At 48.9% G+C, this 51,744-nt stretch carries 51 protein-coding genes and 1 pseudogene; 26 read left to right on the forward strand and 26 right to left on the reverse strand.

Going from position 1 to position 51,744, the window contains the following annotated elements; all coding sequences use genetic code 11:
* Window positions 1-392 precede the first annotated feature (392 nt).
* Window positions 393-1,484, forward strand: a complete 1,092-nt coding sequence (locus ACTBZS_RS02570; protein WP_460430292.1) for a response regulator transcription factor — start codon at window positions 393-395, stop codon at window positions 1,482-1,484.
* A 62-nt stretch (window positions 1,485-1,546) separates the two neighbouring features.
* On the opposite strand, the gene ACTBZS_RS02575 is transcribed toward ACTBZS_RS02570, so the two are convergent.
* Window positions 1,547-2,053, reverse strand: a complete 507-nt coding sequence (locus ACTBZS_RS02575) for a GNAT family N-acetyltransferase (protein WP_463043182.1) — start codon at window positions 2,051-2,053, stop codon at window positions 1,547-1,549.
* A 9-nt stretch (window positions 2,054-2,062) separates the two neighbouring features.
* Entirely contained in the window at window positions 2,063-2,320 is a 258-nt protein-coding gene (locus ACTBZS_RS02580) for a YjhX family toxin (RefSeq protein ID WP_463043183.1), read from the reverse strand.
* Between the two features lie 397 nt (window positions 2,321-2,717).
* Between ACTBZS_RS02580 and ssuE the strand changes: the two genes are divergently transcribed.
* The 7 genes from ssuE to ACTBZS_RS02615 all read left to right on the forward strand — a co-directional run bounded on the left by ssuE (window position 2,718) and on the right by ACTBZS_RS02615 (window position 8,264).
* Window positions 2,718-3,317: an NADPH-dependent FMN reductase gene (gene ssuE / locus ACTBZS_RS02585; protein ID WP_022653746.1), complete on the forward strand. Its 600-nt coding sequence runs from the start codon at window positions 2,718-2,720 to the stop codon at window positions 3,315-3,317.
* A gap of 38 nt (window positions 3,318-3,355) precedes the next feature.
* The gene (locus ACTBZS_RS02590; protein ID WP_022653745.1) at window positions 3,356-4,285 is read left to right on the forward strand and encodes a sulfonate ABC transporter substrate-binding protein; all 930 of its coding nucleotides are present in this window, start codon (window positions 3,356-3,358) and stop codon (window positions 4,283-4,285) included.
* Between the two features lie 25 nt (window positions 4,286-4,310).
* Window positions 4,311-5,456 (forward strand): FMNH2-dependent alkanesulfonate monooxygenase, encoded by a 1,146-nt coding sequence (gene ssuD, locus ACTBZS_RS02595; protein WP_022653744.1) that lies wholly within the window; start codon window positions 4,311-4,313, stop codon window positions 5,454-5,456.
* Between the two features lie 10 nt (window positions 5,457-5,466).
* On the forward strand, window positions 5,467-6,237 hold the full coding sequence (gene ssuC / locus ACTBZS_RS02600) for an aliphatic sulfonate ABC transporter permease SsuC (RefSeq protein ID WP_463043184.1): 771 nt from the start codon (window positions 5,467-5,469) through the stop codon (window positions 6,235-6,237).
* 10 nt (window positions 6,238-6,247) lie between these two features.
* Window positions 6,248-7,060, forward strand: a complete 813-nt coding sequence (locus tag ACTBZS_RS02605; RefSeq protein ID WP_022653742.1) for an ATP-binding cassette domain-containing protein — start codon at window positions 6,248-6,250, stop codon at window positions 7,058-7,060.
* Between the two features lie 13 nt (window positions 7,061-7,073).
* The gene (locus ACTBZS_RS02610; RefSeq protein ID WP_022653741.1) at window positions 7,074-7,289 is read left to right on the forward strand and encodes a TOBE domain-containing protein; all 216 of its coding nucleotides are present in this window, start codon (window positions 7,074-7,076) and stop codon (window positions 7,287-7,289) included.
* 135 nt (window positions 7,290-7,424) lie between these two features.
* Window positions 7,425-8,264 carry an EAL domain-containing protein gene (locus ACTBZS_RS02615; RefSeq protein WP_460430295.1) on the forward strand — a complete coding sequence of 280 codons (840 nt, stop codon included), beginning with the start codon at window positions 7,425-7,427 and terminating at the stop codon, window positions 8,262-8,264.
* Window positions 8,265-8,279: 15 nt separating this feature from the next.
* Here ACTBZS_RS02615 and ACTBZS_RS02620 read toward each other — a convergent pair whose 3' ends face one another.
* From ACTBZS_RS02620 to ACTBZS_RS02655, 8 genes are all read right to left on the reverse strand, one after another.
* Window positions 8,280-8,804, reverse strand: a complete 525-nt coding sequence (locus tag ACTBZS_RS02620) for a peptide deformylase (protein WP_022653739.1) — start codon at window positions 8,802-8,804, stop codon at window positions 8,280-8,282.
* A gap of 37 nt (window positions 8,805-8,841) precedes the next feature.
* Window positions 8,842-9,771, reverse strand: a complete 930-nt coding sequence (locus tag ACTBZS_RS02625; RefSeq protein WP_460430296.1) for a DHH family phosphoesterase — start codon at window positions 9,769-9,771, stop codon at window positions 8,842-8,844.
* A 65-nt stretch (window positions 9,772-9,836) separates the two neighbouring features.
* On the reverse strand, window positions 9,837-10,577 hold the full coding sequence (locus tag ACTBZS_RS02630) for an S-methyl-5'-thioinosine phosphorylase (protein ID WP_460430297.1): 741 nt from the start codon (window positions 10,575-10,577) through the stop codon (window positions 9,837-9,839).
* A 7-nt stretch (window positions 10,578-10,584) separates the two neighbouring features.
* Complete coding sequence (locus tag ACTBZS_RS02635) at window positions 10,585-11,127, reverse strand: hypoxanthine-guanine phosphoribosyltransferase (protein WP_460430298.1); 543 nt, start codon at window positions 11,125-11,127, stop codon at window positions 10,585-10,587.
* Window positions 11,128-11,168: 41 nt separating this feature from the next.
* Window positions 11,169-11,801, reverse strand: a complete 633-nt coding sequence (gene upp / locus ACTBZS_RS02640) for a uracil phosphoribosyltransferase (protein WP_463043185.1) — start codon at window positions 11,799-11,801, stop codon at window positions 11,169-11,171.
* A gap of 3 nt (window positions 11,802-11,804) precedes the next feature.
* On the reverse strand, window positions 11,805-12,986 hold the full coding sequence (locus ACTBZS_RS02645) for an EAL domain-containing response regulator (protein ID WP_460430300.1): 1,182 nt from the start codon (window positions 12,984-12,986) through the stop codon (window positions 11,805-11,807).
* Between the two features lie 161 nt (window positions 12,987-13,147).
* On the reverse strand, window positions 13,148-15,856 hold the full coding sequence (locus ACTBZS_RS02650) for a bifunctional diguanylate cyclase/phosphodiesterase (protein ID WP_463043186.1): 2,709 nt from the start codon (window positions 15,854-15,856) through the stop codon (window positions 13,148-13,150).
* Between the two features lie 160 nt (window positions 15,857-16,016).
* Window positions 16,017-16,214 carry a protein MIGRI gene (locus ACTBZS_RS02655; protein ID WP_245556785.1) on the reverse strand — a complete coding sequence of 66 codons (198 nt, stop codon included), beginning with the start codon at window positions 16,212-16,214 and terminating at the stop codon, window positions 16,017-16,019.
* A gap of 95 nt (window positions 16,215-16,309) precedes the next feature.
* Here ACTBZS_RS02655 and metX point away from each other — a divergent pair, with 95 nt between their 5' ends.
* Genes metX through ACTBZS_RS02670 form a run of 3 tightly spaced genes read left to right on the forward strand, consistent with a single transcriptional unit; the run spans window position 16,310 to window position 19,280 of the window.
* Window positions 16,310-17,455: a homoserine O-succinyltransferase MetX gene (gene metX / locus ACTBZS_RS02660; protein WP_022654300.1), complete on the forward strand. Its 1,146-nt coding sequence runs from the start codon at window positions 16,310-16,312 to the stop codon at window positions 17,453-17,455.
* Window positions 17,452-18,039 (forward strand): methionine biosynthesis protein MetW, encoded by a 588-nt coding sequence (metW, locus tag ACTBZS_RS02665; protein WP_022654299.1) that lies wholly within the window; start codon window positions 17,452-17,454, stop codon window positions 18,037-18,039. Before metX ends, metW begins: the two co-directional genes overlap by 4 nt.
* Window positions 18,036-19,280 carry an AmpG family muropeptide MFS transporter gene (locus ACTBZS_RS02670; protein ID WP_022654298.1) on the forward strand — a complete coding sequence of 415 codons (1,245 nt, stop codon included), beginning with the start codon at window positions 18,036-18,038 and terminating at the stop codon, window positions 19,278-19,280. Before metW ends, ACTBZS_RS02670 begins: the two co-directional genes overlap by 4 nt.
* Here the strand turns inward: ACTBZS_RS02670 and fnr are convergent.
* Window positions 19,277-20,041, reverse strand: coding sequence for a fumarate/nitrate reduction transcriptional regulator Fnr (gene fnr / locus ACTBZS_RS02675; RefSeq protein WP_052165436.1), 765 nt, complete (start codon window positions 20,039-20,041; stop codon window positions 19,277-19,279). The genes ACTBZS_RS02670 and fnr overlap by 4 nt on opposite strands.
* A gap of 104 nt (window positions 20,042-20,145) precedes the next feature.
* Between fnr and hemN the strand changes: the two genes are divergently transcribed.
* Window positions 20,146-21,564 (forward strand): oxygen-independent coproporphyrinogen III oxidase, encoded by a 1,419-nt coding sequence (gene hemN / locus ACTBZS_RS02680; RefSeq protein WP_022654296.1) that lies wholly within the window; start codon window positions 20,146-20,148, stop codon window positions 21,562-21,564.
* Between the two features lie 68 nt (window positions 21,565-21,632).
* Here the strand turns inward: hemN and ACTBZS_RS02685 are convergent, their stop codons facing one another.
* Together ACTBZS_RS02685 and ACTBZS_RS02690 are read right to left on the reverse strand one after the other, a co-directional pair.
* Window positions 21,633-21,971, reverse strand: coding sequence for a nucleotidyltransferase family protein (locus tag ACTBZS_RS02685; protein WP_463043187.1), 339 nt, complete (start codon window positions 21,969-21,971; stop codon window positions 21,633-21,635).
* Window positions 21,972-22,115: 144 nt separating this feature from the next.
* On the reverse strand, window positions 22,116-23,360 hold the full coding sequence (locus ACTBZS_RS02690; RefSeq protein ID WP_460430304.1) for a uracil-xanthine permease family protein: 1,245 nt from the start codon (window positions 23,358-23,360) through the stop codon (window positions 22,116-22,118).
* Window positions 23,361-23,519: 159 nt separating this feature from the next.
* Between ACTBZS_RS02690 and argA the strand changes: the two genes are divergently transcribed.
* The 5 genes from argA (at window position 23,520) to ACTBZS_RS02715 (ending at window position 30,128) form a co-directional block, all read left to right on the forward strand.
* Window positions 23,520-24,842, forward strand: coding sequence for an amino-acid N-acetyltransferase (gene argA / locus ACTBZS_RS02695; RefSeq protein WP_460430305.1), 1,323 nt, complete (start codon window positions 23,520-23,522; stop codon window positions 24,840-24,842).
* Window positions 24,843-24,980: 138 nt separating this feature from the next.
* Window positions 24,981-27,113: a diguanylate cyclase domain-containing protein gene (locus ACTBZS_RS02700; RefSeq protein ID WP_463043188.1), complete on the forward strand. Its 2,133-nt coding sequence runs from the start codon at window positions 24,981-24,983 to the stop codon at window positions 27,111-27,113.
* Between the two features lie 124 nt (window positions 27,114-27,237).
* Entirely contained in the window at window positions 27,238-27,510 is a 273-nt protein-coding gene (locus ACTBZS_RS02705) for an oxidative damage protection protein (RefSeq protein ID WP_022654291.1), read from the forward strand.
* Window positions 27,511-27,576: 66 nt separating this feature from the next.
* The gene (gene ppk1 / locus ACTBZS_RS02710; RefSeq protein ID WP_463043189.1) at window positions 27,577-29,643 is read left to right on the forward strand and encodes a polyphosphate kinase 1; all 2,067 of its coding nucleotides are present in this window, start codon (window positions 27,577-27,579) and stop codon (window positions 29,641-29,643) included.
* Complete coding sequence (locus ACTBZS_RS02715) at window positions 29,640-30,128, forward strand: DUF456 domain-containing protein (protein ID WP_460430308.1); 489 nt, start codon at window positions 29,640-29,642, stop codon at window positions 30,126-30,128. The genes ppk1 and ACTBZS_RS02715 overlap by 4 nt, the downstream gene beginning before the upstream one ends.
* 43 nt (window positions 30,129-30,171) lie before the next feature.
* On the opposite strand, the gene ACTBZS_RS02720 is transcribed toward ACTBZS_RS02715, so the two are convergent.
* Genes ACTBZS_RS02720 through ACTBZS_RS02730 form a run of 3 tightly spaced genes read right to left on the reverse strand, consistent with a single transcriptional unit; the run spans window position 30,172 to window position 31,801 of the window.
* Window positions 30,172-30,330, reverse strand: coding sequence for a hypothetical protein (locus ACTBZS_RS02720; protein WP_463043190.1), 159 nt, complete (start codon window positions 30,328-30,330; stop codon window positions 30,172-30,174).
* 17 nt (window positions 30,331-30,347) lie between these two features.
* The gene (gene hslO / locus ACTBZS_RS02725; protein ID WP_463043191.1) at window positions 30,348-31,217 is read right to left on the reverse strand and encodes an Hsp33 family molecular chaperone HslO; all 870 of its coding nucleotides are present in this window, start codon (window positions 31,215-31,217) and stop codon (window positions 30,348-30,350) included.
* A complete protein-coding gene (locus ACTBZS_RS02730) occupies window positions 31,217-31,801 on the reverse strand; it encodes an MFS transporter (RefSeq protein WP_460430311.1) in 585 nt (194 codons plus the stop codon). The genes hslO and ACTBZS_RS02730 overlap by 1 nt, the downstream gene beginning before the upstream one ends.
* A 92-nt stretch (window positions 31,802-31,893) precedes the next feature.
* Here ACTBZS_RS02730 and ACTBZS_RS02735 point away from each other — a divergent pair, with 92 nt between their 5' ends.
* From ACTBZS_RS02735 to ACTBZS_RS02745, 3 genes are read left to right on the forward strand one after another with little or no spacing between them, the layout of a single operon-like run.
* Window positions 31,894-32,706, forward strand: coding sequence for a class II glutamine amidotransferase (locus ACTBZS_RS02735; protein WP_463043192.1), 813 nt, complete (start codon window positions 31,894-31,896; stop codon window positions 32,704-32,706).
* A 39-nt stretch (window positions 32,707-32,745) separates the two neighbouring features.
* Complete coding sequence (locus ACTBZS_RS02740) at window positions 32,746-34,560, forward strand: putative nucleotidyltransferase substrate binding domain-containing protein (RefSeq protein WP_463043193.1); 1,815 nt, start codon at window positions 32,746-32,748, stop codon at window positions 34,558-34,560.
* Window positions 34,560-35,180, forward strand: a complete 621-nt coding sequence (locus ACTBZS_RS02745) for a 3'-5' exonuclease (RefSeq protein WP_463043194.1) — start codon at window positions 34,560-34,562, stop codon at window positions 35,178-35,180. The genes ACTBZS_RS02740 and ACTBZS_RS02745 overlap by 1 nt, the downstream gene beginning before the upstream one ends.
* A gap of 113 nt (window positions 35,181-35,293) precedes the next feature.
* Here ACTBZS_RS02745 and ACTBZS_RS02750 read toward each other — a convergent pair whose 3' ends face one another.
* Window positions 35,294-36,505 (reverse strand): RNA-guided endonuclease InsQ/TnpB family protein, encoded by a 1,212-nt coding sequence (locus ACTBZS_RS02750; protein ID WP_463043195.1) that lies wholly within the window; start codon window positions 36,503-36,505, stop codon window positions 35,294-35,296.
* 22 nt (window positions 36,506-36,527) lie between these two features.
* Here ACTBZS_RS02750 and ACTBZS_RS02755 point away from each other — a divergent pair.
* Window positions 36,528-36,786, forward strand: a pseudogene (locus ACTBZS_RS02755) (transposase).
* Between the two features lie 71 nt (window positions 36,787-36,857).
* Here ACTBZS_RS02755 and radC read toward each other — a convergent pair.
* Window positions 36,858-37,532, reverse strand: a complete 675-nt coding sequence (gene radC, locus ACTBZS_RS02760) for a RadC family protein (protein ID WP_463043196.1) — start codon at window positions 37,530-37,532, stop codon at window positions 36,858-36,860.
* A 78-nt stretch (window positions 37,533-37,610) separates the two neighbouring features.
* Window positions 37,611-38,174 carry a 1,6-anhydro-N-acetylmuramyl-L-alanine amidase AmpD gene (ampD, locus tag ACTBZS_RS02765; protein ID WP_460431372.1) on the reverse strand — a complete coding sequence of 188 codons (564 nt, stop codon included), beginning with the start codon at window positions 38,172-38,174 and terminating at the stop codon, window positions 37,611-37,613.
* Window positions 38,175-38,209: 35 nt separating this feature from the next.
* On the opposite strand from ampD, the gene ACTBZS_RS02770 reads away from it, so the two are divergent.
* Window positions 38,210-38,740, forward strand: coding sequence for a hemerythrin domain-containing protein (locus ACTBZS_RS02770; protein WP_460431373.1), 531 nt, complete (start codon window positions 38,210-38,212; stop codon window positions 38,738-38,740).
* A 4-nt stretch (window positions 38,741-38,744) separates the two neighbouring features.
* Here ACTBZS_RS02770 and ACTBZS_RS02775 read toward each other — a convergent pair whose 3' ends face one another.
* The 3 genes from ACTBZS_RS02775 to ppa form a co-directional block, all read right to left on the reverse strand.
* Window positions 38,745-39,518, reverse strand: coding sequence for a hypothetical protein (locus ACTBZS_RS02775; RefSeq protein WP_463043197.1), 774 nt, complete (start codon window positions 39,516-39,518; stop codon window positions 38,745-38,747).
* A complete protein-coding gene (locus ACTBZS_RS02780) occupies window positions 39,519-40,421 on the reverse strand; it encodes a LysR family transcriptional regulator (protein WP_460431375.1) in 903 nt (300 codons plus the stop codon).
* Between the two features lie 121 nt (window positions 40,422-40,542).
* Window positions 40,543-41,070: an inorganic diphosphatase gene (ppa, locus tag ACTBZS_RS02785; RefSeq protein ID WP_460431376.1), complete on the reverse strand. Its 528-nt coding sequence runs from the start codon at window positions 41,068-41,070 to the stop codon at window positions 40,543-40,545.
* A gap of 195 nt (window positions 41,071-41,265) precedes the next feature.
* Between ppa and coq7 the strand changes: the two genes are divergently transcribed.
* Both coq7 and ACTBZS_RS02795 read left to right on the forward strand, forming a co-directional pair.
* On the forward strand, window positions 41,266-41,889 hold the full coding sequence (gene coq7, locus ACTBZS_RS02790) for a 2-polyprenyl-3-methyl-6-methoxy-1,4-benzoquinone monooxygenase (RefSeq protein WP_463043198.1): 624 nt from the start codon (window positions 41,266-41,268) through the stop codon (window positions 41,887-41,889).
* Window positions 41,890-41,898: 9 nt separating this feature from the next.
* The gene (locus ACTBZS_RS02795; protein WP_463043199.1) at window positions 41,899-42,093 is read left to right on the forward strand and encodes a type II toxin-antitoxin system HicB family antitoxin; all 195 of its coding nucleotides are present in this window, start codon (window positions 41,899-41,901) and stop codon (window positions 42,091-42,093) included.
* Between the two features lie 64 nt (window positions 42,094-42,157).
* Here the strand turns inward: ACTBZS_RS02795 and ACTBZS_RS02800 are convergent, their stop codons facing one another.
* Window positions 42,158-43,126: a GlxA family transcriptional regulator gene (locus tag ACTBZS_RS02800; RefSeq protein WP_463043200.1), complete on the reverse strand. Its 969-nt coding sequence runs from the start codon at window positions 43,124-43,126 to the stop codon at window positions 42,158-42,160.
* A 205-nt stretch (window positions 43,127-43,331) separates the two neighbouring features.
* Here ACTBZS_RS02800 and ACTBZS_RS02805 point away from each other — a divergent pair, with 205 nt between their 5' ends.
* Complete coding sequence (locus ACTBZS_RS02805; RefSeq protein WP_463043201.1) at window positions 43,332-48,131, forward strand: NAD-glutamate dehydrogenase; 4,800 nt, start codon at window positions 43,332-43,334, stop codon at window positions 48,129-48,131.
* A gap of 102 nt (window positions 48,132-48,233) precedes the next feature.
* Window positions 48,234-48,974, forward strand: coding sequence for a M48 family metalloprotease (locus ACTBZS_RS02810; protein WP_463043202.1), 741 nt, complete (start codon window positions 48,234-48,236; stop codon window positions 48,972-48,974).
* Between the two features lie 98 nt (window positions 48,975-49,072).
* Here the strand turns inward: ACTBZS_RS02810 and ACTBZS_RS02815 are convergent, their stop codons facing one another.
* The 3 genes from ACTBZS_RS02815 to ACTBZS_RS02825 all read right to left on the reverse strand — a co-directional run.
* Window positions 49,073-49,747, reverse strand: coding sequence for an RloB family protein (locus ACTBZS_RS02815; protein WP_463043203.1), 675 nt, complete (start codon window positions 49,745-49,747; stop codon window positions 49,073-49,075).
* A complete protein-coding gene (locus ACTBZS_RS02820) occupies window positions 49,737-51,029 on the reverse strand; it encodes an AAA family ATPase (RefSeq protein WP_463043204.1) in 1,293 nt (430 codons plus the stop codon). The genes ACTBZS_RS02815 and ACTBZS_RS02820 overlap by 11 nt, the downstream gene beginning before the upstream one ends.
* Window positions 51,030-51,380: 351 nt before the next feature.
* The coding region (locus ACTBZS_RS02825; protein WP_463043205.1) for a hypothetical protein at window positions 51,381-51,744 on the reverse strand (364 nt) is incomplete at its 5' end.

Genomic DNA, 51,744 nt, shown 5'->3' on the forward strand with positions numbered 1-51,744 from the left:
TTTTCGGTGGCCGGCATCCCAGGTTACCGCAAAGCGGTGGGAGCACAGGATCTGTAGCCGTTCTCCACCGAGGCGCTAATATCGGTGGATTGGCGAGACTGCCGTCTCGCCAAGGGCTGTTGTAAACCGGCCTAATGTCGGGGATAGACATTGTCTCGTCCTACGATAAAGCCTGCAACTTCAGTCGCGGGTTGTTTACTCTCTTTTCCCGATTTAAAAAAACGCCTCATACCGCTATGGTGTGGGGCGTTTTTTTTCGTGTTGTGAAATTTTCTTGGAATTAAATTGCTCTGCAAATCGGTATAAAAATGACTTTTTTAACATGTTCTTTTAGTTTTTTGGTGTTTAAGTTACGATAAGATCGAAAATATACTAATTAAGGATGAGAGTCGGTGGATACCCTGCTTCATGTCGATGACGACCCAATGCAACGTTTGTGGGTGAACCATCTTTTTAAAGACACTTTCGAAGTGGTCAGTTATGAAGATGCTGAAACCGCGTTGTGTGAGCTCGAACATTTACACCCCTCGGTGGCTATCCTTGATCTTGAATTACCTGGGATGAACGGCTATCAGCTGTGCGAAAAAATCAGGGAATATCCTCATCTCAATGATTGTCTAGTATTGATTTTATCGTCTCTCGACGATATCCAAGATCGCCTCAATGCCTACCAAGCAGGGGCAGATGATTACTTTTCCAAACCTGCTGTTCCCGAAGAATTACTCGCTAAAGTGAGTCGTTTGTATGCGCTGTCTTGTGCTCGTAAAGAAGCAGAAAACTATGCGATTCAATCTCAGCAAACTTCGTTTTCTGCGTTGAGTGCCCTGGGTGAAACAGATATTACATTAAACTTTTTTAAGAAAGTTTCGTTTTGCGATACCCAGAATAAACTATTGCATATTGCTCTTAAGGCATTGAACCAATTTGGTTTAAATGCCTCGATTGAAATTCGGTCAATGAATGGTATTGAAGAGCATCATGCTTCACCGATTGAAAAATCGGTGTTAGAACACATGAAAAATATGGGGCAGGTATTTGAGTATAAAAAACAAGTGGTTTTTAATAGCGAACATGCAACGGTTTTAGTTAGAAACATGCCAATAGAGGATGTTGACCGTTATACTCGAATCAAAGACCATGTTGCTCAGATTGTCGAGGGACTGGATTTGGCGGCATCTCGGATACAAGCCCACGAATTGGTAGATAAACAGGCCGAGGCATTAACCGATACAAAAAAAGAATTGTTAGAGGCGTCGTCAGAACTCCAACAAGAATTACGCGACTTGCGGCAACAAGGTGATCGAAATATGTACGAGATGACCGAGTCTTTGCAATCATTGATTATGTGTTATGACTTAAAAGAAACCCAAGAATTGGCCATTCGCGAAATTATCGAACAAGCCCGAGAAAATCTATTTAAGTTGCAATCCAAAGAATTAGGAATTGAAAAAGTAATTGAGAAATTATTAGAAAAACTCTCTTAATTTGATCATATAATCTGTGGCAGGGTAAATCCAAGATCGTTTCTACCCTGCCATCAGACTACTTATTGCTTGGCTTGGAATGCCTCGTTAAACGTTACAATCCCTTGTGGAATCACACCACTGATACTTTTTGCTAACAAGTATTCTGCTGGTACATCTGGCAAAATCAAACCATGCTGAGCAGAAAATCCAAATCGCGAATAGAATCTGGGATCCCCTACCAACACACAACCGTCGATACCAACATTCGCCAACCAATCGAGCCCCGCCTGCATCAACTGAGTCCCAATCCCTCGGTTTTGAACATGAGGCAAAACCGAAATAGGCCCCACACCTAACCAATGCTGATGACAGCCAGAAATACTGACTGGCGAAAAGGCAACATGGCCAACAATAATATTGTTATGCAGTGCAACCAGCGATAATGATAGTGCTTGATTGTTACGCAAAGCATTGACAATGAATTGTTCAGTATGTTGTGTGTGTTGAGCATTCAAAAATGCTTTTTCTGTGACAGAAAAAATGGCATCAATATCTGCTGGCTTTTCTTTTCTGATTTCAATTTTCATCTCACCCCCCTATTGATTATCTAATTGCGCGCGAACAGCGCGTAAGCCAGCTTTATTGATCATATAAGGTTGACCATTTTTTGAACTAATCAATTTTTTAGCGCGGAGTTTTTTGAAAATGGTCATCGTACATTCGGTCAGGATAAACCCTTCCCGCGTGTAACAATCCACTTGAGTGATGTGGCCCAACTCACTTCGGATGTGGACAATGCGGCCACCTTTTGCAAGAACATGCAAGGTTTTTTGTTCAGGCTTTGAGATATTCATTTTGGCTATCTTGTAGTTGTACAAAACTAGCAAGGGCTTTTTATGCCTATGCGATTTTTTGCCTATCGATAACAATCCCACCTATCTGATTCAGGGGGGCGTTATCAGATAGCTACAAGCTCCAATAACATCCAAAACCTTTTTGATTAAATAAAATCAGCCTGCGATTTTAAAGCCTCTACGATCAAACTGTCACCAAGCAAATCTTCCTCCAAGCATGACAAAGACGTATGTGTATTGATCCGGATGGGGACACCACAACACATGATGCGCACCCCTCCCTTATGCTTGATAGACTTTTTTGGAATTAATGGTGTAAAAAATATAATTTTTAATTATTAAAATTTGGCGTTACGCTTGTTTCCATTGCTAACACAGCACATGGATAGGAGTTGTGATGTCTGTTCTTGCCCTCATTGGCAGCCCGAGCGAAAACTCTCGAACTGCAGCCCTAGTTGATGTGGCCTTACGCTACTTGAATGCGTACGGTTTCAACACTGAAGTTGTGACACCCTTCTCGTTACCTGCCGAAGATTTGTTATATGGCCGCTTTAACAGTTTGGCGGTACAACAATTTTTGCAACAAGTTCAACAAAGCCACGGCTTGATTGTTGCGACCCCAGTTTATAAAGCAGCTTACTCTGGCGCACTCAAAACACTGCTCGATCTCATCCCCGAACGCGGACTGCACAATAAAGTGGTGCTCCCGATTGCTACCGGCGGCACAACTGCACATATGCTTGCCGTCGATTACGCCCTTAAACCTGTTTTGACGGCATTAAAAGCAGGTGAGATTTTGCCTGGTGTGTTTGCTATTGATAAACAAATTACACGTCCAAGCCAAGCTGGTGAATTGGTCGGCCTCGAGAGTGAGCTGACACAACGATTAGACCTTGCATTAGATCAATTTGTTGAACAGCTACATCGTCGTTTCCCTCGTCCATTAGAAGATGCTTGGTTATCTGAGCGTGTTCGTGATGCTCGAGTCAGTGTCTAAAAATTTTGCGTCAAGAAAAATTAAGAAAGGATATCAAAATGTCTCTAAAACGTTTTCTTCCCACTATCTTGGCTGCCAGCGTTGTAGCACTCATCCATCTGCCAAGTCATGCAGACACCGTCAGAATTGGTTACCAAAAATATGGCACGTTAGTCATTCTCAAAGCCAAAGGCAATCTAGAGCAAAGGCTTAAAGCAGATGGTATTGAAGTTAAATGGACTGAATTTCCTGCTGGCCCCCAGCTACTTGAAGGCTTAAATGTCGGATCGATAGATATTGGAACAACAGGAGAAGCCCCCCCGATCTTTGCTCAAGCTGCGGGTGCTGATTTGGTTTACATTGGTAATGAGCCGCCGGCTCCCTCATCAGAAGCGATTGTTGTGCAAAAAAACTCAACCATTCGTTCTGTTGCAGATTTAAAAGGCAAGAAAATTGCTCTTAATAAAGGCTCTAATGTGCATTACTTGCTGGTTAAAGCATTAGAGAAACATGGCTTGAAATACAGCGATGTTCAAACGGTTTTCTTACCTCCTGCCGATGCTCGCGCTGCTTTTGAGCGGGGTAGTGTCGATGCTTGGGCCATTTGGGATCCTTTCCTTGCCGCAGCAGAAAAACAGATCGGGGCTCGGGTGATTGCGGATGGTAAAGGGATTGTAAAAAACCATCAGTTCTATCTTGCCCGTCGAGATTTTGCACAGAAAAACCCAAAAATTACCAAGATTGTCCTAGAAGAACTGGATCGAATTGATCAATGGGGTAAGGCAAACCCAGAGCAAGTGACAGCATTTCTCGCGCCTCAAATTGGGTTGCCAACAGACATCGTTTCATTGGCGACCAGCCGATATAGTTTTGGCGTCTCCCCGATCTCTTCTGTTGTGATTCAAGAGCAACAAAAAATCGCAGATGTTTTTGCTGATCTAAAACTTATTCCGAAGCGGATTTCTGTGCAACAAGCCGTATTGCAATAATTTTTTTACCCATTTTGGAGTCGAAATGAATATTTTTTGGTTTTTTCCAACTCATGGTGATGGTCGTTACTTAGGAACTGCAGAAGGTGCAAGGGCAGTAGATCAAGCTTATTTGGGGCAAATTGCTCAGGCAGCAGATCGTTTGGGGTTCAACGGCGCGCTGATTCCTACCGGTCGTTCATGCGAAGATCCGTGGGTGGCTGCTGCAACATTGATTCCATTGACAAAGCGCCTGAAGTTTTTGGTGGCAGTTCGTCCAGGCATCATGCAACCCACGGTGGCTGCGCGGATGGCTTCTACATTTGATCGGCTTTCCGGAGGACGTCTATTAGTCAATGTCGTAGCAGGCGGGGATCCAAATGAATTTGCTGGCGACGGTGTAAAGCTATCTCATGATGAACGCTACCATGCTGCAAGTGAATTCTTGCATGTTTGGAAGGGCGTATTGGCCGGAGAAACCGTGTCATTACAAGGGCAATACATTGATGTGGAAGGCGCCAAGGTCTTATTCCCACCAGTGCAACGTCCTCATCCACCTTTATATTTTGGTGGATCCTCTGTTGCGGCACATGAACTGGCCGCAGAGCATATTGATACTTACCTGACATGGGCAGAGCCACCTGCGGCAGTCGCAGAGAAAATTGCTGACGTAAAAGCACGTGCAGCACTACGAGGACGGGAGGTGAAATTTGGTTTACGGGTTCACGTCATCGTTCGAGAAAGTAATGAAGCCGCATGGCAAGCAGCAGATGAATTAATCAGTCGATTAGACGATGACACAATTGCTGCAGCACAGAATGCCTTTGCTAAAACCGATTCCGAAGGCCAACGGCGGATGTCTGCCTTACACGGTGGAAAACGCGATCAACTCGAAGTCAGTCCAAATCTGTGGGCGGGGGTCGGCTTGGTGCGCGGTGGTGCAGGCACTGCTTTGGTAGGGGATGGCCCGACAGTAGCCGCACGACTGAAAGAATATCAAGCACTCGGCATAGATACGTTTGTGTTATCGGGTTATCCACATCTGGAAGAAGCTTACCGCGTGGCCGAATTGTTATTCCCTCACTTGCCTGATCGTGCCCAACCCCTGACCCCCGATGTTGCTTTTCTAACACCATTTGGTGAAACCATCGCTAATATCGCGCCCCCAGCGCAGTTAGTGTCTGCTTCATAGGAGTGATGTAATGGCTGTGTCAACGTGGTTACGTCCTTTGGTGCCTTGGTGTGTTCCTGCTTTGCTATTTGGTGGGTGGCAGTTTGCTGCTGAAGTGGGGTGGTTGCACAGCCGCATTTTACCTGCCCCATCTGCTGTTTTGGTGGCAGGTTGGGATTTACTTTCCAATGGTGAGTTAATTGCCCACTTAAAAATCAGTTTCTTTCGTGTTTTATTAGGTTTTCTGATTGGTGGTGGACTTGGATTCATCCTTGGGCTTGCTGCGGGTTTGTCAAAAGTCGCTGAAAATACTTTTGATACCACCTTGCAAATGTTAAGAAATATTCCACCTCTTGCCTTAATTCCATTAGTTATTTTGTGGTTTGGAATTGATGAAGGAGCAAAAATTTTCTTAGTTGCCTTTGGTACATTATTCCCAGTCTATCTGAATACCTACCACGGCATTCGATCAATTGATCAACAATTGCTAGAGATGGCAAGTAGTTATGGCCTAAAGGGTTGGCAATTATTTAAGGATGTTTTACTACCCGGTGCACTACCTTCTATTTTAGTTGGTGTACGCTTCTCTTTAGGGTTTGCATGGGTGATTTTAATTGTCGCTGAAACAATTTCTGCCTCTTCTGGAATTGGCTATCTTGCGATGAATGCCAGAGAGTTTCTTCAAACTGACATTGTTGTATTAGCTATCTTGCTGTATGCAGTGTTAGGTAAATTAGTCGATATGCTTGCCCGAGCCATTGAGCGTGTTGCACTTAAATGGCACTCTGCTTATTTGAATTGAGGAAAAGATGATGAAAAATGATATCCATCACGTTGAGACATCATCTGCATTAAAGATTGATTTGAAGAAAGTATCTCAGCAATTTTCTGACAAGAAAGTATTAAATGAAGTTGATTTAGAGATTGCTGCAGGTGAGTTTGTCACATTAGTGGGACGTTCTGGTTGTGGTAAGAGCACGTTATTACGATTGCTGTCTCGGTTAGATCAACCCAGCTCCGGAGAAATAATCTTTGGTAATCATGATCAACAGCAGCAAATTAGAGTCATGTTTCAAGATCCTCGCTTGTTGCCTTGGAAACGCGTGATTGACAATGTGGGATTAGGATTATCTGGTCCGTGGCAGGAAAAAGCCTATCAAGTATTAGACGAAGTTGGCTTGTCTGATAAAGCACAAGAATGGCCGGCTCGTTTATCTGGTGGACAAAAGCAGCGTGTGGCATTAGCACGAGCTTTGATTCATCAGCCACAGTTATTGTTATTAGATGAACCACTAGGTGCATTAGATGCTTTAACTCGCATAGATATGCAGCAATTGATCGAAAAGCTATGGCAGAAACATGGTTTTACTGTGGTATTGGTCACCCATGATGTCAATGAGGCTGTCAAACTGGCAGATCGAGTCATTTTATTAGAAGGGGGTAAAATTGGATTAGATCTTAAAATAGATTTAGCAAGACCACGTTCAGCAGCACAAGCACTGTTGGTCGAATATGAGCAAAAAATTTTGCATCGTATTTTAGCAACACCACAAACGGTTTTATCTCCACCCAGCGTAACCAAATATGTGAGCCAACAATGGCAACAACTACGTTGGGCAATTTGAAAAGGAAATTGAAATGTCAATCAAATCTATTAACGTTCGCAATCAATTTAAAGGCAATATTGTTGAAATCTTAGAAGGGCCTGTGCTGTCAGAGGTTGACGTCAATACACCGGCAGGACTGGTGACCTCAGTGATCACAACCCGTTCAGTCAAAGATCTGGATTTGAAAGTGGGTGATCAAGTCATTGCCTTTGTGAAATCGACAGAAGTTTCCATTGCAAAACTTTGATGTTTGCTACTCGCCCTCGATCTTGATCGAGGGCTTTATAACTTTTTGCTATGAGAGAATCTTTATATATTATTTTTTATCTAAAATGGAGGATGTTAATATTCATTTGTAAAAATAAAAAGGCATTAAAATGTTATGGGTAACTTTGATATATTGCATCTGGTGAACACGCCCACGATTTGCAATTTGTTAGACACTGCAAATACATTCTTTGCAGAAGCATCACTAGATCAGCGTGTTTTTTTTGGTCGTGAGCAAAAAATTTATGCCCACTTTGATGAATGGGAAATTACCTCTGCGTATCAACCCATCTTTTCTTTCGAGAAAAAAATTATTGCGGTTGAAGCTTTAGCGAGAGTGTCGAGTAATCGCCACTCAATTCCGCCTAATCTTTTATTCACCACGGAAAGAATGCCTGCTCGAGCAATATTTCTTGATCGTTTGGTCAGGGTATTACATATTGCTAATCTACTAAGACAAGTGCCAACCCCCAGTTTTTCTATCTTTTTAAATATTAATGCGTTCCACCTGATTGGCGTTAAAACAGGACATGGTCGTTTTTTTGCTGATATTTTACAGATTGCAGGACTGTCTCCACCACAAATTACTTTAGAAATTGTCGAAGATGCCGTCGATGATAATTTGCTGTTACTTGAGGCAGTCAATAGCTATCGTCAACAAGGTTTTCTAATTGCTTTAGACGATTTTGGTGCGGGACACTCAAACCTAGATCGAGTGTGGTTATTAGAACCAGATATCGTGAAGTTGGATCGGTTACTTATCCAAAGGGCAGTTGTTGAACCAAAAGTGAGATTGGCCTTACCCAAGATTGTTGAGCACTTACATCAAATGGGCGCGACAGTGGTTTGCGAGGGAATAGAACATCAATTACAACTTTCCCTCGCACAAGATGTGGGGTGTGATTGGGTGCAAGGTTATTTCTTAGCGATGCCACACGCGGTGATTCCTTGCTGATCATAGATAACCGAATTAGGCCAGATCGGGAAATAACACATCAGTAAAACCAAATTGGCGCATGTCTTTCATCCGCATTGGATAAAGGATGCCCCACAAGTGATCGCATTCATGTTGCACCACGCGGGCGTGAAAATCATCGACTGTTCGGTCAATCAGGTCGCCGAATTCATTGAAACCTTGATAACGTAAACGGGTATAACGAGGGACGAGGCCACGCAGTCCGGGGATAGACAAACAGCCTTCCCAGTTATCTTCCATCTCGGCACCCAAAGGGGTCAGAGTTGGGTTGATTAATACGGTGGGGGGAATGGGGTCGGCATTTGGATAGCGAGCAAGTTTTTCACCCGTTCCAAAAATCACGACTTGCAGATTGACCCCAATTTGTGGCGCTGCCAAGCCTGCTCCACCTGTGGCTGCCATCGTATCGCGTAGATTGGTCAATAACTGATGCAGTTCTGGCGTATTAAACGCTGTCACTGGATCGGCAAGACGCAATAATCTGGGATCACCCATTTTCAAAATAGGACAGACAGACATGGCAACGTACCTCTTGCTGAGTTACTTCAATGTCAAATTAACCATCAGCATTGATTTTTTGAATAATCACATCTAGCACTTCAGCCGCGTTATCGTTCTCAACTTGGCAAGTTCCTGCATTCAAGTGACCCCCACCGCCATAGCTGAGGCACAGCTCGCCGACGTTGGTGTTCGAGCTACGGTTGACAATTGATTTGCCAATGGCAAACACGGTGTTTTGCTGTTTCAAACCCCACAGCACATGCACCGAGATATTGCATTGTGGGAATAAGGCGTACAGTGTGAAGCGATTGGTGGCCCAAATCGTGTCTTCTTCACGCAAATCTAACACCAACAAATTGCCATGTACTTTGGTGCAACGACGCAGCTGATCTAGGGCGCGATCTTTGTGTTCAAAATACAGATCAACACGCTCTAGCACATCTGGCAAATGCAAAATGTCTTCAATGGTGTGAGTGCGGCAATAGTCGATAAGTTTCATCATCAGTTGATAGTTACTGATGCGGAACTCACGGAATCGCCCTAAACCTGTCCGTGCATCCATCAAGAAATTCAGCAATACCCAACCATCAGGATGCAAAATTTCTTCGGTGGTGAAGTTCGCTGAGTCGCCTTTATCCACGGCATCCATCATTTCATCCCATGCGGCAGGGAAGGCCTGATGGCCACCGTAATATTCCCACACCACGCGTGCTGCCGACGGTGCATCTGGGCTGATGATGTGGTTGGTGATGTTGCCATCATTGCGTAGGGTTTCGCTCAGATGGTGGTCAAAAGCAAGATAGCAGCCTTTGACGTAAGGCAGGTTAGTTGTAATGTCGCGGCCAGAGATTTCGATCTTGCCATCTTGCATATCTTTAGGATGCACAAACAAGATATCGTCGATCAAATCCAGATGTTTCAGCAAAGCGGCACACACCAGACCGTCAAAGTCGCTGCGGGTGACTAGGCGGTATTTTTCGGTCATTTCTAACACTCCTGATGAGGGTAAGGTGGCTTGTTTTATCGTGGCAAGCCAATATAAAGAGACTCTTAAATCGGAGAACAACACGCAACCAAGATACGCCGAGCCTGATCGAGACCTTGAAGGAAAGCAGCTTGGTTTGCTTGAAAATCAATTTCCACCCCTGCGCCGTTTAACCCTGCCGCCCGATTGGCGACTACGGCTAATGTGGCATAGGGTAAGTGTTTTTCGCGTGCAAGTGCCGCTTCGGGCATTCCCGTCATCCCCACCATATCCGCCCCATCTTGACTAAGACGGCGAATTTCGGCGGCTGTTTCTAAACGGGGCCCCTGAGTGGCAGCATAGCAGCCGCCATCATGAACGGAAATGGCCAACGTTGCCGCTGCTTCAAGCAGACGGCAACGCAGCGTTGCATCATAGGGATAGCTAAAATCGACATGCACTACTGGCTGATCAGGGCCTTCAAAAAAAGTCGCGGCCCGACTATGGGTATAGTCGATGATTTGATCAGGTACTGCTAACACACCAGTGGTCAATTCAGGGTGAATCCCCCCGACAGACCCTACCGCCAAAATACCACTGACGCCAATTTCAGCCAGCGCCCAAATATTAGCGCGGTAGTTAATCTCATGTGGTGCAAGAGAATGGCCATAGCCATGTCGGGCTAGAAAGACAATCTGTCGGCCAGCGATTTGTCCGAAAGAGAGGGGACAGGATGGTTCACCATAGGGTGTACGCATCACTTGGCGATGCGTGATGTCCAAACCTGGTAAACGAGACAGCCCGCTACCCCCGATGATGGCTAACATAATTCACTCACTTTAAGGCATGAATAGCAGGAAGATTACGCCATAAACCGCGCACATCCATGCCATAACCAAATACATAACGATCAGGGACATCCAATCCAACAAAGTCTGCTTTGATAGGTTTGGCTTTGCTAATCAATTTATTGGCAAACACAGCACTGTGGAACGATTTCGCCCCCATGCTCAGCACCTTGTCGCGAATGGCTGCCATCGTTTCGCCTTCGTCCAAGATGTCATCTAATACCAACACCACGCGGTCGCGGACATCTTCTTTTGGTGAAGTCCGCCACACCAATTCACCACCGTGGGTTTTATCACCATAGCGGCTGACATGGACGTAATCAAAATCGAGGGGGAATAACAAGCGAGGCAACAATTGGCCAGTAAAGACGACCGCGCCCCCCATGACGGATAACACGAGAGGATAGGTCTCGCCCAGCTTGGCAGTAATTTCTGTCGCCATACGGTCAACCGCTGCATCAACTTCGGCAGCAGTAAACAAAATATCGGCGCTATTGAGCAAGCCACGGGCTTCAGCAACATTGGGCATACAAATTTCGTCCAGCAAAAAATAAAAAACAACACACCCGATCAGGCGTGTTTAGTACCGAAGATTTTATCTCCGGCATCTCCTAGCCCTGGAATGATATAGCCTTGTTCGTTGAGATGACTATCGAGCGAGGCCGAGTAGATGTCCACATCGGGGTGGGCTGCATTGACAGCTGTCACCCCTTCTGGGGCAGCAACCATCACCACCGCACGAATATTTTTACATCCCTTACGCTTCAGCAAATCAATTGTGGCAACCATCGAACCCCCTGTTGCTAACATGGGGTCGATAATCAGGGCAATACGTTCATCTAACGCATCCACAAATTTATCAAAGTAGGGGACGGGTTCGAGGGTTTCTTCATTGCGGTAGAGACCCACCACACTGATTTTGGCTGACGGAACCAAATCTAAAACCCCATCTAACATGCCCAGACCCGCACGTAAAATCGGCACTACCGTGACCTTTTTACCCTTAATCTGTTGCACATCGATTGGGCCACACCAGCCATCAATCGTGACCGTTTCCACTTCAAAATCGCGTGTGGCCTCATAGGCCAACAAACGCGCTAATTCTTGCGTCAAGGTACGGAATTTATTGGTACTGACCCCTGCTTCACGCAATAGGCCAAGCTTATGTTGTACCAAAGGGTGGTTCACCACATGGATATTCATGATTTATGCCTCGCCGCGTGCTTTTAACCAAGCCAAAAACTCTGCTTCTGGCAGGGCTTCCCCAGAGGCATAACCTTGTACACGATCACATCCGAGCTGGCGCAGTAATTCCATATCGGCTTCGCGCTCCACCCCCTCGGCGACGGCTTCTAATCCTAAGCGGCGCGCCAACGACAAGCCGGTTTCCAAAATTGACGACAAAGTGGGGTCGCCTGCTGCACCATGCACAAAGGCACGGTCAATTTTCAATTGGGTAAAGGGCAGTGCAGACAGTTGTTTTAACGAGGCACCACCGACACCAAAGTCGTCAATCGCCAAACCAAAGCCGTGCATCCGCAGCCGTAACACATTCTCTAGCGCATCAGCCGGATGGGCATTGATCCCCGTTTCGCTAAATTCAAACACAAAACGCGCAGGGGGTACGCCATGACGTAAGACACGTGCGGCCAATTCGTCCGCCAATTCGGTATCAGACAACGAGACAGCCGATAAGTTAATCGCAACCGATAAGCGAATCCCATCATCTAACCAACGACGGCAAGCCGCCGCTGCACGATCAACCATGATGCCGGTAATGGCATCCATCATGTCAAAGCGTTCCAAGACCGGAATAAAGCTGGCTGGGTGAATCAGCCCTTTTTCACGATGACGCCAACGCGCCAACGCCTCAACGCCGACGACACGGTTATTCTTCAGATCAAGAATGGGTTGGAAGAACGACTCAAATTCGTTATTGGCAATACCACGCACGATATCGTCGATGGTTTCCGGTGGCACCACTGCCGGTGGTTCTGGCATATCGTCGTTGTGGATGCGCGTAAACAAGGCATCAAGGACGGCATCGTCAGCTGGCGTGCTGCTCCAGCCTAATGTTTTGAGCCCCAACGCTTCTGCCATCCGATCGGCCGTCGCCAGTAGGGCAGGATCCAGTTCACCATACAACACGAGGGTGGGGTTCGATGGGCGTGCAGCAAGGGCACGCAACAGCGCAATGCCAGCCAACTGTGGCAAATCAACAGCACAGAACACCAAGTCGGTGACGTCTTGGTCGAGGGCTTGCAGTGCCATCTCGATAGAAGGAACACGGCGCACCGCACGCACTCCACGTGTCCGTAACCGTTCTGTTAACAGTACACACCGTGAGATTTGATGATCGACAATCAAAATATGTTGAGGAGATATCATAGCGTCAGTTCGCACCAAAATAGGGTTCAAATCATGCTGGGCTGTTGTCGCCCATAAAGGCTGGCAATTTAACAAAAAAACCCGTCTAGGACGGGGATTTTTGCACGAAGCCACAAAAAATTGCACGTATTAAGCAAGGATTTAGACCTTTGCTAAAACTGTTAATGGGGTTGTCGGTGATTTTGCGCTAAAAAATCGGCGAATTGTGCTGCAGGCATCGGCTTGGCAAAATAATAGCCTTGCAACTCATCTGCCCCTTCTTGGGCCAAGAATGCCGCTTGTTCTGCTGTTTCCACCCCTTCTGCAATCAACTTCAAATGCAGATTACGCCCAAGCGCAATCATGGCTCGCACAATCGCTGCATCACTGCTGTTGCCCGGCAAATCACGGACAAAGCTTTGGTCAATTTTTAACTTATCGACATTAAAACGCTTCAGATAAGACAAGCTAGAATAGCCGGTACCAAAGTCATCAATCGACAGTTGAATCCCCAGCAGCTTCAGTTGGTCGATAATGGCCACCACCTGATCGACATCAAACATCACAATGCTTTCTGTCAATTCCAGTTCAAGACAAGAAGGCCGGATACCTGATTCGCGCAAGGCATCGGCGACTAAATCGACAAAATTCGCTTGTTGGAACTGTAAACTCGACAAGTTGACGGCGATGGTGAGGTCTGGCAATCCTGCTTCTTGCCACTCGCGGCTTTGTCGACAGGCTTCGTTAAGCGCCCATGTTCCCATCGGTACAATCAAACCAGATGACTCGGCAATGGGGATAAATTTTCCTGGTGAAATCATCCCTAATTCAGGGTGAACCCAACGCATCAAGGCCTCGGCACCAATCACCACACCCGTTTGGGCATCGACTTGCGGTTGATAAAATAAACGCAATTCGCCACGCAAATGGGCGGTGCGTAATTGACTTTCCAACTCGAGCCGTTCAGCGGCATCGGCATTCAGTGAAGGCGTATAAAGACCAAAGTTGTTTCTGCCGCGTGCCTTGGCTTGATACATCGCAGCATCGGCATTGCGAATCAGCACATCCGCCTGTTCACCATCACGAGGATAAATACTGATCCCGACAGTGGACGAGGCCGTCAGTTCGCGTCCATCTACTACCACTGGCATCGACATGGCGGTCACAATCGCGCCAGCTAATTCGACTGCCTCGCGTTCATTCTGAATCCGTGGCAGAACAATCAAAAACTCATCACCGCCTAACCGCGCTAAGGTGTCTTCCGATGACAAATAGTCAGCCAAGCGCGCCGCTACTTGTTTTAACACCTCATCACCAACCGCATGACCAAGGGAATCATTGATATTTTTGAAGTGGTCTAAGTCGATGAACAATACCCCAACATGGTATTGCCCCTCTTGTGCGCGCAAGATGGCTTCTTCTAGGCGTTCGCTAAGGTAATAGCGGTTGGCCAAGCCGGTGAGCGCATCAAAACGGGCGTTGTAAGCCACGCGGGATTCCGCTTCTTTGCGCCGGTGAATATCGTTGATGGTGCCGACTTGCCGCTGTGGGACACCGTGTTCATCTGGGTCGATAAACTGCCCTTGTACCGATACCCAGTGGTAATCGTTACCGACATGCAAACGGTATTCAAGTCGAATATGTTGTTGATTATTGTGTGGGACTTGCGCCACCCGTTCTAACATCCAACGATCTTCAGGGTGAACAAGCGCGGTCCATTCCTCAAGCGGATACCGATGGCGAGAAAAATCAAAGTCTGGCCAATCTAAACAATCTAAATCAACCGTTAATTCCAAGCTCTTGAGGTCAAGTCGATATAAGCCTGTTTCAGCAGCATCCAAGGACAAACGCAACAGTTGTTCACTGTTCACTAACGCTTGTTCTGCCAGTTGACGTTCTTCTTCGCTTTGTTGCAGGCGATGGATTTGTCGATTGAGCAAATAGAGCGACACCCCAACCGCCGCAATCATCAACCCCGCCATCAACAAACGATTTAAGGAATCACGATACCAGTCGTTGAAGACTTCCGACTTGGGTAAACCGACTACCACGGTCAGCGGAAAACCTGACAAACGACTGCCGGCATACACCATGTCTTTGCCGTCATGTACTACTTCAAACAAACCCGAAGTACCAAGCCGGCGTAGGTGGCGGAAATAGAGCGTATCGCGGACATCTTCACCAAATGGCGTGGTGCTTTGCGGATGGTGGATCAGACGAATCCCATCATCACGTACCATATCCACGGTCATGTTTTCTGGCAGGCTTAGCGAGCGATAAAAGCGGTGATAATAGGTTGGATTGATACCGGCAACTAACACCCCCTCGCTACGTGTTGCTGTGCTATCGAGTAAGGGCATACTCAGCGGGAGATAAATCACCGATTTATTTAAAGCAGCGGGGGCGGGGCGGAACAGATGTGCTGCATCGTCAGTACGCCTAATACTGCCTAAGAAAAAATCACGCTCGGCAACCGAGGCTTGACCGACTGGATAGCGCAACGAACTGGCTAACACTCGGCCATCATGCCCTGCGGCACCAATTAACGTCAGTTGCGGTAAGAGTTCGACTTCTTGCTTCAAACGCGAGAAAGCCGTTGCTTCATCCCCTCGGCGGACGGCATTACGCCAATCTTGGTCTTCCGCTAACACGCGCATATGTGCAGCGACAATTTGCATCGAGGCATCAATATGGGTTTCCAGCGCTTTTGCCAAGGTCACCATCCGCGCATTGGCATCGGCAGTGGTTCTTTGATAGTGGTCGAGAATGGTCCAGCCGATGAAAATGCTGGTACTGACACATAAAAACAAAAAGAACCACAACATGCCTCGGCGCAGGCGCTGTAGCAAAATGGGATGTAAGGCGACAGAGGCGGTGTCAGCAAGGTTCACAATAACAAATCTACTTAAAGGTCATGAGTTAAACCAAAGCGGCGTTTTTAGGCAAACCGGCTTAAACAAGGCTGCCACATTATGCACGAAAGCACAGATTGTGCAGCATGCATTGCAACAATCTTGCTGTCGAATTTGCTTTCAGCATCACTCGTGCTCTTTAGTGCAAAGAGATGCCAAACAAGTACAAAGCAAAGAATAAAACAGAACTAATGACTAAAGCTTGTGCCAGTGTAGTGATCCATTCTCTTAGCGTTTTTTTCTGTTCATACCCTAATAAACGACGTAATAGCCATACCACCAGCAAGACAAATAAAAAAAAGCGCAGTAAACGGCCAATCACAGCAGGCTTTCGCAAAGGAAAAACGAAAGACGATTATCACGGGCTGGCTGCCTGTGCAGCAAGCGGCAGCGGTATAATCCTTTTTCTTTATTTTTTGCTGATCGAGACCGATGAACCACGACCCACATTCTGTTGGTTTGGTCTGTCCACAGACGGCCCATTTTTCCACGCCACTGACTTTAGCCAGTGGTCATGTCTTACCTAGCTATGAGTTAGTGTTTGAAACCTATGGCACGCTGAATCAACAAGCCTCGAATGCCATTCTGATCTGCCATGCCCTATCTGGTCACCACCATGTTGCCGGTCGTCATCACCCAGACGATAAGGCGGCCGGTTGGTGGGACAATATGGTTGGCCCAGGAAAACCGATTGATACGGACCGCTTTTTCGTCGTTGGCGTCAACAATCTCGGCGGGTGTCATGGTTCGACAGGCCCTCGCTCAATCAATCCGGCAACGGGTCAGCCCTATGGTTCGAGTTTTCCGGTTGTAACTGTGCCCGATTGGGTACATGCACAAGCTCGGTTGGCTGATTATTTAGGCATTCGCTGTTGGGCGGCGGTGATTGGTGGCAGTTTGGGCGGTATGCAAGCGTTGGAATGGTCGATTCGTTTTCCCGACCGTTTGCACCATGCTTTAGTAATTGCCTCAGCGCCAAAATTGACCGCACAAAATATCGCGTTCAATGACGTTGCGCGGCAGGCCATTTTGACCGACCCCGAATTTTATGGCGGTGATTTTTATCAAAAAGACGCTATTCCCCGACGGGGCCTGCGTTTAGCGAGAATGCTGGGGCATATCACTTATTTGTCCGATGATGGCATGGGCGAAAAATTTGGTCGTCTGTTGCGCTCGGGCGAATATAAGTTTGGTTACGATGTTGAGTTTGAAATCGAAAGTTATCTGCGTTATCAGGGCGATAAATTTTCCGATTATTTTGATGCCAACACCTATCTGTTGATGACCAAGGCGCTAGATTACTTCGACCCCGGCACTGAATGGGGACAGGGGGACCTCGCACGCGCATTGCAGCGTGCTGAAGCCAAGTTTTTAATTGCGGCGTTTACCACCGATTGGCGTTTTTCACCAGCCAGATCAAAAGAAATTGTTAAAGCCCTGATTGATGCACAAAAAACGGTCAGCTACGCCGAGATTGAGTCGGCGCATGGGCATGATGCGTTTTTAATGACCGACCCACCGTATGTGGCTTTGATGCATGCTTATCTCAATCTTGTCGCGTTGAAAGCGGGGGTATGATGTTACGCAGTGACCTACAGTTGATTGCCGATTGGATTCCTGCCCGCAGTCGGGTGTTAGATTTGGGGTGTGGCGATGGCCAATTATTAGCCTATCTCAGCCAACACAAAAAAGTCGTCGGCTATGGTGTTGAGATTGATGTCAATAATGTGATTCGCTGCGTGAGCAGCGGGATCAACGTGGTGCAAGGTGACTTAGAAGCGGGTTTATCCGATTTTCAGAGTGATGCGTTTGATGTGGTGGTGTTATCACAAACCATTCAAGCGATGCGCCATATTGAACAAATCATGGTCGAAATGTTGCGTGTAGGCCGTGAGGCGATTGTGTCTTTCCCCAATTTTGGCTATTGGAAAAACCGTCTGCAAATTTTGCAAGGCCACATGCCGGTTTCAGAAACTATTCCGTACGATTGGCACAACACCCCTAACATTCATTTGTGTATGTTGCGAGATTTTGAAGCGCTGTGCGCCAAAAATCAGATTGAGGTCAAAGAGCGGGTGGTGATGGACGGCGGTAGTCGAATTGATTTCTTGCCCAATTTGCTCGGCAGTTTGGCGTTTTATCGTATCGGGCGTGCAGTATGAATTGGCAGGCCTTGTTCAATCGGCGCATGTTAATTTGTATTTTTACTGGCTTTGCGTCCGGTTTGCCGCTGTATTTTTTGATCAATCTTTTACCGGCATGGTTACGCACCGAGGGCGTTGACTTAAAAGCGATTGGCTTATTTGCGCTGATTCAGTTGCCCTACACTTGGAAGTTTATTTGGTCGCCCTTGATGGACCGCTTTAGTTTGCCACTAGGGCGGCGGCGTGGCTGGATGTTGGCAACACAGGTGGGCTTGATTGCCTCGCTCGCTGGCTTTGCCGCTTTTCAACCACAACAAGATATTTGGTCGATTGCGGTGTTGGCGGTGGCGGTGGCCTTTTTTAGCGCCAGCCAAGATATTGTGTTGGATGCCTATCGGCGTGAAATTTTGCCCGATGCTGAATTGGGGCTAGGGAATTCTATTCATATCAATGCTTATCGTCTGGCGAGTTTAATTCCCGGTTCCTTGTCGCTGATCTTGGCTGACCATTTACCGTGGCCAACTGTCTTTTGGATCACCGCTCTCTTTATGCTGCCGGGGCTGTTGATGACGTTGACGGTGAGTGAACCGATGTTGCAAGGCGCTGCACCGCGCACTTTACGCGAAGCCGTGGTAGAGCCATTTCGTGAATTTATTGATCGGGCTGGATGGCAACATGCGCTACTGATTTTAGGATTTATCTTCCTATATAAGCTCGGTGACAGCATGGCAACCGCACTGGCGACGCCGTTTTATCTTGATACGGGATTTACAAAATCTGATATTGGATTGATCGCCAAACATGCCGGGCTTTGGCCTGCTGTGATAGGTGGTTTACTCGGTGGAATTTGGATGTTAAAGCTCGGCATCAATCGCGCCTTATGGTTATTTGGCGTGGTGCAGATGGTGACAATTTTGGGCTTTGTCATTCTCGACCAAGTCGGCCCAGATAAACTGACTTTAGCCTTAGTGATTTCAGCCGAGGCGTTGGGGGTGGGTTTGGGTTCGGCGGCGTTTATTGCTTTTATTGCCCGTGCGACCCACCCACTGTATACCGCCACCCAACTGGCGCTATTCACCAGCTTATCTGCCGTACCGCGTACGGTCATCAATGCCGGAACTGGCTATTTAGTGGAAGCATTAGGATGGACACCGTTTTTCTTGCTGTGTACGGTGTTGGCAATACCGGGGATGTTGCTACTGGTAAAAGTCGCCCCATGGCATGAGGCGACTTCAGACAAGACGGCAACGGCTCATTAGGCGTGGGCGCTGTGATCGTCAGCAAAACCGCCTGCACAACCACTGACCAGTTGTTTTAAGTGTTCTGGTTGGAGCAGGCGGATATGTTTATGGTCAACGCTAATCCAACCGTTTGCTTGGAATTTCGAAAGCGTGCGGCTCACTGTTTCGAGTTTCAGGCCTAAGAAACTGCCAATTTCTTCACGACTCATCCGTAAAACAAAGTCGTTGGCGGCAAACCCTCTGGCGGAGAGGCGTTGCGATAAATTCAGCAAAAAGGCGGCCAATCGTTCTTCCGCTTTCATATTGCCAAGCAATAACATCACACTTTGGTCGCGTACAATTTCACGACTCATCAGGCGGAAGAAATGACGTTGTAGGCTCGGAATATCTCGCCCGAGGAGTTCCAAGCGCGCAAACGGCAGCTCACAGACATCCGAATCTTCCAAAGCTTGTGCATCACAACCGTGGGTGTTGCTACTGATGCCATCCAACCCCATGAGATCACCAGACATGTGAAACCCGGTGACTTGTTCACGACCATCATGGCTAGACACACAATTTTTGAAAAAGCCGGTGCGGACCGCGAATAAAGCTCGGAAAGGGTCTCCCGCTCGAAACAGATATTCACCGCGTTTGACGCGGCGACTCTGTCGGATCACCGCGTCAAGCTGTGACATTTCCTCTCGGTTCAGACCAAGAGGCAGGCACAGCTCTCGTAAGCTGCAGTTCGAGCAGGAAACTTTGAGGGTGTGCAGGGGAACAGGACGGGGATCGAGCATGGGTAAATTCTGATATAGAGTGGAATTGAGGGGCGGTTGATTCGTGTCAAAAACAATCTGAGTTGGCTCAGGCACAGTGCAGCCATTGAATAGGATATTTCTTTATGAGCACTGCGAATTTTGCCATGTTAGCTTCTCCATCAGCTCGTTTTGAATTCGACCGTCAGCTCATTGAGCGGTTGGACGGCAGTGGACCGCGTTATACCTCCTACCCGACTGCTGATCGATTTAGCAGCGAGTTTGGAGAATTGGATTATCGACATAGCTTACAGCAAAGGCAAATTGGTGCGAATGCTGGGCCGTTGTCGTTGTATGTGCATATCCCTTTTTGCAATACCGTCTGTTACTACTGCGGTTGCAATAAAATTATCACGAAAGATCGTTCGCGTGCAGACCAGTACATAGACTATCTGGAACGCGAACTTGCCTTATACGCCGATTTGCTCGGCGATAAGCAAGATTTGATCCAGCTTCATTTTGGCGGCGGCACACCGACTTTTCTCAGCGATGAGCAGATGACACGGCTGATGACGGCAATTCGCCGGACTTTTCATCTATTGCCACATGGGGAATTCTCGATTGAGATTGACCCACGCAAAGTCACTGCACAGACCGTCGCGCACTTGGCACAACTGGGTTTTAACCGCATGTCTGTTGGTGTACAGGATTTTAATCCGCTTGTCCAGCAAGCCGTTAACCGCATTCAAAGTGAAGAAGAAACACGTGTGGTGATTGAAGCTGCGCGAGCTTCTGGCTTTAAATCGATCAGTTTGGATTTGATTTATGGCCTGCCATTACAAACATTGGCTTCGGTACAAGAGACCCTTGATCGAGTATTAGCCATTCGTCCTGACCGTTTAGCTTTGTATAACTATGCCCATCTGCCTTCGGTGTTTATGCCGCAGCGGCGTATCAACGAAGCAGAATTGCCTGTACCAGAGGTGAAGCTCGATATTCTGCAGATGGCGGTGCAACACCTTGGGACAGCAGGTTATGTTTTTATTGGGATGGACCATTTTGCCCTACCAGAAGATGAATTGGCAGTGGCTTTACAACAAGGGCGGTTGCAGCGTAATTTCCAAGGCTATTCGACTCATGCCGACCATGATTTGATTGCCATTGGTGTGTCTTCGATTGGGAAAGTCGGCCCCAGCTACGCACAAAATCACAAAGAAATCGAGCAATACTATGCAGCGTTGGATGCAGGCCAACTGCCGATTTTGCGTGGTTTATGTTTATCTGCCGATGATTTGCTACGAAGAACGGTGATTCAAGCCTTGATGTGTCGTTTTGCTCTGTCGATGGACGCCATCAGTGAAAGTTTCGGCATTGACTTTAAGCGTTATTTCGCGTGGGAATTGGAAAAACTGGCGGAATATCAAACGCTGGGCTTGTTGGAAATTGACGATGAATGGCTCACCATCAGCCCCCGTGGTCGTTTTCTGATTCGCACGGTCGCAATGGTGTTTGACCGTCATCTGCGCGAAAAACAAACCCATGCCCGTTATTCGCGTACGATTTAACTCAGAACCAGTCACCCCTTTGGGGTGGCTGCATCGTACGGATAAATCATGCCTTGTCTGTTGCCGCTTTAGGCGGTAGGTTCAACATCTGGTTTTTGCACCACGACATACCCCGCCAAAATTTCTTCCTTAAACGACTCAGGAATCGCATCCCAATCGACAATCTGTACGATGATTGGGATATGGCTTTCAACAAAAGCCTCTCTCACCACACTTAAACGAAAGACATCCCGTTTTTTATCAGCAGGAAAGCACGCCATTAGGTTCAAATCACTCGCTTCGTAATGATCGCCTCGTACCCGAGAGCCATACGCCCAAACTGTCGCTTCTGGGATATGCTTTTCTAATAGCGTGCGAACTTGTACCGCATATTTCTCTGGCAAATAGAGTGTACTGAGTTCAGCCATCGCAGGATTTATCTAATTTTTTTCCAATGTGTGATCCGTATTGAGGTACAGCATGGAACAGCCAATTTTTCGAACTAGCCGCATTTTCCTTTCCTAATCTATTCCTGCGAGAAAGGAAAATGCGTGGGCGTGTATTCAATAGATTTAAATATCTTGCCCTTCACGAATCCCCTCGTGATGGGCTTCGCGTTTTGGCAAGATCAAGTTCAAGATAATCGCCAATACCGAACATAACCCCACACCAACCAAAGAGAAGTCGCCAATTTTTAGCTCTAATGCCCCGATACCTGTGGTTAATACCACCGAGACAATCACCAAATTGCGAGGGGCCATTAAATCGACTTTGGCTTCGATCAACGTTTTCAGCCCAATCGAGGCAATCGTGCCGAAAAGCAAGACCATAATACCGCCCATCACCGGCATCGGAATGGATTGCAGCAAGGCATTAAATTTACCGAAGAAAGCCATCGCAATAGCGAAAATAGCTGCCCATGTCATCACTTTTGGATTGAAGTTGCGGGTAATCATCACCGCACCGGTAACCTCGGCATAAGTGGTAACCGGCGGCCCGCCGATTAAACCAGCAAAACACACCCCCAAACCATCCCCCGCCAAGGTGCGGTGTAGGCCCGGTGTTTTGGTGTAGTCTTTGCCCGTTACCCCACCAATTGCCATCACCCCCCCGATATGTTCAATCGCTGGTGCAATCGCCACTGGCAACATAAACAGTGCTGCTGCCCAGTTCACTTCTGGCGTGACAAAATGGGGTACTGCAAACCAAGGGGCGGCCGCAATTTTGCCGAAATCAACCAAGCCCATCACGCTGGCTGCAATATAACCGACGGAAACCCCTGCTAAGATGGGCACCAAACGGAACATGCCTTGGGCAAAAATCGCCACAATAACAGTCGTGGTTAAGGAAATTGTCGCCAGTATCAATGCTGTGCTGTACGGAATAACTTGTTCGCTGCCTGCTCGACCCATTGCCATATTGCTGGCGACAGTGGCGACTGACAAACCGATAATCATAATGACTGGGCCAATGACCACCGGCGGCAACAAGGTATGAACCGCTTCAATGCCACGCCAACGCACTAAACCAGCAAAGACAAAATACATAAAGCCGGCAGCAAACAAACCAAACATGGTTGAGGGTAAACCCCAAGTTTGGGTGGCATAGATAATTGGGGCGATAAATGCAAAGGATGACCCGAGAAAAATCGGCACCTGATTGCGTGTACACAGTTGAAATAACAGTGTACCAATCCCTGCACCTAGCAGGGCCATGGCTGGATTTAATCCAGTCAAAAGAGGAACCAGAACCAAAGCACCAAAGGCAACAAATAAAATTTGTGCCCCAGCGATGGCCTGTTTAAGCGTAGAAAACATGGTTTGCTATCCTAGGCAAAGAAAAAAATAGCAGAGATCTCTGCTAAACCGCGTTATTGTGCCAGAAGCCTTGTAGCGAGAGACCTTCTCAACGGTAATTTTGCTAACAGCGCTGGCATAATTTGTGATTGTTTATTCTCCTTTATCTGAGTTTGCCTGATGACGTCATTACATACCCCTGCTTTTGTCTACGCCTTTCGTGAAGCCGCGCCTTATATTCACGCCTTTCGTAACAAGACGTTTGTGATTGCGTTTGGTGGTGAGTTATTAGAAACCGATCGTCTAGCGCCATTGTGTTATGACTTAAATGTGTTGATTAGTCTTGGGGTGCGGGTGGTTTTGGTGCACGGCATTCGGCCACAAATCGATGCAGTTTTAGCCACCAAGGGAATTGTTTCGCGTTACCACGGCAGTCGGCGGATTACCGATGGCGAGGGCTTAGCTGCGGTACGGCAAGCCGTCGGGCTGGCGCGGGCAGAAATTGAATCACAGCTCAGTCTCGCACTCCCTAATTCCCCAATGGCGGGGGCAAACTTGCGTATTAGCAGTGGGAATTTTGTGGTGGCGCGTCCCCTCGGTGTGTTGGATGGGGTGGACATGCAATATACCGGCCAAGTGCGGCGAATTGATGTGCAAGCAATTCGCGACCACCTTGCCCTCGGTGAAATCGTTTTATTCTCGCCATTAGGGTTTTCGCCAACCGGCGAAAGCTTTAATTTGACGATGGAAGAATTAGCGACTGATCTGGCGGTGAATTTGCAAGCAGACAAACTGATTTTCCTCGCCGACAGCGATGGCGTACACAGTGAAGACGGGACATTTTTAGCCGAGTTAACTGCTGGCGAGGCCGAGCAGCTATTAGAAGAAAAAGAACTGACCCCGGGCAGTCTATGGACCTATTTAGCCTGTGCCACCCGCGCCACACGTAAAGGTGTGGCACGGGCGCATTTGGTGAGTCATCGTGAAGAGGGTGCGTTGCTGACCGAGCTTTTCACCCACGATGGGATTGGCACCATGATTTCACGTGAAAATCTAGTCAAAATGCGTACGGCAACGATTGATGATGTCGGTGCGATTTTGGCATTGATCGAACCGTTGGAACAAAGAGGCGCGTTGGTCAAACGTGGGCGTGAGCTGATTGAGATGGAAATTCAGCACTATTTTGTGGTCGAGCATGACGGGATGATTATTGGCTGTGTCGCCATGCACCCTTATCCCAAAGAGCAAATGGCAGAATTAGCATGTTTAGCAGTTGATCCGCAGTGGCGAGATGGGGGATATGGTGATGCTTTGGTGCAGCAGGTCGAGCGACAGGCCCGTGCCAAAGGGGTTGCTAAACTCTTTGTTTTAACAACACAAACGGCACATTGGTTTGTCGAGCATGGTTTTGTATTGGCGACACCCGAGGCACTGCCCGAGGCAAAAAAAGCTTTTTATAATCACCAACGCCGCTCACAAGTGTTAATCAAAACGTTGTCTTAACAGAATTCAGCGTAAGTCGCACAATCTGGTGACTCTCTTTCAAACGACCGTAGCTACACGGATTGTCAAAGCGAGCTGGGATCGGTACAACCTGACATTCTGTCTTTATTTCTGTTGCTGTTGGGGGTGTTTTGTCTGATGCACGAATCATATCCTTCCCCTTCTGCGGGCTCACACTCAACTGACACCCAGCAACAAGGCTGTGCGCGCTTTGTGCGAACCTTGCGCTTTCGTTTGATTGCGCTAGGTTTTTTGGCCAATCTCTTATTGGTTGGCATGATGTTGCTGATTATGTTGTTTTCGTGGGAACACAGCACACGTCAAGCCCTACAAGTTCGCAGCCATGAAGTGCGGCAACTGCTACAAGCGGTTTTACAAGAGCCATTGCGTTATGAGGATTACCCTCGTGTCGTCGATTTGGTCAATCAGTCCTTCACGCAAAGTGATTTGTTGTATCTCGCGGTGGAAAACCAACAGGGGCAACAAATTGCACTGTTACAACAATCACAAATCATACCTTCCCCATCACGACAACAAGAGACGTTGGCTTCTGTGTCGCTGTTATTTTCCCTGTCTGAAGGCGTGTATCAACGTAGCGTGATTACCGATGGTGGCAAGGTGATCGGTCAAGTCAGTTATGTTTTATCATTACAAACAGCCACCGCTGCATTGAAAACGCTGTTGTTACAGGTGTTATTGGTGATGGTAGTCAGTATTCTGTTGCTCGGTTTATTGACGGCCTTAATCGGCCTTTGGATTGGCCGCCCGCTGTCGGCGTTAATCCGCGCTGCACGGGCCATTGCTGCTGGAGATTATCAAGCCTCGTTACCGCCAAGCAATGCCAATGAAATTGGTCGGTTAGCCGCCGCCTTTGCTCAGATGCGCGATGCCCTGCGTGAACAAATGAGCACACTACGGCAACAACGAGAAACGCTCCATGCCATTGCCGACTATACCTACGCTTGGGAAATGTGGCTTAACCGTGAAGGTAAGCTCTATTGGCTCAATCCTTCGGTGGAAAGAATTACCGGCTATCGGGCTGAGGAATTGCTCAACGAAAAAGTTCGCTTATTAGACGACATCATTCACCCCGAAGACAGCGAACAAGTGCGCGACTATATTAGCCAAGCCATTCGCCAACAAAGTGCCGGTCAGGGGTTTCAATTCCGGATGCGTCATCGTGATGGTCGGATTATTTGGGTGATTGCGAATTGGCAGCCGCTTTATAGCCAAGAACGGCGCTTTTTAGGGCTACGCGCTAGCCTATTGGATTACACCAGTCAAAAACAGGCAGATTTGGCCTTACAACAAGCCATTGCTGAGCTACAAGCAGTGCAACAAGAAAATGAATTGCATCTGCGACAAGCACAACGAGAACAAGCGCGGTTGCGTGCGTTGTTCTCCTCTTTACAAGTCGGCGTGGTGTTTGTCGATCATCAAGATCGGATTGTCTATGCCAATCCTGCTTTTGCCCAACTCTGGGGCTTGCCACCGGCACCTGTGCTAAATCAATGCCCTCTCCCGTCGCTTTTGCCGCAACTCTTTGCTCAACCACAGGTTGAGGATGTGGTGCGGGAGTTTGAAGTAGATGCAGGGGTGATTTTGACTGCCTTTAATGTGCCGGTCAGTGGTGAGGAAAATGGCCGTTTGTGGGTGTTCCAAGATGTGACTGATGAACGTGCTTATGCAGAACAACTGCGTGTTTTGGCAGAGCGCGATACGTTGACTGGGATTTTTAACCGACGGCGTTTCCAACATGATATCGAACATGCTTTGCAGCAAGCACAACAACAGCAACATCCACTGGCTATTTTATTGTTCGATCTCAACCGCTTTAAGCAAGTGAACGACAACTATGGTCATGCCGCTGGCGATCAGGTGTTAATCGAAATTGCCCGTACATTAGGTTATGTGTTGCGTACTGGCGAATGGTTATATCGTCTAGGGGGAGATGAGTTCGCCATTTTATTGCCAGATGCCGATTTAGAGGCAGCGGCAGTGGTGGCGCAACGCGTGCAAGACCATATTGCACAGCTGCCGTTCGTCTTTGAAGGCCAAGCCTGTCATGTGGGAAGCAGCATTGGGGTGGCGGTGTTTCCGCAACATGCGACCGATGCCATGATGCTGACTGCGGTGGCCGATGCTGCGATGTATGAGGCAAAAAAACGGGGCGGGCAGTGGTGTGTTTTTGATGCACAACAGATGAGCCTCCCCTGTTCGGATACCGAGCCTACGTCGTTCAAGGATGCTTCTTCTTCGATAGTTGATTAACTTGGATTGTGAATTACCCCTGTCGTCGCTATCTTCTCTTTCCGGTTGCCTTGTTAAAAAATGAGGCGTGTTCATACTCCGGCAATCTGCCGCGTGTATGGTTTGGCTAAAAAAGGATAGATTGATGAGCCGTATGGTGAACTGTATCAAACTGGGTCGTGAAGCTGAGGGAATGGATTTTGCCCCGCTGCCCGGTGAATTGGGTCAGAAATTGTATGACAACGTTTCAAAAGAAGCATGGCAAGGTTGGATTCGCCATCAAACCATGTTGATCAATGAAAACCGTTTGAGCTTGGCTGATCCACGTGCTCGTCAATATCTGACGCAACAGCTACAAAATTACTTCTTTGGTCAGGGAGCAGATGCCGTGTCTGGCTTTGTTCCTCCAAAGGCATAACTGTTATCGGCGCCCGTTTCCTGTTGGTCTCGGGCGTTTTTATTCACTGACTTTGACGCTAATCTGATGACAACTCCTGCTGCTGACTTACTGCTAAATCGTGAAATTGGTTTGATTGAATTCAATCGTCGGGTGCTGGCACAAGCGGAAGACCCTGCTGTGCCTTTACTAGAGCGCCTGCGTTTTTTATGTATTGTTTCATCTAATCTGGACGAATTATTCGAAGTCAGGGTGGCGTGGTTGCGTGAAGAAGCTGCCTTGCGGCCAGAACGTGTTCTACCTGACGGCATTACCCCGCGCCAAGCGTTAGCGCGGCTGTCTGATGCCGCCCATGCTTTGGTGACACGGCAATATGCCTTGATGAAAGAAATGGTCTTTCCTGCGCTTGAGAAGGAAGGTATTGTTTTTATTCGTCGCAATGACTGGAGCGATGAGTTACGGGCTTGGATTCGGCAATATTTCTTTAAGGAAGTGATGCCAATTTTGACCCCGATTGGTCTCGATCCTTCTCATCCCTTCCCAAAACTCCTCAACAAAAGCTTGAACTTCGCTATTGAATTAGAAGGCAAAGATGCGTTTGGGCGCAATTCGGGCATTGCCATTGTGCAAGCGCCACGGATTTTACCTCGGGTGATTCGTCTACCGCGTGAACTGTGTGGCGATAAAGCCTGCTTTGTGTTTTTGTCGTCTATTTTGCATGCCCATGCCCAAGAACTGTTTTCGGGTATGACGGTGAAGGGATGCTATCAATTCCGTGTTACCCGCAACAGTGAATTAAATGTGGAAGAAGACGAGGTAAAAAATCTGCGCACGGCGCTGCAAGGTGAATTACGCCATCGTCAATATGGTGAGGCAGTGCGATTAGAGATTGCCGATACCTGCCCGCCACACATGGAAGAGTTTTTACTCAACCAGTTTAATTTAGAACGGCGCGATATTTTCCGGGTCGATGGCCCAGTGAATTTGGTTCGTTTAATGTCGGTGCCCGATTTAGTCGATCGCCCTGATTTGAAATTTGCTTCCTTTACACCCACCCTGCCAGAGGTATTACGTAAAAAGTCTGGTTTGCTGGCAGCGATTCGCAAGGGCGATATTTTATTGCATCACCCCTACCAAAGTTTCCAACCGGTGATTGATCTGTTGCATATTGCTGCCACTGATCCACAAGTTGTCGCCATTAAGATGACGGTGTACCGCACAGGTACCGAATCGGCGTTGATGGAGTCGCTGATTATGGCTGCGCGCGCTGGAAAACAAGTGACAGTGGTGGTTGAACTGATGGCGCGTTTTGATGAAGAAGCGAACATCAGTTGGGCCAGCCGTTTGGAAGATGCAGGGGCGCATGTGGTTTACGGCGTCTATGGCTATAAAGTCCATGCCAAAATGTTGATGGTGGTTCGGCGTGAAGAAGGCGCTTTGCGCCGTTATGTGCATCTTGGCACGGGGAACTATCACCCACGGACGGCGCGGCTGTATACCGATTTTGGTTTGTTGACGTGCAACGAAGAAATCGCCAGCGATGTCAACGATATTTTTGTGCAGATTACTGGGCTAGGTCGTGCTAATCAGCTGGGTCATCTGTTGCAATCACCCTTTAGTTTACATCCAACGATGATGGCCTTGATTGAACGTGAGGCCGACCATGCGCGTGCTGGCAAACCTGCCCGTATTATCGCCAAGATGAATTCGTTGTTAGAACCCCAAGTGATTCAAGCACTGTATGCCGCCAGCCAAGCAGGGGTACAAATTCAACTGATTGTGCGTGGTGTCTGTGCCCTGCGTCCGGGTGTGCCGGGGGTATCTGATAACATTAGTGTGCGTTCGATTGTTGGCCGTTTCCTTGAACATACTCGCGTGTTTTATTTCTTGAATGAAGGGGCAGAAGATGTCTTTATTGCCAGCGCTGACTGGATGGGACGCAATTTCTTCCGCCGCATTGAAACCTGCACGCCGATTCTTGATGCCCGTTTGAAAAAACGGGTCATCCGTGAAGGCTTGCGTTTATATCTGACTGACAATACCAATGCTTGGGAAATGCTGGCCGATGGCAGCTACCGCCGGAAAACTGGCCGTGGTCGCTCACGCGCTGCACAAGCGGAATTGTTGGCCGAATACAGTGAAGAGCAAAAATGACCGGAACTGATATTGCCATTCTCGCCTTGGGGGTGATCGCTTCTCTTCTTGGCATCCTTGGCACCATTCTCCCCGCGATTCCCGGCCTACCTCTTTTAGCCGCTGGCTTGGTGTTATTGGCATGGGCGGGAGATTTCCTCGCCGTTGGTGGCGTGGCGTTGGCGGTGATTGTTGGCCTCGCGTTCTTTGGCATGGCCATTGATTTTGTGGCCGGTTTGTTGGGGGCCAAAGTGTGTGGAGCCAGTAAACAAGCGTTGTGGGGGGCGTTTATTGGTGGTTTGGTGGGGATTGTCTTTGGTCTCCCCGGCCTGATCCTTGGCCCCTTTGTCGGAGCAGCGGTCGGTGAGCTGATGGCACAACGTGGGATGTGGCAGGCGGGTAAAGTGGGGCTGGCGACTTTATTGGGCTTGATTATCGGCACCGTGGCGAAAATTGGTTCTGCCTTAGCGATGGTAGGGGTATTTGCCGGCGCTTATTTGGTCTAGATCCAAGACAACACCGCCCAAGCATGGGCGGTGTCCACATCTTTTATTGTTGCTGGCTGCTAGAGGTTGCGGTGGTAGTGGCTTCGCTATGTAACAGCTTCGGCACGACCAACGACAACACAACACCCAAAATGCCGGTCAATAACAAGGTTTGTAAGACGGTGATACCGCGTTGTTTGGCCAGATGCGGTGATGACTGCATAAAAAATACTCCAAAAATCAATGACAGGTTGGCGAATTGTGGTCGGGCAGGGGACGAAATAGCTGTGTGCAATCTTCCTCATCGAACACATAACGCTGGTGGCAATAGTCGCAGATAATTTCAACGCTGCCTTGTTCTTGCACAATATCGCTCACTTCAGCGGCCCCCATCATTTGCAACATCCCGCCGACTCGTTCACGGCTACATGAACAACCGAATGCCTGTTCTTCCACTTTCAGCACCTGCAGCTGTTCTTCATGGAATAAACGATGGCGCAGGATATCAGGGTCAGTTGCCAATAATTCAGGGGTGTGCAGCGTACCGGCTAAGGCACATAAACGATGCCAATCTTCTGCTTCACCATGCCCCTCCGGTAGACGTTGCAATAACAAACCACAGGCAACCTCGGTATCACACGCCAACCACAAACGACTTTCAAGCTGTTCTGAACGTTGCATATAGCCTTGCAGCATCTCAGCAACGCTATTGCCTTCTAGGGCCACAATACCTTGATAGGGTGGCGTCCCATTTTTCGGGTCGAGAATCAACACAAACTGACCTTGACCTAACAGTTCCGTTAAACTTGCTGCCGTTGGTAACTCGCCTTCCCATTTTGCCGTGGCACGCAAGGTGCGATCTGCATTCCATTCCACGACTAAAAGTTTTAGTGCCCCTTTGCCCTGTAGCTGTAACACTAAACTACCATCAAATTTCAGCATCGAGCCAAGCAGCGCACTGGCGGCAAGTAGCTCTCCCAACGGTTGTCGCAAGACATCAGGATAATCGCGTCGCTGTAAGATCGTTTGCCAAGTGTGGTGCAGCCGCACTTGGGCACCCCGTGCCGGTGCACTATCAAATAAAAAACGGAAAAGTTTATCGTTTTGCATTAGGTTTCATCCTCTGCCAACGCCGCATTGCATGAGTACAGGGTCATTGGCAAACTGCTGGCAATATCAAATTCTGCCCCTGCTTTTACCCCAAGTTGGGCGATTTCGGCCGCTGTCATTGCACTGTCGTAGCTGGCATACATCGCACCAAGCGCAAAATCACGGCCCGAGCCAATCGCCCAAAACCGATGGTATTCATAGACTTCACGCATCGAATACACCGCAAAAATCCCGTGTGGATTGGCAATTAACACGGTCATTTGGCTTGATTCATAGGGGTCGTTGTCTTCTTCTTCGGTATTGAGGAAATAGTCTTCTTTCAGCTTGTTATGCAGCTTGCGGAAGGTTTCAAAAATCGCCAGACGGCTCGACAAATCGCGGTTTTTGAGTTTGACCAAAGCGGACTGCAACACCAAATCGTGGGCCGCACTGCCAGAGACCGCGATAAAATTGTCATCTAAGCGAAAAATTTTGTTATAGCGGGCGTCGTAGGTCGCACCAACACGGGTTTCGCCAAAGGTCGATTGGCTGTCTCCTGCGATGCTTACCACACCGGCTTTCTTAACCATGACGAGCGTGGTCACGGCATCTCCTGAACAAAAGCAAAGGACGTAAGATAACGCCGCGCGCGAGAAAAGCAAGTCGTATTTTAATACTGCATTTGGAGCCAACAATTATGTGTCAACTACTCGGAATGAATTGCAACACCCCAACTGACATTCAATTTTCTTTTCAAGGCTTTTCCCGTCGTGGTGGTTTGACCGACCACCACGCCGACGGCTGGGGCATTGCGTTTTTTGAACACAGTGGGGTGCGTGTCTTCCTCGACGATATGCCCTCGGCGCATTCGCCTGTGGCAGCCTTTGTGCAAGCCTACCCAATCAAATCAGAGAACGTGATTGCCCATATTCGCAAAGCCACACAAGGCGCCGTCAACTTAGCCAATGTGCACCCCTTTCAGCGTGAAATGTGGGGACGGTATTGGATTTTTGCCCACAACGGTAATTTAGAAAACTTCACCCCACCGGCAGGGCGTTTTTATCAACCTGTTGGTCAAACCGACTCCGAAGCTGCATTCTGTTTATTGTTAGAAACATTACGCAGTCGCTTTGATGCCATGCCTGCCCTTGAGGATTTTTGTCAGGTGGTGGCCGAAGTTACCGCCACCATTCGTCAGCATGGGATTTTCAATTTTATGCTGTCCAATGGCGATTTTTTATTGGCACATTGTTCGACCAAACTGCATTACTTGGTGCGCCAAGCGCCCTTTGCAGAAGCGCATTTATTGGATGAGGACATGAGTATTGATTTTAATCAGGTCACAACACCAAACGATCGCGTGGCAGTGATTGCGACATTGCCGTTGACCGACAATGAAACATGGACGGCATTTGCCGAAGGCGAATTGATGTTATTCCGTGATGGCTTGCCAACGACGATTACTGTCCCTATGCCAAATGGGCGCGACAAAATAGCGACTAACAGTTAAGCTAGATGTCATTTTCCTTTTCAAGGTCGAGTGATCATCGTGAGCCATTTTGATTTCCGTCAGCCGCCATTTGATGTCTTAACCCCTTATGAGCGTGAATTGGTGGCAAAAGCCGCTGATATCGTCTTTTTTCCTGCTGGTGCAACCGTATTGGAACCCACACAAACCGCTGAGTTTTTGTATGTGGTGATCAAAGGGATTGTGCGTGAAATGGCCGAAGAGGAAACCGTTGCCGTGTTTCGCAGCAACGATAGCTTTGATACGCGTGCCTTGATTGCGGGTCATAGCCCACACCGTTTTGAAGTATATGAAGAAGCGTTGTTATTCACCTTGCCGCGCAGCTTAATTTTGCAACTGATTGAGAGCAACGCGGTTTTTGCTGCCTTCTTTTTTCAAACAGTGGCAGAAAAATTTACTGCCTTGGCACAACACCGTACCCATAACCCCGAGTTACAAAACTTGCTGACCGCTCGGGTACGGGAAGTCACCGCCCGCGCCCCCGTATTTTTAGAGGGTGAGGCAACCGTACTGCATGCGGCACAGGCCATGAAACAACATAAGGTCAAATCGTTGTTGATTCGGCAAGGCGAACAGGTCGGGATTTTTACCGTCAGTGACTTTCGCGATGTGATTCTTGCTGGGCACAGTGCCGATGTCCCCTTGGCCAAGTTAGCGCATTTCTCGCTGATCTGTTGCGATATTGACGACTATTTGTTCAATGCTTTGTTGACCATGACCCATCACACGGTACAGCGGGTGGTGGTGACCGAACAAGGCAAGCCGGTAGGGGTGTTAGAACAAATTGATTTATTGTCCTATTTCTCGAATCACTCACACCTGATTGCACAGCAACTTGAACGCTCAGTGAGCTTGCCAGCTTTAGTCCCTGTGGCGCAGCAAATTGATAAATTGGTGCATATCTTGTCGGGGCATGGGGTGAAAGCACCACAACTGGCTAAGCTGGTGCAAACCTTAAATGGGCAGTTATTTGCCCGTGCATGGGCGCTGATTGCGCCACCAGAATTGATCGCGCATAGCTGTTTGGTTGTCTTGGGATCGGAAGGGCGAGGCGAACAGATTTTAAAAACTGACCAAGATAATGCCCTGATTGTGGCGGATGATTGTCCGTTGACCATGGCTGAAATTACGCAGATCACACAGCGTTTTTCCGAGGCCTTGGATCAGTTTGGCTATCCACCATGCCCCGGTGGGGTGATGTTGTCACGAGAAGCGTGGTGTAAAACGGTTTCGGCTTGGCAAGACACCATTTATGAATGGGTTAACCTGCCGCGTGAAGATTCACAGATGAATTTGGCTATTTTCACCGATGCCCATGCAGTGGCAGGTGATAGCACGCTATTGCAACAAATCAAAACGGTATTATCAGAACATCTTGATAACAGCGATATGTTCTTCCATCATTTTGCCCGCTCAGTGCTGCAATTTGATACCCCGCTTGGTTTATTCGGCCAGCTGTTGTCGCATGAAGAAAATGGTGTGGCCACGTTAGACTTGAAAAAAGGTGGGATCTTTCCTTTGGTGCATGGCCTGCGTGCACTGGCTTTGCAATACCATCTTTCCGAAACCAATAGCTTTGACCGGCTGACCGTGTTAGCGCAACAAGGTCATCTGGAATCTCAGTTGGCACAAGACTGTAATGAAGCCTTGTCATTTTTATTAACCCTGCGTTTACAACAAGGGCTCACCGCGCTGGATGTTGGTGCACCTGCCAGTAACCTGATTGAACCCAAACGATTATCGACGCTAGAGCGCGATTTGCTCAAAGAAGCTTTTGCTGTAGTGAAACGCTTTAAGTCCTCGATTCGTCATCACTTCCACCTAGGGGGTATGTGATGTTTAAGACGTTACAGCAACAGTGGGCAAAACGTAAATTGCGTGATCCGCGTTGGGAAGTCTTATTTCAGGCCAATGATGAAGAATGGGTCAGTGTCGATTGTGAAACCACCAGCTTAAATGTGGCCGAGGCTGAAATTCTGTCGATTGGTGCGGTCAAGGTACGTGGCAATCGGATTCTAAGCAGCGAGTCGTTTTATCGGGTGGTCAAACCCAGCATCAACCCCGATGCCGCCAGTGTCAGTATCCACGGTTTACGGCCCTTGGATGTCTCGCAAGGGATCAGCTGTGAACAGGCCGTGACTGAGCTATTAGAATTTATCGGGGGACGGGGGTTGTTGGGGTATTACCTTGAATATGATGTGGCAATTTTAAATAAAACGGTGAAACCCCTAATCGGTTGTAAATTGCCACAGCGACAAGTGGAAATCTCGGCGCTGTATTACGACTGGAAAATTCAACAAAATGTCGGTGCCAATATCGACTTGCGGTTACAGACGATTTTGGACGAGCTGCATATTCCCACCTTGGCACGCCATGATGCACTCAACGATGCGATTACCGCTGCAATGATCTATCAAGCGATGCAAGTGCGGAAGCCTAAACGTCCGTTTGGTTGATGGGCGGGTAGGGGCAGCTTTTTTTAGTGGCCCCTACCTGATTGCAAAACCAAGAGGCTTGACATCCTCCCCGGCCTGAAGGCCGAAGATTCCTACTGCGCTCAGGCGCGGTATTAAACCGCTCCTAAGTCGCTTCGGTGGGTTCCTGCTGCTGGCGGCATTACTGCACCGCTCACTTCACAGGCTAACCGGGCGTGTCCCGCCCTTAGAACATTGATCGCGCCGACGACATCGGCGTTTTCCTCGAAACCACATTCCACACACGCAAACCGGGCTTGCGTCTGGCGGTTGTCCGCCGAGATGTGTCCGCAGTACGGGCAGGTGCGGCTCGTGTTCCGTGGCGGCACGGCGATGAGATGCCCGCCGCGCCATGCCAGCTTGTAGTCCAGTTGGCGGCGGAACTCGAACCAGCCCTGATCGAGGATGGACTTGTTCAAGCCGGATTTGGCCCGAACGTTTTTCCCCAGCGCATCTGCCGTGCCTGCCGCCGACCTGGACATGTTCCGTACCTGCAAGTCCTCGATACACACCATCGCGTGGTTTTGGCTGATCTTGGTCGTGGTCTTGTGCAGGTAGTCGCGGCGGGCGTTGCCGATGCGGGAATGGATACGCTGAACTCGGGCTTTCGCCTTCTTCCAGTTGTTGCTGAATTTGGTCTTGCGGCTCAGCGCCTGCTGCGCCTTGCGTAGCGCCGTTTCGTGTCGCTTGAAGCTGTTGAGCGGCGCGTAGTACGTGCCGTCCGAGAGCGTGGCGAACCGGGCAATGCCCATGTCGATGCCCACTGCCGTGGTGGACTGTGGCACGGGTTGCTCCACCTCACGCTCGGTCTGGATGCTCACGAACCACTTGCCGCACGACTGGCTGACGGTGACGTTCTTCACCGTACCCAGCACGGCCCGGCTATGGCGGTAGCGCAGCCAGCCCAGCTTGGGCAAGAAGATGCGACTGTTACCCTGATCGAGTTTGATCTGCTTCGGATCGGGATAGCGGAAGCTGTCGCTCTGGCCTTTCTTCTTGAAGCGCGGGAATTCCGCCCGCTTGGCGAAGAAGTTGCTGTAGGCCCGCTCCAAATCCTTGAGCGTCTGTTGCAGCGGGTGCACCGGCGCATCGGCCAACCATGCCGTTTCTGTGCTGTTGCGCCACTCGGTGAGCAGCTTGCACAGGCCCGCATAGCCCAGTTTCTTCTCTCCATGTTCGTAGCGTTCCTTCTGCAACGCCAGCGCCTTGTTGAACACGAAGCGGCACGATCCGGCGAAGCGGCGCATCTGGCGCTGCTGTTCGCCGGTCGGCATCAGTTCGTACTTGAAGGCTTGGAGGCGTTGCATGGCTCAATCCTACTCTTGGTCTATGATCGATGACAACGATATACGGCATGGTCGGCACTGCGTTTTCAAGATGCACGTCCACTTGGTCTTTGTGGCGAAGTACCGTCGCAAAGTGTTCGACGGCGACGCCATCGACCGGCTGCGCAAGGAACGCCCCCGACATCCAGAAACGCTACTGGAAAGGCGTGCTGTGGTCGCCGTCCTACTTCGCTTCGTCTTGCGGAGGCGCACCGATTTCCATCGTGCGCCAGTACATCGAACAGCAGCAGACACCACACTGAAAGGCAAGGACGGCTACGTCGTCCGCGCTATCCTTCCCAGCCCTGAACGGCGGGGCTTGTCGCGCACCGGGTCAAAGCCATCCTTCCTCAGCAAACGAAACCGTGGCGGTGCCGGCAACAATAAAGTGGTCGAGTAAACGGATATCGAGCAGTTGTAGCGCGGCGACCAGCCGCTTGGTTAAGGCGCGATCGGCTTCGCTTGGCTCGCGGGCGCCGGAGGGATGATTATGCGCCACGATAACGGCGGTGGCGTGATGTTTTAGCGCATGGCGGGCAATTTCTCGTGGATAAACAGCGGTTTGATTGATGGTGCCGTGGGCCACTTCTTCCACTGCTAACACGCGGTTTTGATTGGAGAGAAATAACACCAGAAATACTTCAATCTCACGCCGCGCCAGCAATAAGCGTAAATAGTTTCTTACGCTGTCGGGGTTACTGAGCACATCTCCAGTGTGTAAATCCTCGGCCAACGCTCGACGGGTCAATTCCACCGTTGCCGCCAGTTGGGCATATTTCGCCGGCCCTAAACCGGGAATGTCGGCAAACGCCTGTAGTGGCGCATGGATGAGCGCAGACAGTGAACCAAACTGTGCCAAAGCCCGTTTTGCCAAACCGACTGCACTCAAGCCCTTTATCCCAGTCCGTAAAAACAAGGCCAATAACTCGGCATCACTTAAACTGGCGGCGCCGCGAGTCAGCAATTTTTCTCTGGGCCGTTCATCCTCTGGCCAATCACAAATCCCCATGTCTTTTCCCCTTTTGCTAAAACATGCAAAGAGAAATTACAAAAAATTCAGGTGTTTGTCATGCCTTGTGCTGGTTTTTTATAGACTAGGCGTGTGATCTTCTACGGTGTTGTTGCAAAAAGGCAAACCCATCACGCTTTCTGCGCGTGACCAATCAAAATAGGGACCGGGGTCTTGTTTGCGAGTAGGGGCGATATGTTGATGGCCGGTCATGGCACACAGGCTAGGGTGTTTTTGTTTGAGTTGCTGTGCCAGTGTCGCAAGGCGTTGGTATTGTGCATCAGTGAATGGCACATCACCCGAACCTTCTAATTCAATGCCAATGGAAAAATCATTACAACGTTCGCGCCCTCGCCATTGCGATGCCCCTGCGTGCCAAGCGCGTTGTTCGGTGGCAACAAATTGAATCAGTTCTCCATCTCGCCGAATCAAAAAATGTGCCGAGACGCGTAAATGGGCAATGGCCGCATAGTAAGGGTGAGCATTAGGGTCTAATTGATTGGTAAATAGTTGGATAATACCCTCACCACAGAAATGTTCCGGCGGTAAGCTGATATAGTGAATGACAAGCAGTGGAATATCACTTGAATCAGGACGTTCATCACAGTTGGGTGATGCAATAAAACGATCAATGGTCACCATCTTAGCCGCTTTCTTTGACGATAAATTTAATTATCATGATTCAAATTACCCCAATAGGACAAGCCCTCGCGCCCAGTTTCGATCATCCGATTGAAATGCTTGAGGCCTGCCATGACAAAGTGCGGCATTTTACCCATCAGCTGGCGCAGTTGCCGGCACACTTGGATCAGTTCGGGATTACCGACGCGACGATACAGACCATCCACGGCATTTTGCGTTATTTCGATGTGGCCGCACCTTTGCATCATGCTGATGAAGAGCAAAATTTGTTCCCCGCCTTGTTAACGGTGGCACCGCAATACAGCCCCCTGATTGAGCGATTGTTAGCCGAGCATCTCGAACTCAATATGAGCTGGTTGGTGTTGCGTGAACAATTACAGCAAGTGCAGCAAGGGCATGCACAGGCGCTGAGCCGCACGCGGGTACAGCGTTTTTGTCGCCGCTATCGGTTACATGCTTTGGATGAAGAAAACGAAGTGTTCACTGCGGCGAAAGACTTTCTATCAGACATGCGGTTGCAGGAGTTAGGCCAGCCGATGGCGGCTCGGCGGCAATCAGCCGCTTAATCGACTAATGCGGTTGTGGCTGTTTAAAGAGCTGTTGCAAATAGTCTTGATAGGGCGCAGGAAGGGGATGTTGTTGCCACAGTTGCCGCAGTTGTGTTTGGTTGGGCATCACAGCCAACGCTTGGTGTAGCTCTTTGACAAAGTGAGGGAAACCAGTACGGGTTAAGGGGGTACGACGAGCGTGCAGATAGTGTTGGCACGCCGACCGTAAGTGCTCGCTCAGTGTTAACTGGGTATGCAGTGCCTGACAGACCATTTCCAACGGCAACGTGATATCGCGGTTATGTAGCGGTGCCTGACTGACCTGTAGCAACAAATAATAGGCGCTGTTGAGTAATACAGCGGCAAAACTGGCATCTTCAGCGGTGGCCAACGGTAGCCATAAGCCACGGCATGGGGCGAGTTGATGAAAAAAACGCGCCGCCCGTTGTTGTGCGCGTGGACTGCCACCGACACACAACGCAAAGCCATGTTGCACCCCAAAATCGGTCCACAATCCATCACATAACACATAGTGATGATAGCCAAAGGCTTGCCGCCGTTTTGCCAGATGCGAAAACCAACTGCCCGAGATATCAACCACCACGAATTGATGACGTTGCAACACCGCTTTGGGGTAATGTAACAGTTGCTGGATGCCTAACTGGTCAGCAAACACCACTCGCTGGGTAAGCTTAGCGAGGGGCTGGGACAATGTTGGCGGTGACAGCTTAAGCCGTTGTGCAATCCAATGACTGCGCGGGCTGTTGCCTAACACTGTGCAGCGTGCGGCAATCAATCAGATTCCCCCACATAGGCGGGCACTGATTGAAGCTTGTGCAAGATGTTGTAAAAACCATGCCAGTGCATGACTGGGCTGGCGTTCGCGCCAACCACAAAATAATAAGGTCGAGGGTTTGCCCTCTTGCACTGCCAACTCGCGTAGCTGACCCGCGGCAATCGCCGGTCGTGCCAAGCGTTCGGGTAAAAACCCCACGCCCAAACCGGCACATTGGGCAGCCAATTTATCGTCGATCGTGGGCACAGTGAGTACCTCCTGTCCGGTTAATAAGCTACTGGAGCGAGGTGGTAATTGACGCGAGCTGTCAGCCGCAGCGATAGCACGATAGCGGCGGATAACACTGGCAGAAAGGGGCTGTGGGTGTTGGCACAGCGGATGATCGGGATGCACAGCAAAGATAAAATTAACTTGTGCCAAAGGTTGTGATAACACGCCAACCGGAGGATGGTCATTGGCACCGATTACCAAATCTGCCCGTTGATTCACCAACGCATCCCACGTTCCACCAAATACCTCGCGTTGAATACGAAGTCTTGTTCCTTGATTGTATTGGTCAAATTCTGCGACAGATGCCAGTATGGCAGAAAAATCTAATAAATCACTGACGGCAATCCGCAGTTCTGGCTCCCATCCTGATGCCAGACTGTGCATTTTTTGTTCGAGTTGACTGGCACACGCCAGCAGTTGTCGCCCTTCTTCTAACAAGGCATGTCCAATTGCGGTCAGTTTGGCACGGTGGCCGCTGCGGTCGAACAGAGAGATGGCTAAATCTTGTTCTAATTTTTGAATGGTGTAGGTGATGGCAGACGGCACACGATGTAATTCTTCAGCCGCTGCTGCAAAGCTGCCATTGCGTGCGATGCTATCGAGCACCAGCAGCGCATCTAAAGAAAGTCGCATGGTTTACCCTATCTGCAAAAAAAGAGCGTTTTTTGGTTTAATTTAACATTATTGCTTAAGCAATGCCGACAAAAAAAGCCGGCGGGACGCCGACTTTCTTTGTCTTGCTAGGCAAGTGGGATTACGGTTGGTAGCGAGCGACACCATCCACCAATTCTTTTTTGGCGGCTTCTGCATCGTCCCAGCCTTGTACCTTAACCCATTTTCCTTTTTCCAAATCTTTGTAATGTTCAAAGAAATGGGAGATTTGGTCACGCAACAACTGGGGCAGGTCTTCCAGTTTTTGCACGTCTTTATACATTGGGCACAGTTTTTCGACTGGCACAGCCACTAATTTAGCGTCGATACCGGATTCATCTTCCATTTTCAGCACGCCCAAGGCACGGCAACGTACCACCACACCCAACTGCAGTGGGAATGGAGTCACGACTAACACGTCAACGGGATCGCCATCTTCGGATAAGGTTTGTGGCACATAGCCGTAGTTCGCTGGGTAGAACATTGCTGTACCCATGAAACGATCCACGAACATTGCGCCCGTTTCTTTGTCCAACTCGTATTTGATAGGGGCAGCATTGGCAGGGATTTCGATAATGACGTTAAAGTCATTGGGGATGTCGCGGCCAGCAGGCACTTGATTTAATTGCATAGTGACTCCTCTTTCTCTCTTAGGTGAGGGATAAACAGACTTCGTTGGCGAAGTGGCTGCGATTATAAAGACGTCTGCTGTAAAAATGTTGCCGTACCACAAAGGCAAACAGGCTTTTTTGGTGTAAGGTGCGGCGGCAAAGCACACCGTCCGCTATCAATGGACAAAAAATGTCATGTGGAAAGAGAAAAAGCGATGAATGTAGATCGTGTGATTACCGAGTTTGATAAAGGCTTGCGCACTTTGTTAGCCCCCGCCCACAGTATTCGTCCCCATCCTGATGCTCATTTGGTTGATGCACCATTGAGTGAGTCAGAACGCTCGCACGTGATTGGGCTGATGCGGATCAACCATTGTGGTGAGGTGTGTGCACAGGCGTTGTATCAAGGTCAGGCGTTAACGGCGCGTAATCCGGAAGCGCGTCAGGCATTGGAACATGCAGCACAGGAAGAAACCGAACACTTGGCATGGACGGAAAAGCGGATTCGTGAGTTGGGTGGGCGTACCAGTGTGTTCAATCCGCTGTGGTATGTGGGTTCGTTGGCGATTGGGGTGGGCGCAGGGATATTAGGCGATAAGTGGAATCTGGGTTTTCTGGAGGAAACGGAATATCAGGTGGAGGCGCATTTGAATGAGCATTTGGCGTCGTTACCAGCGCAAGATGAGAAAAGCCGCGCAATTTTGACGCAGATGCGTGAGGATGAGGTGAAACACGCTGAAATGGCGCATTCCTACGGTGCCGCTGCCCTTCCTGCACCGATCAAAGGCATCATGCACATCACCGCTAAGTTGATGAAACAGGCCAGTTATCGCGGTTGAAGTACATCTATGAACCTTATGACTTACAAAGACTACTCAGCTCATATCGAATACAGCGATGAGGATGGCTGTTTTATTGGCCATATTGCAGGGATTCGTGACGTTGTAGGGTTTCATGGAGAGTCAGTTGCCGAGTTACGCGCTGCATTTGAAGAAGCTGTTGATGATTATTTGGCTACTTGTGAAAAGCTGAACCGATCCTAGCATTCAATTCGGCTAAATCCCGTCCACATCGGGATTTAGCCGAATTGCTCAAAATTAATTTCTCTCAACGCACCGAGCGTTCTTCTCTTGGTGTGATGCCAAAATGATTGCGATACGTGCTAGAGAAATGCGGGCCGCTCGAAAAACCACATGACAAACCAATCTGCACAATCGACTTGCTGGTTTGTTGCAACAGCTGGCGGGCGCGGTTGAGGCGCAGTTCTAAATAATAGCGCGAAGGCACCGTATTTAAATATTGCTTAAACAATCGCTCCAACTGCCGCCGCGACAAACCAACATAATAGGCAATGTCATCGGTTGATAACGGCTCCTCGATATTCGCCTCCATCAGCGCCACCGCCTCAGTCAACTTAGGCTGACTGCCGCCAATCCGCGTTGCCAACGGGATGCGCTGTCGCTCATTCCCCGGCCGCATGCGCTCCATACTAAACAGCTCAGACAGCTGCGCCACAAAATCATTGCCTTGTGTTTGTGAAATCAGCGCTAACATGAAATCAAGCGTTGCAGCACCACCGGCACAGGTGGCGCGGTCACGGTCGATCTCAAACAAATTTGATGACACCACGACATGCGGAAAACTTTCGGCAAAGCGGTGGATTTCTTGCCAATGAATGGTGGCGCGATAGCCTTCTAATAAACCGGCGCGTGCTAACCACCAACTGGCTGTGCCCAAGGCACCGATCAATGCCGGCTGTGGCACTAACTGACCGAGCCCACGCGCCAGATCGTCGGTTTCGGTATCGGGCCCCGCTTCATCCCCAATCACAAACAATGCATCTAAACGTGGCGCATAGGCCAACTCTAAATCAGGCCGCCACGGTAACCCACAGCTAGCACGAACAGTTTCATTGCTATGGAGTGAAAGCGTTAACAGTTCATACAGCGGTTGCTCGGCAAGCTGATTGGCACGCATCAGCACATCTGCTGCTAAGCCAAAACTGGACAAAGAGAACTGGGGCAACAATAAAAAACCATATCGTTGCGCGCGAGAAGGAGAAGAAAGCACAGGCATTGAAAATTCCACTGGGCCGATGAGCGATGGCGCTGCAGTGTAGCGTGTTTCTGACGTTTCCGTCGCGCTGGTGGCGAGGAACGTCGCAAAACGGAAATGCGGCGACACCAAGCGTCAATAGAATGTGGGCCTGCATCACCGTATTAGCGCATTACCCACAGCGATAACAAAGTGGCGACCCCACTTCTCACTTCACGAGGTGTTCATGTCTTTCTCTATCAAACCTGAATTGTCAGCCCTGATTGCAGATATCGATGCGATAGCAAGCGCATCGTTGCCTCCAGATCAGGCGGCGCGGCTGGCACCCGTGTTTCCTGCTTATTTCGAAGAAGCCGAAGTAGCAGACCTGAAACGCTTTACTGCCGCCGATGTGTTTGGTGCGGCTTTATCTCATCTCGAATTTGCCCAACAGCGTCAATTTGGCCATACCAAAGTGCGCGTGTATAACCCCGACATCGAACGCCACGGTTGGCAAAGCACCCATACCGTGATTGAGATCGTCAATGAGGATATGCCGTTTCTGATCGACACCTTGGCGATGTTGCTGGCGCGGCGCAACGTCACCCTGCACTTGCTTATCCATCCTGTGTTAGAAGTAGAACGCGATGCCGCCGGTGAAGCAGTGGCCATTCGCCGCGCTGAACAGCACAGTTCGCCGTTAGAGTCGTTTATTCACGCACAAATCGACCGCATTACCGACCCCGAACAATTAGCAGAATTGGCAGCAGAGCTGGAGCAAGTGCTGACCGATGTGGAAATCGTGGTGCACGATGGCGATGCGATGCGGCAGCAGGTGTTGGCGTTGGCCGATCAGTTGCAAACGATGGAACATGAAGAAGCCCCCGAAAGTGCTGAGTACCTGCGTTGGGTGGCAGACAATCACTTTTTGCTGATGGGCTTTTGTGATTACGACTTGGTGTGCGATGCCAATGGCTGCGATGCGTTGCGGATTGTGGCGGGATCGGGCTTGGGGATTTTGCGTAACCAAGGCAATAAAGAATACTCGGAAAGTTTTGCCCAACTGCCACAAACGCTGCGTGAATATGCCCATGTACCGCGCTTGTTGGTGTTGAACAAGTCGCAAACCTTATCGACCATCCACCGCGCCGCCCATCTGGATTACATTGGAATCAAGCGCTTTGATGCACAAGGAAAGGTGATTGGCGAGCGCCGCGTGTTGGGTCTCTATACCGCCAGTGCCTACCACGCCTCGCCGCGTGATATTCCAGTGTTGCGCCAAAAAATCCGTCAAGTTTGCGCGGCACTCGACTATGTCGATAACAGCTACAAAGCCAAAACCCTGAACTTTGTTTTAGAGACTTATCCCCGCGATGAGTTGTTTGAAGTCCCTGCTGACGTGTTGACACCGATTGCCGAAGGCTTGGTGAATTTGCAAGAACGCCCACGTACCCGTTTGTTTGCGCGGAAAGATCACTATCACCGCTATGTCAGTTGTTTGGTATTCATCCCTCGCGACAGTTTCAACACTGAAGTACGGTTAAAAATCGAAGCTTTATTGCTCGAAGCCTTCAATGGAACACATGCCGAATTCAGCGTGGCGATTGCTGATTTGCGACTGGCGCGGGTGCATTACATCGTGCATACCCCAGCAGCGGATGTCTTGGACTATGACGAAGCACTGTTAGAAACTGCAATTGCGCGGGTGGTGCGTGGGTGGAGTGAGGAACTACATCAACACTTGATCGAAACACGCGGAGAAGAAGACGGCAATCATCTGTTCTATCGCTATCGTGATGCCTTCCCTGTGGCCTATCGTGAAGAATTTGATGCGCGCAATGCGGTATTAGATGTGCAACAGCTCGAAGCATTGTCTGCAGCACAGCCGCTGTCGGTCAAACTGTATCGTCCTTTCCAACGCAATGCCGGCCGTCATCATCTCAAAGTGTTCCGCTTTGGCGAGCCGGTCAGCTTGTCCGAAAGCTTACCTGTATTAGAAAGTTTGGGCGTGCGGGTGCGTGATGAACGTCCTTATCGGGTGACGCGCGCCGATGGTGCCGAACTGTGGATCAACGATTTTGGTTTGGTGGCACCGGATGAACAACGCTTGGATGATGAAGCCGTTCGGATTCGTTTCCAAGAATTGTTGTTGAAAGTCACCGCTGGACAGGCGGAAAGCGATGGCTTTAACCGCTTGGCCTTAGCCGCAGGTTTGGATTGGCGTGAGGTGACGTTGATCCGTGCGTTGGCAAAATACTTACGCCAAGGTGGGCTGACCTTTAGCCAGCAATATATCGAACATTGCGTGGCAAACTATGCTGCAATTTCGAGCCGTTTGGTGGCTTTATTCCATGCTCGCCTACATCCAACTCAACGCGATGAGGCACAAGCTGCGTTGTTGTTACAAGAGATTCGCGAAGCCTTAACGCAAGTGGCGAACATTGATGAAGATAAAATTCTCAATGCTTTCTTGACCGTGATTTTGGCGATTCGCCGTACCAACTTCTATCAACGCAAAGAACAACAGCCGAAAGCCTATCTGTCGTTCAAGCTCGAATCTGGCAAGGTGGATTTCCTGCCATTGCCTCGCCCGTTATATGAAATTTGGGTGTATAGCCCACGTGTGGAAGGGGTGCATCTGCGCGGTAGCAAAGTGGCTCGCGGTGGGTTGCGCTGGTCGGATCGGATGGAAGATTTCCGTACCGAAGTGTTGGGTTTGGTCAAAGCGCAGATGGTGAAAAATTCGGTGATTGTACCGATGGGGTCAAAAGGTGGCTTTGTGGTCAAACAAGCCAGCCCTGCCGACCGTGAAACGTGGCTGGCGGAAGGGGTGGCTTGCTACAAGATGTTTATCTCTGGCCTGTTAGACCTGACCGATAACATCTGCAATGGCCAAATTGTGCCACCAGTTGATACTGTGCGTTTGGATGAAGATGATCCTTACTTGGTAGTGGCTGCTGATAAGGGCACGGCGAGTTTCTCGGATATTGCGAATGGTGTGTCTGAGCAATACGGCTTCTGGTTGGCTGATGCGTTTGCTTCTGGCGGCTCTGTTGGGTATGACCATAAAAAAATGGGCATTACCGCACGCGGCGCGTGGGAGTCGGTGAAACGGAACTTCCGCCATTTGGGAATCAACACCCAAGAGCAAGATTTTACCGTGATTGGTGTGGGCGATATGTCGGGCGATGTGTTCGGCAATGGCATGTTGTTATCGCAACATATTCGCCTGTTGGCTGCGTTTGACCATCGCCATATCTTTATCGACCCACAACCGAATGCCAGCGTCAGTTTTGCGGAACGGGCACGTTTATTCGAGCTGCCGCGTTCGTCGTGGGCGGATTATGATGCCACGCTGATTTCAGAAGGCGGTGGTGTGTTTGATCGTAAGTTGAAATCGATTACGCTCTCGCCTCAAATCAAGGCATGGCTAGGGACAGAACGCGATAGCATGGCGCCGAATGAGTTGATTCATGAGATTCTCAAAGCACCGGCTGATTTGCTCTACAACGGCGGTATCGGCACCTATGTTAAAGCCAGCCATCAACCCCATAGCGCGGCAAACGACCGCACCAACGATGCCGTGCGTGTCGATGGGTGCCAGTTACGCGTGAAAGTGGTGGGTGAGGGCGGTAACCTTGGCTTTACCCAAGCAGGTCGGGTGGAGTTTGCGATGAAGGGCGGCTTGATCTTCACCGATGCGATTGATAACTCGGCAGGGGTCGATTGCTCTGACCATGAAGTGAATATCAAGATTTTGCTGGGCAGTGTTGTCGCTGCAGGAGATATGACGCTGAAGCAGCGTAATGTCTTGTTGGCTGAGATGACGGAAGAAGTCGGCTCGTTGGTGTTGCGCAATAATTATTTGCAAACCCAAATTTTAGCTATCAATCGCTATTCTTCGGCGCAGATGTTAAATGCACAAAGCCGTTTGATTACAGCGATGGAAAAAAGCGGTGAGTTAAAACGTGCGCTAGAAGGCTTGCCATCGGATGAGCAAATTGCCGAACGTCGCGCCAATCGTCAGGGGTTAACAGCGCCTGAAGTGGCGGTTTTGTTGGCCTATAGCAAAATTGCGTTGGATCGGGCGTTGTTGGCTTCGGATGTGCCAGATGAAGCGGATTTCTTGCCAATTTTAACCGCTTATTTCCCACAGCCTTTGCAACAGCGTTTTGCTGAAGCCATGCAAAACCATCACCTGAAGCGTGAGATTATCGCTAACCAATTGGCCAACCGCATCGTCAACCGCATGGGGATTACTTTTGCTTTCCGCTTGCGCGAGGAGATGGGGGTTAGCGATGCCGACATTGCCCGTGCTTTCTGGGCTGCAGATGGTATTTTTGCTGCAGAAGCGTTATGGCAACGAATCGAAGCGTTAGACAACGCCATTTCAGCAGATATTCAAGTTGAATTGATGATTCGGGTACGAACCTTGGTTGAACGTGCGGCACGCTGGATTCTGCATAACCGCCGTCATCAAGAACCGATTTCTGCTTTGTTGGCACGTTATCATGCCTCGGTACAAACCTTGATGAACAGTCTGCCTTCGTTAGTCGCCAGTGCTGATGATGAGAATGTGGCACAGATGGAACGCCATTGTTTAGAGCAGGGTGTTCCGGCAGAGTTGGCGGCGTTGATCTCTCGCCTCGATTTTGCTGCCGCATTCTTTGATATTGCCGAATTGGCAGAAGAAGGCCAGCTGGATGGTGAAGTGGTTGCGGCAAACTACTTCCAATTAGGTAAGGCGTTGGAACTGGATTGGTTGCGCGATGCGATTACACGCTTGCCGCGTGATAACCGTTGGCAATCGTTGGCACGGTCGGCTTTGCGTGATGACTTGTATCGTATGCACCGTGGTTTGACTGAAAAAGCGTTGGCGTGCGAAGCGTGTCAGGATGGCCGTTTTGCCTCGCATTGGTTAGCCAATCGTCAAGAAGAACTCGAGCTGTGTCATCAAATGTTGATTGAGCTGCGCGCGTATCCTGCTTTGGATTTGGCGATGTTGTCTGCGGGTATGCGTGAACTCAGCAACCGCATGATGGTCTAGCCTATTGCCTCTGTTTGTCCGACCTACCCCGTCACTCTCGCCGAGTGGCGGGGTTTTTTTTAGAATATGCTGTTTTCAATCGCAACCTATCGAAGGATCCATATGAAACGCTATGCAGTATCGCTGATGGCTGTGGCAGTGTTAGGGTTGGCTGGCTGTCAGTCGGGCAACGTCAATGGCTTGGTGGCAGCAGGGCAAAGTTTGGCAACAGCGGCATTGTTATCTGATGCTGATGCGCAAGCCTTGGGTGATCGGACAATTAGCCAATACGACAGCAAAGAAAAAGTCGCGGCGAAAAACAGTAAATACGCTAAGCGTTTGGCGCAGTTGACTAAAAACTGGCGGCAAGTCGATGGTAAAAGCTTAGAGTACAAAGTGTATTTGAAACCAGATGTGAATGCTTTTGCAGTGCCAAATGGGTCGATTCGTATTTATAGCGGTTTGATGGATGCGATGAGCGATGATGAATTGCGTTATGTGATTGCGCATGAAATTGGCCATGTGGTGTTGGGACATTCGAAAAATGCGTTGCAAGTGGCTTATGGCACGTCTGCGGTGCGACAAGCCATTGCCGCCAGTGGCAGCAGTACGGCAGCGGCTTTGTCGCAATCTGCTTTGGGGGCGTTAGGTGAGAAATTGGTAAACGCGCAGTTTTCGCAAAAGCAAGAGAACGAGGCGGATGATTTTGCGCTGCAGTTTTTACAGCGGAATCAGTATAAAACTGGTGGTGCGGTAACGGCTTTGCGGAAGTTGGAAAGTAAGTATGGCAACAACAGCACGATTTTCTCTAGCCACCCTGCGCCCGGGGCGCGTGCTGCACGTTTAGAGCAGAAATTGCGTTGATTGTTGGTGTTTGGTCGCGGCTTGGTGGGCACAAAATCCGTGCCCATCTTTAGTCAGCAATTGATGACCATATAGTTGAAACCTACAGCTCCATAAACTTATCTTCCGTTCTTTATATTCTGTAAATAATCAACGAGCTCATGAATATTGGTAGATGGATTGTCTGTGTGATTCCTTTCCGCCTCACGCAAAGCGCGCTTTGCATTCGCTTTGGCATACTCTAATTTACTCAGGGTATAAGAAAAACTACCGACCCCAGCTTTTTCATAATCAGGCCAGTATTTTTTCAATTCACGGAGAGCTGCTGCCCCCGAGCTAACATTGCCCACTGCCATAAATGGAGCCGTTTTATAAATAAAGTGCAATAAAAGCCAGTATTCAAAACAAGGTATTGATTTTATAGCATAAAAGACCCCTTTTTTCCTTATGTTCGACAAATCTACCTGCGCTTGCAGATAATTAGGATGAGCATCACGATCAAAGACACAGTAAACTTTATCGAAAGGCCCACTTCCTGCTAATTTTTCTTTGTCATATAACTGAATACCATGTTTCACAACACTAACGGGATCTGAGCCACAATCGCCGCTAATAGTCACATTTGCACTGTGAATTTCATAGTGGTCCACTAGCTCTTTGAAATATAGCGGCTCCGTTTTGGCACCCTCGCAAACGATCAAAACCTTATCGTATGAGGCGCGAACAGGTTGGCGGCGTGCTGAGTCTCTCGCAGACTTTGCTTTGCGCTTATGAAAAAGATCGTCACTGCCCACTTTCTGCCTCCAAATCTAAATTCTTCAGACTTCTTAAGTAAGGCAATGCTCCATAGCGCCCAGCTAGATAGTTAGCTTCTAAATTCTCGCGCCCCTTCTTTGGATGGAAGTCAGTCAGCGGATAGAGTCGAGTGGATTGACTATAATCCTTTTCACAAAACCAAACCTGATCACGACGGAAGACATTTTGGTCAAGAATAGATGTTTCATGGGTGGTGAATACTAGTTGAGCATTTTTTGGATTCATCTCATTATTATGAAAGAGCTGCACTAGAAACTGGACCATCTTTGGGTGGAGATTTTCGTGCAATTCATCAATAACTAAGACATAGCCATTTTTTAAGGTATCAAGCCAAGGTCCGGCAAAAGCAAAAAACTTTTTCGTACCGTCAGACTCATCATCAAAATCGAATGGAACTAAGTTGCCATCAGACGATTGATGTAATGTTTTAATGTCAAAAACTTCTGCATCGGACATGTTTGATAAGATTGTACTTTTCAACTCTTCTGGCATGTCAGAAGGAAGATGCTTTAGAGACATTTTTTCTGATTCTACGACTACATCTTGAATATCAAGGTCCGCTGCTTTTAGAAAATCCAAAATTCTTTTTCGTTGCTCAATATCTTTGCAGAGCGAGGCAGTAAAAGATGGTGTCCAGCCAGAAACATTTGCCATGCGCAGTGTTTTTTTGAACCAGTCATAAACAGGTTGTAACTGCTTGCTATTTAACTGGACGGCTGTGGATAAGAAGAGTGCATTTTGTCGTGTAGATTCTTGCCACAATAGTTTCTGGCCAGTTAATGAGCTGCATTTCTCCCAGTCATAATTATCTGTTTCAGTATTCCACACTCTTCCTAGCCATTTCTGAGCACGGCCGTGTGGGTATGCAAACAACCACTCCTCATGGACGCGTTCTGTAGTAGCAGAAAAGCCATACTGATAGCGGATTCCCTCCGCAACAAAAATCACTTCAAACTCAGTAGGCTCATTTTTTTTGACGCTATCTAATAGGAAAGGAACAACAGGAATTGAGTCTCCATACTGATCTCTTGCGGACTCAACCACAAATTTTTTCATGGTACGAATGGCTCGGAGCAGATTTGATTTTCCCGCCGCATTTGGACCATAAATTGCAGCAGTACGCAGCAGGCTTGTAGTTGCGGGAGCTGCTGGGACAAAGCTATTGACGTCAGCTAGTTCATTACCCTTTGCCAATACTAAACTGAGGGTTTGCTGATCCTTGACGGACCGCCAGTTGCCAACGCTAAATTCGATCAACATGATGTTGCCTTCTAATTTTGAAGCTAATTTTTGGTAAAATTTTCCAAAAATCTAACACAAACATGCCACCAAGTGGCATCTCGTATAGCGTTGATACCATAAAACACATACACTCACTACTACATCACCCTAAGTTCACAGCTCAATCATTCTGCTGCCTTTGTAGCCCAGTAGGGTAGGCACGTTTCTGTGCCTACCATATCAGTGTACGTTGGAATGCCGGTTGTTTGACAACCCAACATCACTGACAACTGCAAACAGCAAAACACCGCCGTATGTAATACGAGCCGCCTCGCCCTGAATTGGGTGGAGCGGTTTTTTTATGTTGTCCGTGTTGGGTTGCTAAATTGATCAACCCTCGAAAATATCCTCTAACCGCTGCGCCTGCGTTAACGACACCCCCCATTGCTGCAACTGCTCCGGCGTCGCAGCCCGTAACCGCGATAACACCCAATCTGGCAACGGCTGACCAAATTTTGTTTCGATCATACTGCGGAGGAATATTTTCATGCCTTTTTCCAACCCTCGCTGCTCACCACGTTCTTCTGCCACTTGAATCTCTGTGTTGTAATCCCACACTGCCCGTTCGCGTGCCAATGCCCGTAATCGTTCTTCCTTGGTTTGGCTCATTTGCTCTAGAGATTGCAAGACAGTCATTACCGGTGTGTGTGTCAGCTGTGCCATGATGTGTTGCTCCTGCCAGTGTTCAAACAGA

The sequence above is a fragment of the Aquaspirillum sp. genome, assembly GCF_055136605.1.

Bases quoted from the DNA above. Each gene is read 5' to 3' on its own strand.
- ACTBZS_RS02575 (WP_463043182.1), bottom strand. From the start codon at position 2,053: ATGAAAATTGAAATCAGAAAAGAAAAGCCAGCAGATATTGATGCCATT.
- ACTBZS_RS02580 (WP_463043183.1), bottom strand. From the start codon at position 2,320: ATGAATATCTCAAAGCCTGAACAAAAAACCTTGCATGTTCTTGCAAAA.
- ssuE (WP_022653746.1), top strand. From the start codon at position 2,718: ATGTCTGTTCTTGCCCTCATTGGCAGCCCGAGCGAAAACTCTCGAACT.
- ACTBZS_RS02590 (WP_022653745.1), top strand. From the start codon at position 3,356: ATGTCTCTAAAACGTTTTCTTCCCACTATCTTGGCTGCCAGCGTTGTA.
- ssuD (WP_022653744.1), top strand. From the start codon at position 4,311: ATGAATATTTTTTGGTTTTTTCCAACTCATGGTGATGGTCGTTACTTA.
- ssuC (WP_463043184.1), top strand. From the start codon at position 5,467: ATGGCTGTGTCAACGTGGTTACGTCCTTTGGTGCCTTGGTGTGTTCCT.
- ACTBZS_RS02605 (WP_022653742.1), top strand. From the start codon at position 6,248: ATGAAAAATGATATCCATCACGTTGAGACATCATCTGCATTAAAGATT.
- ACTBZS_RS02610 (WP_022653741.1), top strand. From the start codon at position 7,074: ATGTCAATCAAATCTATTAACGTTCGCAATCAATTTAAAGGCAATATT.
- ACTBZS_RS02615 (WP_460430295.1), top strand. From the start codon at position 7,425: ATGGGTAACTTTGATATATTGCATCTGGTGAACACGCCCACGATTTGC.
- ACTBZS_RS02620 (WP_022653739.1), bottom strand. From the start codon at position 8,804: ATGTCTGTCTGTCCTATTTTGAAAATGGGTGATCCCAGATTATTGCGT.
- ACTBZS_RS02625 (WP_460430296.1), bottom strand. From the start codon at position 9,771: ATGACCGAAAAATACCGCCTAGTCACCCGCAGCGACTTTGACGGTCTG.
- ACTBZS_RS02630 (WP_460430297.1), bottom strand. From the start codon at position 10,577: ATGTTAGCCATCATCGGGGGTAGCGGGCTGTCTCGTTTACCAGGTTTG.
- ACTBZS_RS02635 (WP_460430298.1), bottom strand. From the start codon at position 11,127: ATGCCCAATGTTGCTGAAGCCCGTGGCTTGCTCAATAGCGCCGATATT.
- upp (WP_463043185.1), bottom strand. From the start codon at position 11,801: ATGAATATCCATGTGGTGAACCACCCTTTGGTACAACATAAGCTTGGC.
- ACTBZS_RS02645 (WP_460430300.1), bottom strand. From the start codon at position 12,986: ATGATATCTCCTCAACATATTTTGATTGTCGATCATCAAATCTCACGG.
- metX (WP_022654300.1), top strand. From the start codon at position 16,310: ATGAACCACGACCCACATTCTGTTGGTTTGGTCTGTCCACAGACGGCC.
- metW (WP_022654299.1), top strand. From the start codon at position 17,452: ATGATGTTACGCAGTGACCTACAGTTGATTGCCGATTGGATTCCTGCC.
- ACTBZS_RS02670 (WP_022654298.1), top strand. From the start codon at position 18,036: ATGAATTGGCAGGCCTTGTTCAATCGGCGCATGTTAATTTGTATTTTT.
- fnr (WP_052165436.1), bottom strand. From the start codon at position 20,041: ATGCTCGATCCCCGTCCTGTTCCCCTGCACACCCTCAAAGTTTCCTGC.
- hemN (WP_022654296.1), top strand. From the start codon at position 20,146: ATGAGCACTGCGAATTTTGCCATGTTAGCTTCTCCATCAGCTCGTTTT.
- ACTBZS_RS02685 (WP_463043187.1), bottom strand. From the start codon at position 21,971: ATGGCTGAACTCAGTACACTCTATTTGCCAGAGAAATATGCGGTACAA.
- ACTBZS_RS02690 (WP_460430304.1), bottom strand. From the start codon at position 23,360: ATGTTTTCTACGCTTAAACAGGCCATCGCTGGGGCACAAATTTTATTT.
- argA (WP_460430305.1), top strand. From the start codon at position 23,520: ATGACGTCATTACATACCCCTGCTTTTGTCTACGCCTTTCGTGAAGCC.
- ACTBZS_RS02700 (WP_463043188.1), top strand. From the start codon at position 24,981: ATGCACGAATCATATCCTTCCCCTTCTGCGGGCTCACACTCAACTGAC.
- ACTBZS_RS02705 (WP_022654291.1), top strand. From the start codon at position 27,238: ATGAGCCGTATGGTGAACTGTATCAAACTGGGTCGTGAAGCTGAGGGA.
- ppk1 (WP_463043189.1), top strand. From the start codon at position 27,577: ATGACAACTCCTGCTGCTGACTTACTGCTAAATCGTGAAATTGGTTTG.
- ACTBZS_RS02715 (WP_460430308.1), top strand. From the start codon at position 29,640: ATGACCGGAACTGATATTGCCATTCTCGCCTTGGGGGTGATCGCTTCT.
- ACTBZS_RS02720 (WP_463043190.1), bottom strand. From the start codon at position 30,330: ATGCAGTCATCACCGCATCTGGCCAAACAACGCGGTATCACCGTCTTA.
- hslO (WP_463043191.1), bottom strand. From the start codon at position 31,217: ATGCAAAACGATAAACTTTTCCGTTTTTTATTTGATAGTGCACCGGCA.
- ACTBZS_RS02735 (WP_463043192.1), top strand. From the start codon at position 31,894: ATGTGTCAACTACTCGGAATGAATTGCAACACCCCAACTGACATTCAA.
- ACTBZS_RS02745 (WP_463043194.1), top strand. From the start codon at position 34,560: ATGTTTAAGACGTTACAGCAACAGTGGGCAAAACGTAAATTGCGTGAT.
- ACTBZS_RS02750 (WP_463043195.1), bottom strand. From the start codon at position 36,505: ATGCAACGCCTCCAAGCCTTCAAGTACGAACTGATGCCGACCGGCGAA.
- radC (WP_463043196.1), bottom strand. From the start codon at position 37,532: ATGGGGATTTGTGATTGGCCAGAGGATGAACGGCCCAGAGAAAAATTG.
- ampD (WP_460431372.1), bottom strand. From the start codon at position 38,174: ATGGTGACCATTGATCGTTTTATTGCATCACCCAACTGTGATGAACGT.
- ACTBZS_RS02770 (WP_460431373.1), top strand. From the start codon at position 38,210: ATGATTCAAATTACCCCAATAGGACAAGCCCTCGCGCCCAGTTTCGAT.
- ACTBZS_RS02780 (WP_460431375.1), bottom strand. From the start codon at position 40,421: ATGCGACTTTCTTTAGATGCGCTGCTGGTGCTCGATAGCATCGCACGC.
- ppa (WP_460431376.1), bottom strand. From the start codon at position 41,070: ATGCAATTAAATCAAGTGCCTGCTGGCCGCGACATCCCCAATGACTTT.
- coq7 (WP_463043198.1), top strand. From the start codon at position 41,266: ATGAATGTAGATCGTGTGATTACCGAGTTTGATAAAGGCTTGCGCACT.
- ACTBZS_RS02795 (WP_463043199.1), top strand. From the start codon at position 41,899: ATGAACCTTATGACTTACAAAGACTACTCAGCTCATATCGAATACAGC.
- ACTBZS_RS02800 (WP_463043200.1), bottom strand. From the start codon at position 43,126: ATGCCTGTGCTTTCTTCTCCTTCTCGCGCGCAACGATATGGTTTTTTA.
- ACTBZS_RS02805 (WP_463043201.1), top strand. From the start codon at position 43,332: ATGTCTTTCTCTATCAAACCTGAATTGTCAGCCCTGATTGCAGATATC.
- ACTBZS_RS02810 (WP_463043202.1), top strand. From the start codon at position 48,234: ATGAAACGCTATGCAGTATCGCTGATGGCTGTGGCAGTGTTAGGGTTG.
- ACTBZS_RS02820 (WP_463043204.1), bottom strand. From the start codon at position 51,029: ATGTTGATCGAATTTAGCGTTGGCAACTGGCGGTCCGTCAAGGATCAG.